At 67.3% G+C, this 51553-nt stretch carries 36 protein-coding genes and 2 pseudogenes; 18 read left to right on the forward strand and 20 right to left on the reverse strand.

The window, feature by feature from the left end; genetic code table 11:
• The coding region (locus tag A5686_RS03085) for a carboxylesterase/lipase family protein (protein ID WP_231986265.1) at positions 1–1109 on the reverse strand (1109 nt) is incomplete at its 3' end.
• 79 nt (positions 1110–1188) lie between these two features.
• On the opposite strand from A5686_RS03085, the gene A5686_RS03090 reads away from it, so the two are divergent.
• On the forward strand, positions 1189–1863 hold the full coding sequence (locus tag A5686_RS03090; protein ID WP_067930899.1) for a hypothetical protein: 675 nt from the start codon (positions 1189–1191) through the stop codon (positions 1861–1863).
• On the opposite strand, the gene A5686_RS03095 is transcribed toward A5686_RS03090, so the two are convergent.
• Together A5686_RS03095 and A5686_RS03100 are read right to left on the reverse strand one after the other, a co-directional pair.
• Positions 1853–2824, reverse strand: a complete 972-nt coding sequence (locus tag A5686_RS03095; protein ID WP_067930902.1) for an SDR family NAD(P)-dependent oxidoreductase — start codon at positions 2822–2824, stop codon at positions 1853–1855. The two genes, A5686_RS03090 and A5686_RS03095, sit on opposite strands and share 11 nt — an antisense overlap.
• 36 nt (positions 2825–2860) lie before the next feature.
• Positions 2861–4084: a cytochrome P450 gene (locus A5686_RS03100; RefSeq protein WP_082947448.1), complete on the reverse strand. Its 1224-nt coding sequence runs from the start codon at positions 4082–4084 to the stop codon at positions 2861–2863.
• 92 nt (positions 4085–4176) lie between these two features.
• Between A5686_RS03100 and A5686_RS03105 the strand changes: the two genes are divergently transcribed.
• A complete protein-coding gene (locus A5686_RS03105) occupies positions 4177–4806 on the forward strand; it encodes a TetR/AcrR family transcriptional regulator (protein ID WP_067930905.1) in 630 nt (209 codons plus the stop codon).
• Between the two features lie 12 nt (positions 4807–4818).
• Here the strand turns inward: A5686_RS03105 and A5686_RS03110 are convergent, their stop codons facing one another.
• The 4 genes from A5686_RS03110 to A5686_RS03125 form a co-directional block, all read right to left on the reverse strand.
• Positions 4819–5439: a hypothetical protein gene (locus tag A5686_RS03110; protein ID WP_067930911.1), complete on the reverse strand. Its 621-nt coding sequence runs from the start codon at positions 5437–5439 to the stop codon at positions 4819–4821.
• 143 nt (positions 5440–5582) lie between these two features.
• The gene (locus A5686_RS03115) at positions 5583–6401 is read right to left on the reverse strand and encodes a mycofactocin-coupled SDR family oxidoreductase (protein ID WP_067930914.1); all 819 of its coding nucleotides are present in this window, start codon (positions 6399–6401) and stop codon (positions 5583–5585) included.
• 13 nt (positions 6402–6414) lie between these two features.
• Complete coding sequence (locus A5686_RS03120; protein ID WP_067930917.1) at positions 6415–7497, reverse strand: dihydrodipicolinate reductase; 1083 nt, start codon at positions 7495–7497, stop codon at positions 6415–6417.
• A 64-nt stretch (positions 7498–7561) separates the two neighbouring features.
• Positions 7562–8350, reverse strand: coding sequence for an SDR family NAD(P)-dependent oxidoreductase (locus A5686_RS03125; RefSeq protein ID WP_067930920.1), 789 nt, complete (start codon positions 8348–8350; stop codon positions 7562–7564).
• Between the two features lie 208 nt (positions 8351–8558).
• Here A5686_RS03125 and A5686_RS03130 point away from each other — a divergent pair, with 208 nt between their 5' ends.
• Entirely contained in the window at positions 8559–9158 is a 600-nt protein-coding gene (locus A5686_RS03130; protein WP_067930924.1) for a TetR/AcrR family transcriptional regulator, read from the forward strand.
• Between the two features lie 10 nt (positions 9159–9168).
• On the opposite strand, the gene A5686_RS03135 is transcribed toward A5686_RS03130, so the two are convergent.
• Positions 9169–10272: a dihydrodipicolinate reductase gene (locus A5686_RS03135; RefSeq protein WP_067930927.1), complete on the reverse strand. Its 1104-nt coding sequence runs from the start codon at positions 10270–10272 to the stop codon at positions 9169–9171.
• Positions 10273–10664: 392 nt separating this feature from the next.
• Between A5686_RS03135 and A5686_RS03140 the strand changes: the two genes are divergently transcribed.
• From A5686_RS03140 to A5686_RS03175, 9 genes are all read left to right on the forward strand, one after another.
• Positions 10665–11312 (forward strand): hypothetical protein, encoded by a 648-nt coding sequence (locus A5686_RS03140; RefSeq protein WP_197520462.1) that lies wholly within the window; start codon positions 10665–10667, stop codon positions 11310–11312.
• Between the two features lie 188 nt (positions 11313–11500).
• Positions 11501–13039 carry a nitric oxide reductase activation protein NorD gene (locus A5686_RS03145; RefSeq protein ID WP_067930929.1) on the forward strand — a complete coding sequence of 513 codons (1539 nt, stop codon included), beginning with the start codon at positions 11501–11503 and terminating at the stop codon, positions 13037–13039.
• A 22-nt stretch (positions 13040–13061) separates the two neighbouring features.
• Complete coding sequence (locus A5686_RS03150; protein WP_067931011.1) at positions 13062–13871, forward strand: CbbQ/NirQ/NorQ/GpvN family protein; 810 nt, start codon at positions 13062–13064, stop codon at positions 13869–13871.
• 15 nt (positions 13872–13886) lie between these two features.
• Positions 13887–14015 carry a hypothetical protein gene (locus A5686_RS28170; protein WP_255353594.1) on the forward strand — a complete coding sequence of 43 codons (129 nt, stop codon included), beginning with the start codon at positions 13887–13889 and terminating at the stop codon, positions 14013–14015.
• Positions 14012–14737, forward strand: a complete 726-nt coding sequence (locus A5686_RS03155; protein WP_231986266.1) for a hypothetical protein — start codon at positions 14012–14014, stop codon at positions 14735–14737. The genes A5686_RS28170 and A5686_RS03155 overlap by 4 nt, the downstream gene beginning before the upstream one ends.
• Before the next feature lie 13 nt (positions 14738–14750).
• Positions 14751–15191 carry a hypothetical protein gene (locus tag A5686_RS03160; protein WP_067930936.1) on the forward strand — a complete coding sequence of 147 codons (441 nt, stop codon included), beginning with the start codon at positions 14751–14753 and terminating at the stop codon, positions 15189–15191.
• A 13-nt stretch (positions 15192–15204) separates the two neighbouring features.
• Entirely contained in the window at positions 15205–16263 is a 1059-nt protein-coding gene (locus A5686_RS03165; protein ID WP_067930944.1) for a dihydrodipicolinate reductase, read from the forward strand.
• A gap of 9 nt (positions 16264–16272) precedes the next feature.
• On the forward strand, positions 16273–16689 hold the full coding sequence (locus A5686_RS03170) for a hypothetical protein (RefSeq protein WP_067930947.1): 417 nt from the start codon (positions 16273–16275) through the stop codon (positions 16687–16689).
• 62 nt (positions 16690–16751) lie between these two features.
• Entirely contained in the window at positions 16752–17987 is a 1236-nt protein-coding gene (locus A5686_RS03175; RefSeq protein ID WP_067930950.1) for a cytochrome P450, read from the forward strand.
• On the opposite strand, the gene A5686_RS03180 is transcribed toward A5686_RS03175, so the two are convergent.
• From A5686_RS03180 to A5686_RS03190, 3 genes are all read right to left on the reverse strand, one after another.
• Positions 17984–20593, reverse strand: coding sequence for a sugar epimerase family protein (locus A5686_RS03180; protein ID WP_067930953.1), 2610 nt, complete (start codon positions 20591–20593; stop codon positions 17984–17986). The two genes, A5686_RS03175 and A5686_RS03180, sit on opposite strands and share 4 nt — an antisense overlap.
• Before the next feature lie 69 nt (positions 20594–20662).
• Positions 20663–33226, reverse strand: a complete 12564-nt coding sequence (locus A5686_RS03185) for a type I polyketide synthase (RefSeq protein WP_067930959.1) — start codon at positions 33224–33226, stop codon at positions 20663–20665.
• 417 nt (positions 33227–33643) lie between these two features.
• The gene (locus tag A5686_RS03190; protein WP_082947451.1) at positions 33644–33994 is read right to left on the reverse strand and encodes a hypothetical protein; all 351 of its coding nucleotides are present in this window, start codon (positions 33992–33994) and stop codon (positions 33644–33646) included.
• Between the two features lie 163 nt (positions 33995–34157).
• On the opposite strand from A5686_RS03190, the gene A5686_RS03195 reads away from it, so the two are divergent.
• A complete protein-coding gene (locus tag A5686_RS03195; RefSeq protein WP_067930965.1) occupies positions 34158–34493 on the forward strand; it encodes an RNA polymerase-binding protein RbpA in 336 nt (111 codons plus the stop codon).
• A gap of 29 nt (positions 34494–34522) precedes the next feature.
• On the opposite strand, the pseudogene A5686_RS28305 reads toward A5686_RS03195, so the two are convergent.
• The 4 genes and pseudogenes from A5686_RS28305 to A5686_RS03215 form a co-directional block, all read right to left on the reverse strand.
• Positions 34523–35366: pseudogene (locus A5686_RS28305) on the reverse strand (polyprenol monophosphomannose synthase); the annotation flags it as partial.
• A 130-nt stretch (positions 35367–35496) separates the two neighbouring features.
• Positions 35497–37098: pseudogene (gene lnt / locus A5686_RS28310) on the reverse strand (apolipoprotein N-acyltransferase); the annotation flags it as partial.
• Between the two features lie 298 nt (positions 37099–37396).
• Positions 37397–38929, reverse strand: coding sequence for an amidohydrolase (locus A5686_RS03210; RefSeq protein WP_369829667.1), 1533 nt, complete (start codon positions 38927–38929; stop codon positions 37397–37399).
• A gap of 153 nt (positions 38930–39082) precedes the next feature.
• On the reverse strand, positions 39083–39613 hold the full coding sequence (locus A5686_RS03215) for an FxsA family protein (RefSeq protein WP_067930974.1): 531 nt from the start codon (positions 39611–39613) through the stop codon (positions 39083–39085).
• A gap of 72 nt (positions 39614–39685) precedes the next feature.
• Between A5686_RS03215 and A5686_RS03220 the strand changes: the two genes are divergently transcribed.
• A complete protein-coding gene (locus A5686_RS03220) occupies positions 39686–40393 on the forward strand; it encodes a dienelactone hydrolase family protein (protein WP_067930977.1) in 708 nt (235 codons plus the stop codon).
• 4 nt (positions 40394–40397) lie between these two features.
• Here the strand turns inward: A5686_RS03220 and A5686_RS03225 are convergent, their stop codons facing one another.
• The 4 genes from A5686_RS03225 to A5686_RS03240 are packed head-to-tail and all read right to left on the reverse strand — an operon-like array spanning position 40398 to position 45946.
• On the reverse strand, positions 40398–41261 hold the full coding sequence (locus A5686_RS03225; RefSeq protein ID WP_067930980.1) for a type 1 glutamine amidotransferase domain-containing protein: 864 nt from the start codon (positions 41259–41261) through the stop codon (positions 40398–40400).
• A gap of 13 nt (positions 41262–41274) precedes the next feature.
• Positions 41275–41664 carry a PPOX class F420-dependent oxidoreductase gene (locus A5686_RS03230; RefSeq protein ID WP_067930982.1) on the reverse strand — a complete coding sequence of 130 codons (390 nt, stop codon included), beginning with the start codon at positions 41662–41664 and terminating at the stop codon, positions 41275–41277.
• A 31-nt stretch (positions 41665–41695) separates the two neighbouring features.
• Positions 41696–45271, reverse strand: a complete 3576-nt coding sequence (gene cobN, locus A5686_RS03235) for a cobaltochelatase subunit CobN (protein ID WP_067930985.1) — start codon at positions 45269–45271, stop codon at positions 41696–41698.
• A 3-nt stretch (positions 45272–45274) separates the two neighbouring features.
• On the reverse strand, positions 45275–45946 hold the full coding sequence (locus A5686_RS03240; protein ID WP_067930988.1) for a S9 family peptidase: 672 nt from the start codon (positions 45944–45946) through the stop codon (positions 45275–45277).
• Positions 45947–46061: 115 nt separating this feature from the next.
• Here A5686_RS03240 and cobG point away from each other — a divergent pair, with 115 nt between their 5' ends.
• Genes cobG through A5686_RS03255 form a run of 3 tightly spaced genes read left to right on the forward strand, consistent with a single transcriptional unit; the run spans position 46062 to position 49315 of the window.
• Positions 46062–47168: a precorrin-3B synthase gene (gene cobG, locus A5686_RS03245; RefSeq protein WP_067930991.1), complete on the forward strand. Its 1107-nt coding sequence runs from the start codon at positions 46062–46064 to the stop codon at positions 47166–47168.
• Positions 47169–47213: 45 nt separating this feature from the next.
• Positions 47214–47840, forward strand: coding sequence for a precorrin-8X methylmutase (locus A5686_RS03250; protein WP_067930994.1), 627 nt, complete (start codon positions 47214–47216; stop codon positions 47838–47840).
• A complete protein-coding gene (locus A5686_RS03255; protein WP_067930997.1) occupies positions 47837–49315 on the forward strand; it encodes a precorrin-2 C(20)-methyltransferase in 1479 nt (492 codons plus the stop codon). Before A5686_RS03250 ends, A5686_RS03255 begins: the two co-directional genes overlap by 4 nt.
• A gap of 123 nt (positions 49316–49438) precedes the next feature.
• Here A5686_RS03255 and A5686_RS03260 read toward each other — a convergent pair whose 3' ends face one another.
• Entirely contained in the window at positions 49439–50986 is a 1548-nt protein-coding gene (locus tag A5686_RS03260) for a PPE family protein (protein WP_067931001.1), read from the reverse strand.
• A 167-nt stretch (positions 50987–51153) separates the two neighbouring features.
• On the opposite strand from A5686_RS03260, the gene A5686_RS03265 reads away from it, so the two are divergent.
• Positions 51154–51553, forward strand: a 400-nt coding sequence (locus tag A5686_RS03265) for a DUF2275 domain-containing protein (protein WP_156749914.1), incomplete at its 3' end; no start/stop codon positions are given.

Below are 51553 nucleotides of genomic sequence, written 5' to 3' on the forward strand. Positions count from 1 at the left end.
CGGATCCCGCGATCCGCGAACGCATTACCGCCGCATACCCCGACTATCCCGACCGGGAGGCCTGCATCCGGCTCGGCCAGCAGCTCTTCGACCATCGTCTCGTTTGTCGGCAACATCGCCAGGAACCGGGTGAACAACCGTCCCTCTTCGGCATTCGTCCCCACGATCACCGGGACTCGGTGCGCCTTGCCACGTCGCATGGCCTCGACCGGATCCATCGGCAGGATGTCGTCACCGAAGACAGGGCCAATCGGGAAGGCGCCCAGCCTGTCCTGCATGCCCTCGTCGATCAATCGGTGCTGGGTTTTGACCAATTGCGCCGCGGACGCCCGCATCAGTGCGCTGGCGGCGTCCTGCCTACGCACCCCGAGCAGGTTGGCGAAGCGATTCGCGAACTCCGCCGCAACCTCTTTCGACCGCACCAGGCCCGACGCCGGGCTTTCCGAGATCGCTCGGGCGAACAAGCCTTCGGCGGCGGGCACCGCCAGCAGTGAAGCGGTAATGCACGCGCCCGCGCTCTCGCCGAAGATGGTGACGTTGTCCGGGTCACCGCCGAAGCCCGCGATGTTGTCGCGAATCCACTGCAGCGCCAGCACCAGGTCGCGCAGATACAGGTTGCTCTCGATGGTGTGCTCGGGTGTCGAGAGCGACGAAAAGTCCACGCACCCTAGTGCACCCAGCCGGTAGTTCACGGACACGTACACGCATCCTCGGCGCGCCAGGGCCGCGCCGTCGTACAAGGGCGTCGCCGAGCTGCCCAGGAAATAGCCGCCGCCGTGGATGAACACCATGACGGGCAGCGGTCCGTCGGCCGCGCCCTCGGGCACTACGACATTGAGGTTGAGGCAGTCCTCGCTCATCGGCTGGTAGCGGCCTCCCAAACCCGACATGCCGAGCAGGGTGTAGCGGCGCTGTTGGGGCGCGCAGTTGCCGAAGCCATGACAGTGCCGGACGCCCGACCACGGCTGGGCCGGCTGCGGCGCACGGAAGCGCAGGCTTCCCACCGGTGGTCGGGCATACGGGATCGACCGCCAACGAGTGACCCCGTCGCGGGTGAAGCCTTCGACCGTCCCGATGGCCGTGCGTGCGCGGACAGTGCGGTCATGCATAACCCGACGGTAACCGACATGACGGTCGTAACGCGCGCGCAGCGCCTTAATTGCCCGGCGCGGCGGTTAGCCTGACTGAATGCGGATAGCTGCGCTGATCGCCGCGTCGTTACTAGTCGCCGGGTGCTCCCACGGCACCGGCGGCCATTCGGAACCCACCGGAACCACCACCCAGACATCCACCGGCACCGGGTCGCCGGGAACCACACCACCCCGACCATCCACCGCGCCGGCCGCGGGTTCGGCAATCTCCGACGTCATCGCATGGATCGAGGCCGGTCAGCCCGCCGACCCAGGCCGGTTCCACACGGCCACCCGCGACGGGGTGGCCACGCCACTGGGCGACGACATCGCACTGACGGCGATGGCGGGCAAGGTCTCCTGCATGACCGATGCCAAGCACACCGGTGGCGCGCTGGCCTGCCTGGTAAGCCTGACCAACCCGCCGCCGGCGCCCGCGACGGTCTACGGGAAATGGCAAGGCGGTTGGATCAGCTTCGACGGGATGAACCTGCAGGTCGGATCCGCCCGGGCCGACCCCGGTCCGTTCATCAACGGCAACGGAGAAGAACTCCCGAACGGAGCTTCGCTATCTTTTGGCGACTACCGGTGTCGCGCGGACCAAACCGGCCTGTATTGCGTTGACTACGCCCACCAGTCGGCGGCCAAATTCAGCCCCGCCGGCATCGAGCCGTTCGGCTGCCTGAAGTCGACACCACCCCCGGATGGTGTCGGCGCGGCGTTCAGCTGCTGAAGCCGGCCATGATGGTCGCGAACAGCTCGCTCATCTCGTCGGCGGTTCCGCCCGGCACGGTATAGCCGGCCTCGTCGCGGATCTCGTCCAGGTGGTCGCGCACGTCCTCGATGGACAATCCGGGGCGGTAAAAGCCCTTTGTCCGGCCGATGAAGAACCGTGAGACATGGCCTGCCCCAACGGTATAGATCTCCCCCGACACCGGGCAGTCCCGGTGGGCCAGGTACGCCGCCACGGGAGCCACCGATGCCGGATCCAGTCGCTGGAGGTACGCAGTGACCAAGTCATCCAGCACCGCTTGCGCAGCGGGATCGTCGGGCCGCGCGGCACCGTCTACGCAGTGCGCAAGCATGCGGGTATACGCGATCGGGGCGATGGCGTTGACCTTGATGTCGCGGCCGGCGGCTTCGGCCGCGAGAACGCGCGTCAGGCCGATCAATCCCGTCTTGGCCGAGCCGTAGTTGCTCATGCCGGCAGCGCCCAATATTCCGGCTGCCGAACAGGTGTTGAGGATGCGGCCATACCCTTGCTCGCACATCGCTTTCCACGCAGGCCTCGTCACGTAGAAGGCGCCCTTCAAATGCACATCCAACAAGGGTTCCAACTCCTCGGCGGTCATGTCCTCCAACGGCGCGTCGCGCACGATTCCAGCGTTGTTGATCACGATGTCGACTCGGCCCCAGGCTTTCCGGGCGGTGTCGATGATCGCCTGCGCGCCTTCGGGACTGGTGACGCTGTGGCAGTCGGCGACCGCCTCACCGCCGAGGTCGCGGAGCCCGCCGGCGACGGCGCCCGCGACCGCGGCGTCGGAGCCGTCCCCGGTCACCGAACCGCCGATGTCGTTGACGACGACGCGCGCGCCACGCGACGCCAGCAGCAATGCGTACTGCCTGCCCAGACCGTTTCCCGCGCCGGTGATCACGGCGACCTGGCCGTCGAATCGCAACTGGTCGACCGACATCGTCACCAACCCACCATCGTCACCAACCCACCATCGTCACCAACCCACCGGAAGTTCTTTCATGCCGTAGATGTTGGCGTGTTTGAATCTCAGTTGTTCGCGTGTCACCGCCAGTTTGAGTCCAGGCAGTCGGCGCGCCAACGTAGTGAACGCGACCTGCATTTCAACGCGGGCAAGGTTCGCCCCGATGCATTGATGGACGCCGTACCCGAAGCCCAAGTGCCCGCGGGTGTTTCGGTCGGCGTCGAAGGATTCGGGATTGTCGACGAATTTGGTGTCCCAGTTCCCGGCGGCCAAGCTCATCAGCACATACTCCCCGGTGCGAATCAGCTGACCGCCGATGACCAGGTCTTCAGTCGCAACCCGGTCGACCTGGGTGTGCACGATGCTGAGATAGCGCATCAGCTCTTCGACGATGTTCGCCACGACCGCGGTGTCGTCGGTCTGGCCGAGTCGCTCGAAGACATCAGGATGTTCCAGCAGCGCAACCGTTCCCAGCGAGATCATGTTGGCGGTGGTTTCGTGGCCGGCTTGCATCATGATCACGGCGTTCATGGCCGTGGTGGTGCGGTCGAGTTGGCCGGTCGCCACGTATTGGGTGACCAGGCGGCTGATCAAGTCGTCGCCGGGCTCGCGCACCTTGCGTTCCACCAACTCCTCGATGTAGGCGTACATGGCGCCGAAGGCCTTGCCTTTCTCCTCGTCGGTGGATCTCTGGTCAAGCCCCTTCGTGGTGTTGAACTGGAAGAGTTCGAGGTCGTCGGTCGGCACCCCCAGCAGCAGCGCGATCACCGTCGACGGCACCGGCAAGGCGAATTCGCGGACCAGGTCGGCCGGGGCACCGTGGTCGATCATCTGGCCGAGATAGTGATCGACCATGTCTTGAATGTGCGGCCGCATCGATTCGCACCGCCGGAAGGTGAAGTTGCTCGTCATCATGCGACGCAACCGGTGATGCTCGGGATCATCGGTGCGCGCGAACATCACCGCGACGTTGTCGTCGCCGTCCCTCGGCAAGATGGCGTCCGGAATGGTCTTCGCGGACAAGCGGGGATCGACCAGCGCGGCCCTGATGTCCTCGTGGCGGCTGACCACCCAGACCGGGTTGCCCTGGAACATCGCCCGCCGCAGCCCGGGCCGATCCCGCCAATCCGCGAACTCGGGCGGGGGCGCGAGCGGGCAGGTCGCCGGCCGCGGGATGGGCAGCACCGGCAGACCAGCATCGGAGCGGGAGTCAGAAGTATCGAATGATATTGGCATAACCCGCGTTTCCCATTAAGTGTCAGCTGCCTGCCAGTTGTAGAGCGTAAAGCGACGGGGGTTGGCAGTCAACCGTCAGTTAGGCTGTCGCCATGACCGCGGTCGAGGACCGGCCGTTGCGGGCCGACGCGGCGCGCAACGTCGAGCGCATCCTGCGCGCGACGCGCGAGGTGTATGGCGAATTGGGGCCCGATGCCCCGGTGGAGGCCGTCGCGCGCCGTGCGGGCGTCGGTGAGCGGACCCTCTACCGCAGATTTCCGGCGAAGGCCGACCTGGTGCGCGCTGCCCTGGATCAAAGCATCGCCGAGGACCTCACCCCGGTGATCGACAGCGCCCGCCTCGCCAAGGATCCGCTGCACGGCCTCACTCAACTGATCGAAGCGGCGATCTCGCTGGGGGCGCGCGAACACAGCCTGCTGACCGCCGCGCGCCGGGCCGGATCACTCACGTCCGACATCTCGGTGTCGCTTAACGCCGCGCTCGGCGAGCTCGCTCGCGCGGGCCAGCGAGCCGGCAGCATCCGCGCCGACCTCGTCACCGACGATCTGCCCCGCCTGGTCGCGATGCTTTTCAGCGTGTTATCGACCATGGATGCGCGCAGCGATGGTTGGCGGCGCTATGTCGCCCTGGTCATCGACGCGATATCGGTCAACGAACGGCGGCCGCTGCCGCCGGCCGCCGCCTTGCGTTATGAGGTGCAGCCGGACGGCTGGCTCCTGTGATCTCCTGACGGATCAGCCAGCCGGCAAGCCCGCTTTGACCGCGGCCTCTTGCTTACGGGCGAGATCGAGCATCACATCGGCCGGCGTGGGATTGCCGATGACACAGTCGGACTCGAGGTCGACCATGGTCCTGCCCACAACGAACACCGCCTCGGAGATCTCCATCGGGTTGGCCGGGTCGGTTCCCTGGCCGATCACCATGAACCCGTTTGCGCCGACGTCGATGGGCTGCTGCTGGCCATTGACCTTCTTGCCGACGACATCGCGCATGTTCGCCGCGGTCTGGGTGGCCGTGGCCGCGTCGGGGAACACCGCGATCGTGTCCATGATGGTGCGCTTGCCGTCGGGGTTCTTGAAAACCTGTCCGACGCCGGCGATGCCGCTGGGATTCTGGCTCGGCGGCCCGTCGGCGGTGGCATTGGGGCCGACGTCGCCGGGCTTGATCAGCAGATGGCTGTAGTCCGCCGGCGCTCCCGGTGGCGCGCTGGTCGCGGAGCTCGACGACGTTGGCGATGACGAGGCCGAACCCGATGATCCCGTGGAACTCTTGTCCCCGCTGCAGCCCATCACCGTCGCGCCGATCAGCACCGCGGTAGCCGTCAAGCCGAGCGCGGACATCCGCACCGTATTCATAAGGCTCTCCTTTTAGAAGTCAGCTATTTGTATCCCTTACCGCGCGCGTAGGCAGCGCGACACACGAAATTCGGCCGACGAACGAATGGTCATCTGCGGCCCAGCCTATGGGCTTGACGCGATTTTGCGCTTCGAGGCAGGTGCTAGTTGATGGTCACTCCCGCGTCGACCTTGAACTCCAGCCCCGTCACATACCTGGATTCGTCTGATAGCAGGAACAGCACTGCGTTACTGACGTCGATGCACTCGACGGCCGGTGTGGGCATCGCATTCACGAAGATGGGGATCAGATCGGACCGTTGCTCACCCAAGAGGGGTCCGAACGACGGTGGAACCATCCCGGTAGGGACACCGGTGGGAAGCACGGTATTTACGCGCACATTCTGTGCCGCCAGTTCATTGGCCAACGCCAGCGTCAAGCCGACGACCCCGTGCTTGGCCGCCGTGTAGGGCGTCTGCAGTGGGAATCCCTTGACGGCACCCGCCGAGCTGACGTTGACCAGGCTGCCTGCGCCCTGGTTGAGCAGGTGCGGTATCGCTGCCGCGCAGGTGTTCCACACCCCGATGAGATTGACGTCAACCACTGTGCGCCACTGGTCGGCAGTTGTCCGGTCCCAGGGCGCCACCGTGAGAACACCGGCATTGGCCACCGCACCGTCGAGACCTCCAAGTTCGTCGACGCCGGCATCGACCGCGGACCGCAATTGCGCCTCGTTGCGAACATCGACTATGCCGCTCACGCATTGCCGACCCAAATCCCTTACCAACTCGGCAGTTTCGGCCAAGTCATCTTTTGTCGCCAGGGGGTATTCGATGTGCGGCAGGGATTCGCAGATGTCGAGCAGGATGACGTCCGCGCCCTCCTGCGCAAGCCGCAGCGCGTGGCTGCGCCCCATGCCGCGGGCGGCGCCGGTGATCAGAATGCGTTTACCGGCAACGCGTCCCGGGGGTGATGTTGTCATACCACGGATCCGGCTACCGCTCGTTCCACATCAACCCGCGCATCGTCGCGGACAGCGGAATGTCCTCTACCCCGATCAGGCCTTGGGGCGCGCGGCACACCCAGTCGATCGCGTTGATCACGCGGCCGGCCGTCGAAATGCAGCCGGCATCGGTGGAATCGAACAGAGGATGGGAAACGTGGGTGTTGATTTCCACCCGCGGTTCCCCCTCCACGACGACACGGTGAACACCGGTGTGACCGTCGGGCGGGAACTCCCAGTCGGGTGCCGCCGCGGTGGTGAGCCTGGTGACGTGCTCGAGGGTGATCACCGGCTCGCCGTCGCGCACGCCCTCGGTGGCGAAGCGCACCGCGGCCATCTGCCCCGGCTGGACCGTCATCATCGTGCAGTCGATGCGTTGCGGCGTGTACCACGGTTCGACGCGCTGACGCACGTCGTCGAGCTTGATGTCGAGGTGGTCCGCCAGGCTGCGGACCTGGCCTCCCCACATCGACACGATCACGCCGGGCAGGAACATCATCGGCGAATCGTCGTCCGGCGTTGTTCCAAACCCCATTGCGGCGCCGGTGAACTCGGCGTCATCGTAGTTTCCGTAGTCGAAGATCTCCTGCACCGTGATCGAAGAGACCCGAGTGGTCAGGCTGACCGCCGAGTGCACCAGCGTGTCGCCGGAGAAACCGGGGTCGATGCCATTGACGTAGAGCGAGGCGTTGCCTGCCGCGCAGGCACGCTCCAGCGGCTCCCGCAGCCAATCATCGGCGTGCCGCGGCGTGACCAGCCAGACCATCGACGTACCGACGACATTCGTACCGGCCGCGAGGAACTCCGACATCTGCTCGATGGCCTCCATCGGCCGGGTCTCACCTTGCGATGTGTAAACCACGCAGTCGGCGCCCAGGCCGACCAGCGCGTCGATGTCGTCGGTGGCGACGATGCCGGTCGGTTCTGCCAGTCCGCACAGCTGCGCCGCGTCCTGACCGACCTTCTGCGCGCTGGCCGCGTGGACGCCGACCAGTTCGAGGTCTGGCCTGCCGATGATGGCCCGCAACGAATGCCGGCCGACATTGCCGGTGGAGAATTGAATCACTCTGCGCATGGTTACCCTCGTTTTTCCGGCGGTGGGTGATGACCCATCATGACGCGTTCAAACACAACGCAGGTCAATAATCGGGTATCGGCAGCGGCGAATTGTTCGAGTCGATGCCGCCATCGACGTGGAACGTCGCGTTGGTCGCGTAACAGTCGCGGGTGGACAGGTACACCGCGAGCCGTCCGAGATCCTCGACGTCGCCCAGCCGATGCAGCGGGGTGGCCTCCTGCATCTTCTCCAATGAGCCGGGCATCAGATCCAGGCTGCCCTTCAGGCCGTCGGTGGCGAAGGACCCCAGGGCGATGGCGTTGACGCGAATCTTCGGGGCGAGTTCCTGTGCCATTGCGCGGGTGAGCGCTTCCAGGCCGCCCTTGGCAACGCAATAGGCGGTCAGCGCCCGGATGCCGAAACGTGCCGAGCCCGACGAGATATTGATGATGGAACCGTGTCCGGCGCTGAGCATGTGGGGCGCCACAAGCTGACTCATGATGAAGGCCGACGTCACACACCAGTCGAAGGTGTGCCGGAAGTCTTCGTCGGTGATGTCGAGGAATCGCGCGTAGGTCGACCCGCCGACGTTGTTGACCAGAATGTCGATGCGGCCGAGGCGCTCCATGGCCGTGCTGACGACCCGCTCTGAATCCGGACGACGCATCGCGTCCGCGACGAGTGCCAGCCCCTTGCCGCCCGCGGCCTCGATACCCTCAATGGTGCCAACGATATCCGCCTCGGTCCGCGCGGTCCCGACCACGGTGGCGCCCGCCTCCGCCAGCACCCGGGCGATGCCCGCGCCCACACCCTTGCCGGCTCCGGTGACGATCGCAACCTGTCCGTCCAGCCTGAACTGCTCCAATGCCATGCCGGCTCTCCTCCGATGTGCGGTGTGGTGCGCGTTCAATCTATGGAGGTTGCTGACTAAAGTCAACGAATCTCGAGAACAGATATCCGTCAAGGAGGGTGGCATCTGACAATGACAAGTTCTGCGAGCCTTTTTCGCCGAGACGCGGCATACTGGTCGGGTTAGCCTCGAAACCCTGGCATGAGTCAGGTCAACCGTGAGGGAAGCAATGGCTGTGACAGACCGGCTGTCGGCACGAGAAGCTAAGCGACTGCAGACGCGGGAGCGACTGATGGGCGCCGCGATCGGCGAGTTCGCCCGCGCCGGGATGGCCCAGGCCGACGTGGGGGCCATAGTGGCCGCCGCAGGCGTGGCCCACGGGACTTTCTTCTTCCACTTCCCCACTAAAGAGCACGTGCTGCTCGAGCTGGAGCGCCGCGAAGAGGACCGAATCGCCAAGCAGTTCGCGCAATTCCTGAAGTCCAAACACGACCTCGCTGCGGCGTTGAACGAGGCGGTCCGGTTGGTCGTCGGATTGGAACGCCGCCTGGGCGATCGGCTCTTCAATGACTTTCTCGCGCTGCACTTCTCCCAAACTCGTCCGCAGACCGAAGACGGCAGGGATCATCCGCTGATCGTCTTGGTCGCCCGGGAGATCGCGCAGGCCCAAGAACGCGGCGAGACGGATGCGGACGTCAATCCGATGAACAGTGCGGTGTTCTTCTTGCTGGGTCTCTATGCGCTGTTGATCACCACCAACCACTGGCCGACCGGTCACACGTTGCTGAAAGACTATGTCGCGAGGACCTTGCGCAGCCTGAAACCATGACACGGCCGCGTCAGGGCCGTATCACGCCACGCAGCGGCATCAGCCCGAGTTCCTTGTGGGACATGAACCCCGGCGGGGCGTCGCAGACCGCGGGAATGGCGTTCGCCGGGCCCATCGCGGTCCAGGTATAGCCGGGCAGCGCGTAACCGCCGTTCGGGTCTTGCGCGCCCTGCAGGATCAGCTCGGTGGACGAGTCGCCCTCGATCACTATGCGGTAGTGGTAATGCTGAGGCCAATCCTCCTGCGGCTCAATGGCATCGAAGGTGTCCATCGTGTATATCTCATGAAAGATCACAAGGGGCCTGCCCTCAACCCAAGCCGTCCACTTGTGATGCTGGCGAGCGACCGTGCCCTTCTTGATCACGCCCTTGAAGCCCGGCATGTCGCTGGTCTCTCCCCCTTCGAAGGGAATGTCGCGCGTGGCGTGCCCCAGCTCCACCTCCGTCGTGTATCTCTCGACCGTCTTACCCATCCCCTCCACAACCATTGCCATCGACTGTGCGAACAATGGCCAGGCTTGTCCCAACAGGTTCGGGCCGTCCTCGAACCCGGCCGGATCGCTGCCCATTCCCATCTCATACAGGTACTTCAACGTGTCCCGACCGAAGTTCACCACCTCGTAGATGTGAATGGTGTCGATCTGACTGACGATTCGGGCCAGCGTCAGCACGAGTAGGTCTCCGGCAAAACCGGGGTTGACACCACCCGCATGAAACGACGTCCCACCCTCGTGGCAGGCGGCATCGATCTTGTCGATGTCCGCCTTGCTGTGTTCGGTTCGATACCACCAGGCACCGCCGGACGCGACGACGTTCTTGCCCCCGCGCAGTAGGCGGCACACCTCATCGGGGTCAGACCATAGCGGCGCATAAAACACGCAATCGGCGTCCAGTGCCTCGATGGCGGCTTTGTCGGTCGTAGCCAGCACCCCGGTCGGCGCTTTGCCGCAGAGCTCACCGGCGTCCTTGCCCACCTTCTCCGGACGATTGCACAGCACCCCGACCAATTCATAGGCAGGGTTGTGTACGAAATGACGGAGCGCAATCGTGCCGACATTCCCTACGCCCCACTGGATTACACGATACTTCTTCCCGGCCGGCGATTTGAGCGCCATTGCTACTCCTTTGCATGGCCGCAACGACTGAGCGCTCGCTGAGCGTAGGCACCCTGTGAACAGCATGTCAACGGTTATCAAGCTGACTTATGTCAGTCGTAGTGGCCAAACAGCGCGGACTGCGGGGGGCCGGACTCGAATCCGGCAGCTATTCCATCAAACACGTCGGACTAACTGACGCGAGCCGGTTCCGTTTTCCGTTGGTTGCACTAGATGATTCACAGGCCTTCTGCTGACTACAGTCAGCCTGTTATAGTGCACAAGCTGACCCAATCAGGAGACGTGGAGGGTTTGTGAATCTGCCGAAGCTGCACCAGCGCAATGCCGGCAGCGATGACTCCGCCGCAATCTCCAGCGGCGCCGCGCAGGCGAGTCTGACAATCGACGAACACATGGAACGCTCGCACCTCGCGCAGCGCCAGGCCGATAAGTGGCTCGTATCGGGCAGTCTCTTGATCGGTACCGCGGCACTGGGCGTCTTGGGGTTGCCGCTGTTTCTCTGGGGAGTTCGCCTGCAGCGCCGCGCCCAACGAGATGGCCTGTCCGTTCGGCCCATGCTGGTGACGTTGCTCGGCTATCTCGTCATCATCGACGCCGCCATCAACACCGTCGGGTGGGCCCTTGACCTGGTGGCGAACCACACCCTGCTGGCCCGCGTGCTGCTCAACGGTTGGGGCAACATGTTCGACGCCGGCTACTTCTGGCACTACAACGAACTGTGGGTCGGCGGCGCGGCGGGCCCGGGCGAAAAAGCACTGGAAGTCGGCCTCATTCTGACCGTCTTCACCATGCGCATCGCCGCGGCCATCGGTTTCCTGCAGATGAAACGCTGGGGTCATCAGTGGATGGTCATCACCTGCTGGATGGGCGTGGTCATCTGGATTACCTACGTTTTCAACATGACCATGTTCGCCGACGTGCGCTTCGCTGGCGTCGTGCTGCCGGTCGTCGGCTGGTGGCTCTACGACATCTTCTACATCACCCCGTTCCTGGCCATCCCCTACCTGCACACCGTCAACCGCGAACTGTTCTCCGACTGAAATGCGCGGGCTGAAATCCACTACGTCACCGAGGAAGTCACATCATGGGCTATTTGTGGGAGATCCTTCGCTACGTCGCCGCGTGGGGCGGGACCGGACTGATCATCTGGTTCTGGTACTGGCTGTTCTCGAACATCGGCACGTTCTGAGCAGTCAAGCGGGTTGCCGCGACGCACGGAAATCGACCGATGGTTGAACAATTCGACGGTCAAGCGATGGCGCTGGAGCGGGGTTGCTCGGTGACGGCGGTCGCGCTGAGCGACCAACGCCGCGAAGGCATCCGGCTGGTCACCGGCGACCGGCGTGGCTTCGGATTGAATCCAGCCCTCACCTTCGTTCACGTCCCCTATCCTGCGATGACCGATTGGACGCGCAGGACCCTGACATGTGGTGTGGCCCTGCAATGTTCACCATCGAAAGAACGCGTCACGCAGTATCGCCTCAACCAGCTCTCCGCCCGCGAGCTGCGTGCACTCACGCTCGTCGAGGCCGGCGTCGCCCTCGGCTGGATCGCCACGCGCTGGCCGGGCCTGCTCCCGGAGGTCCGACGACTCCTGCCCGACGTTCCCACCGAATCCGGCGACCTGGCCGGCGACGAAATGCTCAAGCGGGCAATCCTATTGGCGGCCACGGGCCAGGAACTGTCCATTCATCCGCTGCTGGGCTCGTTGCCGTGGGCGTACACGGCGCCGCAGGGATTAACCGATAAATTGCGACGCAGCTTCGGCAGGATGCCCTGGACCACGACGCAGAAACGTATGCCGCGACCATATTCGGTTCCGGTCGGGGGCGACGGGGGTGTCCGCAACCCCAACCTGCCGCCGCCGAGCCGGCCGCAGGACAACGACCTCGACGTCACACCCGAACATCGGCCAGGGATCCCCTATCCCGAATGGAACATGTGGACACAGCGATTCCTGCGCGACCACGTCGCCTTGATAGAGCGGGCCGAACATGAAGACGGTCGGCACGCCCGCCGCCCAGTGCCGGTGGCCGTCGACGTGCGCAAGTGGTTCGAAGAGCACACGCACCGCGCGATGACGGATCGCCTCGAAGACGGCTCTGACCTCGATGTCGACCAATACGTGAGCCACTACATCGACCTGGTGACCGGCGAGGCCAAAGAGCCCAAGGTATTCCGCGACTTGCTGCCCGGCAGCCGCGATGTCACCACGGCGCTGCTGCTCGACGGCAGTTCGTCGTTGGGCGTGCATGGCGGCCGCATTTTTCAGCTGGAATTGGCCTGTGCCGATGCGCTTTCGCGTGCAATGACGCTGGCACGTGAGCGACATGGTGTTTTCGTCTTCACCGGCAACACTCGCCATCGAGTCGAAGTTCGCTGCCTCAAGGACTTCGAAGACCGCCGGTTCGTACCGCCGAGCCGGCTGGGCTTGTCCACCGGCGGATACACCAGGCTCGGTGCGCCCCTGCGCCATTTGACGAACCGATTGCTGGCGCAGGCCGCCGAGCGCCGCCTGCTGATCGTTATCGGTGACGGCCTGATCTCCGATGAAGGGTACGAAGGCCGGTATGCCTGGGCCGACGCCGCGCACGCCGTCGAGGAGGCCAACCAGGCCGGGGTGTCCATCTACTACGTGGGTGTTGGACCCACCCGCGTCGATCCCCTACCCGAGGTGTTCGGGCCCCGGCGGTCGCAGCGTATCCGGCGCATCGAGGAGCTGCCCCGGGTACTGGCCCATGTCCACCGTGAACTGGTCGCCGCCTGAACGCCGACCCGCTGAGGAAGAGATGACCACCGACACGTATTTCGCCAACGGCAACGAAGTTCAGCTGTTCGAGCAGGCATTCCACCGACGTATCCCGGTGATGCTCACCGGCCCCACCGGCTGCGGCAAGACCCGGTTCGTCGAGCACATGGGCACATTGCTGCAGCGGCCCGTCGTCACCATCAGTTGCCACGACGACCTCACCAGCTCCGATCTCGTCGGCCGCTTCATGGTCACGGGCGGTGATGTCGTCTGGACCGACGGCCCGCTGACCCGGGCCGTCAAAGCCGGCGCCATCTGCTACCTCGACGAAGTCGTCGAGGCCCGCCACGACTCCCTGGCCATCCTGCATTCGCTTACCGATCACCGGCGCTCGCTCTACCTCGACCGCGCCGGCGAGGTCGTGCAAGCGCCCGAGGAGTTCATGCTGGTGTGCTCGTACAACCCCGCCTATCGCAGCTCACTCAAGGAGCTCAAACCCTCGTTCCGGCAACGGTTCGCCACGCTGGCGATGCACTATCTGCCGCCGGGCCGTGAGGCCGAGGTGATCGTCGCCGAATCGGGAATCCCGTTGGCCACCGCGCGACGGCTGGTCGCATGCGCCGTCGCGATCCGCACCGCTGACCAAGCCTTCCACTTCGAGCCGCCGTCCACCCGGGTACTGGTTACCGCTGCGCAGTTGATAGCCGCCGGCGCAACCGAGTTGGATGCGGCCGACGCATGCATACTCGCGCCGCTGAGCACCGAGGGTGCGGTCACCGACGGGCTCCGCGAAGTCGCGGCTGCCAGCCTCGGCAGCTCGAATACGTCCGCCGCATCAAGCAGTTCTTAGAAAGGAGCAACCGGCATGGACCGACAGGAGGAGAAGCGCAAGAGGGCGCTCATAGTCTTCCAGATCTTCATCTACGGCTACCTGCTCGTGATGTTCGGCATCCAGCTCTACATGTCGTTTGCCCGCGGATGGTGGGATCTGTGAACATACCTCTGCTGAAACGACATTCGGACGGCATACCAGCCAGCTCCGAGGAATCGGTAAGCCTCGAGGATCACCACGAAGAATCCCGCCGAGCTCAGCGCCGCGCCGACACGTGGATGGTCGCCGGCGCCGCGCTGATGGGCATGTGGGCGCCGGGCCTGATCGGATTTCCCATTTTCATGCGTGGGGTATGGCTACAGCGCCAGGCGCTGCGCGCCGGCCTGTCGGTCCGGCCCATGATCGTCACCCTGATCGGCTATCTGGTGCTGATCGACGGGATGCTCAACAGCCTGGGCTGGGCCCTGGACCTGGTGGCCAACCACACGCTGATCAACCGCGTCCTGATGGTCGGGTGGGGCAACATGTTCGACGCCGGTTATTTCTGGCACTACAACGAGCTGTGGGTCGGGGGCGCAGCGGGGCCTGGCGAGAAAGCCTATGTCGCCGGCCTGATCCTGACGGTCTTCTCGATGCGGGTGGCGGCGGCCATCGGGTTCTTACAAATGAAGCGCTGGGGTCATCAGTGGATGGTCATCACCTGCTGGATGGGCGTGGTGATCTGGTCGGCCTACGTCTTCAACATGACCATGTTCGCCGACGTGCGATATGCCGGTGTCGTCTTCCCGGTGATCGGCTGGTGGCTCTACGACATCTTCTACATCACCCCGTTCCTGGCCATCCCCTACCTGCACACCGTCAATCGCGAAATCTTCTCCGACTAGCAAGGAGCGTGCCATGACCAGTCCTTCCGCATCGTCGACCACCGAAGACAACGACCCGAGCGCAGCTCTCGAACCGGGGACGACGCTGTACTACGCGCGGATGCACAAATGGATCAAGCGTGCCGTGTTGGTGTGCCTGGTGGCCCTGGTGATCGAGGGTGCCTTCACGCTGCCGTTCATGGCCGTCTACTACGGATACCCGACGCTGAGCCTCACCCAGATTTGTAGTGAGCTGCTCAAGATCCGATACTCCAACGACACGCTGGAATGCAAATACCCGTATCCACCGTTCGGACCGCCCGAGGGCGCCGAAGGCAAGCCGACCGCACAGGACGTGTGGGGCATCCAGCCGATACCGAAATATCACCGGCTGGGTTTTCGTGAACTCGTCAAGATCCACAACGACAGGCTGGCCCGTCAAGCGGCCCAACACCAGGCGGCGTCACACCCATGACGGGGTCGGCCCGTTGACCTACCGGGTCGTCCAGTGGACGACGGGTAACGTCGGCAAGAGCTCGGTCAAAGCGATAGCCGCCAACCCCACGCTGCGATTGGTCGGATGCTACGCCTGGTCGCCGGAGAAGGCGGGGCGTGATGTCGGCGAGCTGTGCGGGATCGAACCGCTTGACATCAAGGCCACCAACGACATTGACGCACTGCTCGCACTGAAGCCGGACTGCGTGGTCTACAACCCGATGTTCGCCGACGTCGACGAGCTGGTCCGTATCCTCGGCGCCGGCATCAACGTCGTGGGCACCGCCGGTTTCATCACCGGCCACTTCCTCGGCGTAGGACGAGAACGCATCGCGCAGGCCTGCCACGACGGTGGATCGACCATCTTCGGCAGCGGCATCAACCCCGGTTTCATCCAGTTGTTCGCCATCGTGTCGGCGGGGCTCTCGGACCGAGTGGACAAGGTCTCGATGCTGGAATCGGTTGACACCACCATCTACAACTCACCCGCAACCGAAATACCCATGGGCTTCGGCTATCCCATCGATCACCCGGACCTTGCGGCCATCACCGAAAAGGGCTCCGGCATCTTCCGCGACGGCGTGTTGCTGATCGCCGACGCGTTGGGTGCCGAGCTGGACGACGTGCGCTGCGAAGCCGAATACGCCCAAACCACCGACGAACTCCGTCTTCCCGGCGACTGGACGATCCAGAAGGGGTGCGTGGCCGGCGTGGACGTCCGCTGGAAGGGAATTGTCGGAGATCGGGAGGTCATCGAGATCCGCGGACGATGGCGCAAGGGGCAATCGCTGGACCCGGATTGGCCGCTGGACATGGGCTACACGATAGAGGTGCAGGGCCAGCCGACGATCAAGACCACGCTGAGTTTCCTTCCGCCGCCGGACTTTGCGGGCGAGACGCTGGACGACTACATCATGCTGGGGCTGACCATCACCGCGATGCCGGCGATCACCGCGATACCCGCCGTCGTCGCCGCAGCTCCCGGCATCGTCACCTATAACGACCTGCCCCTGCTACTTCCGCGCGGCGTCCTCCGCGCGAATTCACGATAGGAGGACCCGATGCCTGAAGGACCCTCCCTCCACCACGTCGTGTTCGCCATCGCCCCGCAGCGACACGCCGCCGCGGCGCAGATGTTCAGCGATCTCGGATTCGTCTTGGAGCCCCTGCAACTAACCGAGCTCGGTCTCGACATCCACCTCGATTGGAGTCGGGGCATCGAGCTGATCAGCCCCATCCCGGGATCCACCGGCGAGGTGGCCGTTTCGGTGACCGAGTTCCTCGAGCGTCACGGCGACGGCGTGTTCACCGTGGTCATCGGAGTCCCGGAAGCTGCGGCCGGCGACGCCGTCGCCGGCCGCTACGGCGCGACCACACGATTTCGGCAGCACATGGAGGGTGAGGGCACCTATCTCGACGAAAACGACGTGTCGATCCTGGGCCTGCCACTGACGTTCCTCGCGACCAATATTCCGTGATGCGAGACGGTATGGCCCCAAAGCGCTACCGGCCGAGCTGATTTCGGCCTAAGGAGGACACGATGAGCGTTGACACCGCAGCACCTGGCGTCTTCGATGCCGACCTCCCGGCACTGCACTACGACATCACCGACACCGTGCACGAGGTCGCCCCGCGCATCCACGAGGTGCGCAAGCGGTCACCGATAGCCATCGGGCCACTGGGACCCGAGGTGCTTGGCTACGAACTCGCCCGCGGGATACTTCGCGACCCGCGGTTCGTTTTCCCGCCCGGCATGCACATGACGGCCCGCGGGATAACGTCCGGCCCGCTCTATGACCGGGTGCTCGGCACCATCTTGGGCATGGAGGGCGAGGAACATCGGCGGCTGCGCGGTCTGGTGTCCAAGGCATTCACGCCGCGGGCGTCCGTGCGCATGGAGGACACCATTGAAGCGGTGGTCAATGAGTTGATCGACCGGGTCGCCTCAGATGGCCGAGAAGGCCGATGCGATTTCGTCGCCGACGTCGCCCGGCCATACCCGATCCCGATCATCTGCGCACTCTTGGGCGCGCCTCCCCAGGACTGGGAGCAGTTTTCCCTATGGGCAGAGGACATTTTCAAGATCGTGAGGTTCGACTCCGACCTGGCGAACGAACAACACATCGTGATGCGGGCATGGGACGAGTTCGACGCCTACATCGACAACATGATCGCCGAACGGCGGAGCCGGTTGACCGACGACTTGATCTCCGAACTGATCCGCGCCCAGGACGACGGCGACCGGCTGAGCAACGCGGAGATGCGCATGCTGGCGTTCAGCATCCTCAGCGCCGGCACCGACACCACCCGCAATCAACTGGCCGCGTGCATGCACGCGCTGTGTGATCACCCCGCTCAGCTGGCGATGCTCCGCGACAATCCCGGCCTTGCGATGCCGGCCGTCGAGGAATGCATGCGCCATTCGCCTGCGGTCTGCACCACGTTGCGCACCGTCCTCGAGGACGTCACCTTCGCCGATTACACCTTTCCGGCGGGCACCTTCATTTCGGTGAATACTTTTGCCGCCAACTGCGATCCAGAGGTCTATCCGCACCCGGACCGCTTCGACATCACCCGCGAGGACCCGCCGCCCATTTTGACGTTCGGCGGCGGCGCCCACTATTGCCTTGGCGCCAATCTCGCCCGAACGGAGCTCGCTGGGGCACTCAAGGTCCTCGCTCGGCGCATGACCAACCCTCGCCGCGTCGCACCGGCGCGCTGGAAACCGATGCTGGGGCTCAGCGGGCCGGTCGATCTGGAGATGGAGTTCGACTAGCTCAACGCTTCGCCGGCGGCAAGCTCGAGCACGTGAATCTCGCCCGTCGTGCCGTCGACCTCGACGAGGGCGCCCGACGGCAGCGACTTGGTAGCGCCTTGGACGTCCACCACGCAAGGGAAGCCGAATTCGCGGGCCACCACTGCGGCGTGCGACATCGGGCCGCCGAGTTCGGTGACGACGGCCGCGGCGTAACAGAAGGCCGCGGTGTAGCCGACGTCGGTCGCCTCCGCGACGAGGATCTCACCGGGTTGTAGGTCGTCGATGGTTTCGGGCCGCACGATGCGCACCCGGCCGCGCACCCGGCCCCCGCACACGCCAACACCGCGCAGGGTGCCCCCGCTGGGCAGCGCCGCCGACGCGGTCGCGGTCGGCTGCCAACTTCCGCTGAAGACCGTCGGCGGCGCCACCGCGACAAGTCGACGTTGTTCGGCCCGGCGCCTGGCCACCAGCGCGCCCACATCCGCAGGCAGCGCATCGAGCTCGTCGACAAGCAGATAGAAGACATCATCGTCGGCATCGAAGATCCCCGCCTCGACCGACCGACGCCCATACTCGCGCAGCAGCGTGCGCAGCACCCAGTTCGCGCGAACCACCTTGTCGCGGCGAACTTCACGGTCGCGCAGTTGCTGGGTGGCCAGCGCCGCAATAGGCTTGGCATGCAACGGAATCCGGGGCCGCTCCGGTTGTGGCGCGGACGGCGCGCTCATCGCCCTGGTCACCATCCGGACCAGCAGCTCGGGATCGTCGGCGTAGCTGGTCGACAGCATCTCGAGCTCGGCGGGGCCTCGGTGCCCGATCAGCGTCAGCTCGTCCAGCAGGGCGGCATGGAATTGCGGTGTCTCGACGGCGAGCTTGTCCAGCCTGGCCCCCGGTTCGGCCAGCAATGCCGTCACTTTCGGATCACGCTGCGCGGCGACGACCAACCGCTGCATCGCCTCGACCGAACGCGCGCTGACCAATTCCGGCCCAGCTGGCGCGGCGATGTCTCGCCCACACAGCCCGCGCAGCAGCACGTTGAAAGCGGCGCACAGCAGGAACGAACCCGCCGCCAGCACCCAGCCGTGCACTACCTGGTCACGCGCCAGCGAGATCAGGCTGAGCAGCCGACGATCGTCGAGCCGAGTGAGGTCGCCTTCGGTCAAGCGTTCCAGGCGATCCACATCGGCGACGAACTCGCGGGTGTCCAACGGCGCGCCTGCCGACAGGCTGACCAGGTTGACGCCGAACACCCCGATGTTGCGAACCGTCCGCAGTTGCTTGCGGATTCGGCCGGTATCTGCGTGCGGATGCTCTTCACCGAAGATCGGCAGGGCGGCCATGCTCGGGCCGAAGAACCCGCTGTTGCTCACCACCGTCGTGGGCTTAACGAACGGCACCGTCTCGGCCATGAAGTGCGCGGTCGTGATCGCACCGTACAGCCGGTGGGCGAACACCGCGACCATGCGCATCGCGATTTCGCGCTGGATCGTGCCTCCGGGCCGCAACCGTTCGGCGACGCACACGGCGCTGGCCCGCAGCCCGCGCACCGTCGCCGATGCCGACGCGGGCGAAAACGGACCGGGCAACGCCTCGGACAAATTGGTGGCCAGAAAGGTGGGAAAACGCGGATCGATCGGCGTGTCGAACTCCCCGTTATCCCCTTCTACGCCCGCCCAATTGGGCTTGACGCCGTCGTCGCTCGGCGCGTCGACCGAGGGCAAGTCTTGAATGTGGGCCAGCCGCCACGGCAGCGATACCACCCGCTTGCCCACGGTGACCCGGCCGCGCACCGCCAGCGCGAAGTCCTGGACACATTCGCCGGCTTCCCACGCTGGGCGGAATTTCCACTCTGCTTCCAGCAGCGAGGTGTCCATCAGCGGGGCGCCCTGCACCAGCCGCAGCTCTGCCGGGTCGAAGCCCAGCCGCGCGACCGGGCGGCGCAGCGCGTCGGCGAGCTCCCGGAAGGTCAGCCACCCCGGCGCCGCGAGATTAACTGGACCGCTGATGATTTCGGTCTCTACGACTGCCCTGTTCAACAACCAAAGCGCGTCGTCGAGGTGGACGACCTGCAGGCGCCGATCACCCGACCGGTCGCGCAACGCCGGCAATGCGAGCAGGCGGCGTAACCAGTTGTCGACGCTGCGCCCCAGGATCAACGCGGAGCGGATCGCGACCCATTCCGCGCCCGATTCCGCGAGCATCCGTTCGGTCTGGGCGTTGAGTCGGCCTTCGGCAGTTACCGGGGCCGTGGCGTCGTGTTCGGTCTTCGGCGCTTCTCCCCCGCCGTACACGTGTGCCGACGATACGAACACGATTCTCCTGGACCCGGTTTCGGCCATCGCGTCGAGAATATTGCGGGTGCCGCCGATGTTGACCTGCCGAGCGATCTCTCCGTCGCGTCCGGGATCCGTTGCCCATGCGCAGTGCGCGACGACGTCCGCGCCGGCCAGGGCACGTCGGACCGCATCGGCGTCGCGGATGTCGGCTGTCACGAAATCAACCGCACTCGGCCAGCTTTCCGGGCGATGCCGCGCGATCCCCGCAACGGCGTGGCCCTGACTGAGCAACCGGGATGCGAGACCGCGGCCGAGCACGCCGCTGGCGCCGGTGACCGCGATTCTCACAAAGAGCCCTCACTCAATTGCGCCGCTCCTCATTCGCTACGCTCCGCTCGTCGCCGGCGCGACTCATGGTTATTCGTCGTCGTCCAGCAGCGCGGCGTTGACCAGGTCGTCGAGGTCCATGTCGGCGATGTCCTTCTCCGCAGAGAAAGAAGTCACCTCCGACGGCGCGTTGGGACTCGACGATTCGTCGGCCAAGGCGAGCAAGAGCTCCAGCACGCCGGCCTGGCGAAGGCGCTTGACCGGAATGGATCCGACGACCCGCTGAATCTCGGCTTCTGCCGGCGGGGGGGCCGCCACGGTCTGGTCGGTGGATCCGACCAATTCGCGATACATGTAGCCGGCCAGCGCGGCGGAGTTCGGATAGTCGAAGATCAGCGTCGGCGAAAGCGACAGTCCGGTCGCGGCTTTGAGGCGGTTGCGCATTTCGACGGCGGTCAGCGAGTCGAACCCGAGCTCCTGGAACGCCCGGTCCGGGTGGATGGCCTCCGGGCTGGCGCTGCCCAGCACGGTCGCGATGTTGGCGCGCACCAGATCCAGTAGGATAGCCTCCCGCTCATCTGCGGGCAGCCCTTCGAGGCGTTGCAGCAGAGCGGATTTCGACTTGGCGGCGGCCAGCGAGTCATCGACCTGGCGACGCGTCGGTGCGTTGATCAGATCGACGAACATCGGCGGCAACGTGCCACCGTCGAACTTGACCCGCAACGCCGCCAGGTCGATGTGGGCGGGCAGCATGAAGGGCTCATCGACGATCAGCGCGGTGTCCATGAGTTCTAGCGCCTGATCCGAGGACATGGCGACGATCCCGTCCCGGCCGAACCGGGCGCGGTCGGCGGCACCCAGCGCACCGGTCATGGCGCTGGCCTGATCCCAGAGGCCCCAGCCCAGCGAAATCGCGGGCAGCCCGTGCGCCCGCCGGTGCGCGGCCAACCCGTCCAGGAACGAGTTGCCGGCCGCGTAGTTGGCCTGACCCGAGGCACCCGCGAGCCCGGCGATCGACGAGAACATCACGAACGCCGACACATCGAGGTCGCTGGTCAATTCGTGCAGGTTCCACGCCGCGTCGACCTTGGACCTCAGTACGGATTCGATCCGGTCGGGCGTCAAAGATGTCACCACCGCGTCATGCAGAACGCCGGCGGCATGGATTACGCCGGTCAGCGGACGCTGCATCGGGATTTCGGCGATCACCTTGGCCAGGGCCTCGCGGTCGGCGGCATCGCAGGCCACCGTCTCGGAGTGTGCACCGGCCGCGTTCAGTTCGGCGACCAGCTCCGCCGCGCCCGGTGCGTCCAGGCCGCGGCGGCTCACCAACACCAGATTGCGTGCGCCGTGGCGGGATACGACGTGTCGGGCGACCGCCGAGCCGGCCATGCCGGTGGCGCCGGTGATCAAAACCGTGCCGGCCGTCCACGCGTCGGGCATGGTCATCACGACCTTGCCGACGTGGCGCGCCTGGCTCAGGTAGCGCAGCGCGGCGGGTGCACGTCGCACATCGAACCTGGTGACCGGCAACGGCCGCAGCACATCTTCGCCGAACATGGCGGCCAACTCGTCGAGCATCGCCGCGATGCGATCCGGACCGGCTTCGAAGAGGTCGAACGCGCGGTAGCGCACACCCGGGTGGTCCCGCGCGACGACCTCGCGGTCGCGGATATCGGTCTTGCCCATCTCGAGGAAGACCCCGCCTGGGGCCATTAGGCGCAGCGACGCATCGACGAAATCACCTGACAGCGAGTCCAAGACCACATCCATGCCGCGCCCACCGGTGACGGCCCGGAACTTCTCCTCGAATTCCAGGGTCCGCGAGTCGGCGATGTGGTCGTCGTCAAAGCCCATGTCCCGCAGGGTGTCCCACTTGCCGCGGCTGGCGGTCGCGAACACTTCCAGACCGATGTGGCGCGCCAGCTGGACCGCGGCCATTCCCACCCCACCGGCCGCGGCGTGCACCAGCAGCCGCTGACCGGGTTTGGCGCCGGCCAGGTCCACCAGAGCGTAGTTCGCCGTGGCGAACACCACGGACGCCGTCGCGGCGGCGGTGTGTGACCAACCGGCCGGCACCTTGGCGAGCAGACGCTCGTCGGTCTTGGCGATGGTTCCGGTGCCGTCTGGGAACAGCCCCATGACGCGGTCGCCGACGGCGAAACGCCCTTCGGGCGAAGCGGTTTCGGGCCCAGTTTCCACGACAACGCCTGCGGCCTCGATGCCCATGATCGCCTCGGGGTCGGGATAGAGACCCAACGCGATCATGACGTCACGGAAGTTGGCCGCGATGGCCGACAGCTCCACTCGCACCTGGCCGGGACCCAGCGGCACGTCGGCGTCGGGAATCCGCTCTATGCGCAGGTTCTCGATCGTGCCGTGGCTGCTCATGCCGAGTCGCCACGGTCCGTCGTCGGGTGGCAGCAGCAGACCGCTGACGGCGCGGCTGCCGAGCACGCGTGCGGTGTAGACCGTACCGTTGCGCAGTATCGCCTGGGGCTCGTTGAGCGCCAGAACCGCTGCGATCGCGTCAGAATCCAGCTGAGCGTCCGTATCGACGAGCACGATCCGCCCCGGGTGCTCGGTCTGGGCCGACCGCACCAGCCCCCACACCGCCGCACCGGCCAAATCGGTGACGTCCTCGCCCGGCAGGGTCATCGCGCCCCGGGTCGCCACCACCAGCGTCCCGGCGCCGTCGCGGGACAACCACGACTGCAGCACGGGCAGCACCGCCCGTGTAGCCGCGTACACATCGGTGATCACATCCCCGGACACGGGCTGCGATTCGAACAGCACCGCCGACCGATCGGCCTCGGCGCTGTCCAATTCCGTTGCACCCCAAGCGCACACCGATACCGTCTGCACCGCCGCCGACGGCTGAGCGGACCAGATGACCTCGAATAGCCGGTCCGGTCCCGAATTCGACACCGCGGCCAGGAGTTGCTTGTCGGTGACCGGGCGAGCCACCATCGACGCCACCGAGAGCACCGGCAGCCCCAGCCCGTCGGCCAATTCGATCGACACCGCCGACGGGCTGACCGGCACGATCCGTGCGCGCACTGCGCCCGCCCCCGCGGCGTGCAACGACACCTGCTGCCAGGAGAACGGGACCAGCATCGAACCTTCGGGTAGCTCCTCGCTGTTGGAGGCCAACATGACCGCGTGCAATGCCGCGTCGAGCATCGCCGGGTGCACACCGAACCCGGCCGGCGAAACCCCGGCGTCGAGGGGCAGCGACACTTCGGCGAAGACTTCCTCACCGCGGCGCCACATCGACGTCAGGCCGCGGAACGCCGGACCATACCGGTAACCGCGCTCGCCCAATTGCTCGTACCCGTCGCCCATGTCCACCGGGACCGCACCGACCGGCGGCCACGCCGACAGATCAGCGCTCGGCTGCACCGATCCCGCGCGCAGCACTCCTTCGGCATGCAGCGACCATCCCGAGCCCGCTTCAGTCCGCGAAAACACCGACACCGCACGGGCACCCGAATCGTCCGGACCGCCGACCACAACCTGGACGGCGACCGAACCACCGGCAGGCAACACCAGCGGCGCCGCCAGATTCAGCTCGTCGACGACTCCGCAGCCCACCTCGTCGCCGGCGCGGATCGCCAACTCGACGAATCCCGCGCCGGGGAACAGCACGACACCGCCGATGGCATGATCGGTCAGCCAGCCCTGCACGCCAGGCGACAGCCTGCCGGTAAGCACCACCCCGCCGGTGGACGGCAGTTCCACCACCGCGCCCAACAGGGCGTGTTCACTGGCCGCCAGGCCCAGGCCCGCGGCGTCGGCCGGGGCGGCGTCGGCGGCAAGCCAAAAGCGCCGGCGGTCAAAGGCATACGTGGGCAGCTCGACGAGGTTGGCGTCGCCGAGGGCGCCGCGCCAGTCCACATCCATTCCCGCGACGAACCCTTGCGCCAGGGCGTTCACCAGGGCGACCGGCTCCGGGCGGTCCTTGCGCAGGGCGGACATCGTGGTCACCGGGGCTGCCGTCGGATCGCAGGTGAGTGTTTCTTCGATCGAAACCGTCAGTCCGCTGCTCGGACCCACTTCGAGGAAGCGGTTCGCGCCGGCGGAGTGCACGAAACGCACGCTGTCAGCGAATCGCACCGCTTCGCGGACGTGTCGCTTCCAATATGCGGCCGAGGCGAAGTCGTCTCCGGCGAGGCGACCTGTCACGTTGGACACGATCGGGATGGTGGGCTTGCCGATGGCCAGTCCGGCCGCGACGGTGCCGAATTCGTCGATCATCGGATCCATCAACGGCGAGTGGAACGCGTGCGACACGGACAGCTGGTGCACTCGGTGGCCGTCGGCGCGGAGCTGATCGGCCACTGCGGCCACAGCTTCTTGGGCACCCGAAATCACCACCGAGGTCGGCCCGTTGACCGCGGCGATGCCCATGGTGGCTTGTTCGGAGGGCGTCAGCAGGCGGCGCACCTCTTCTTCGGTGGCCTGCACCGCGACCATCGCGCCGCCCTCGGGCAGCGCCTGCATGAACCGGCCCCGGGCAACCACCAAGACCGCGGCGTTCTCCAACGACAGCACACCAGCGACGTGCGCGGCCGCCAACTCGCCGATCGAGTGGCCCATCACGAAGTCGGGCCGCACACCCCAGGATTCGAGCAGCCGGAACAAGGCGACTTCCACGGCGAAAAGCGCGGGCTGCGCGAATTCGGTGCTGTGCAAGAGGTTGTCGTCGTGCCCCCACATCACCTCGCGCAGCGGGCGAAGCAGGTGGCGATCCAGTTCGGTCACGACGGTGTTGAACGCCTCGGCGAACACCGGATAACCGGTGTGTAATCCCATGCCCATGCCCAATATCTGGGATCCCTGGCCTGGAAAGACGAAGACCGTCTTGCCGGTGGTCACCGCGCCGCGGATGACCGAGCCGCCCAAGTCGTCGCCGGCAAGCTCGTCCAACCCGGTCAGCAGCCGGTCGCGATCGTCCCCGACGATGACGGCCCGCTGCTCGAAGGCCGATCGGCCGGCCAGCGACCACCCCACATCGGCGATGTCCAAGTCCGGGTGGGCCCGCAGGTGGGCCGCCAACCGGGCGGCCTGAGAGTTCAACGCCGACAGCGACTTCGCCGAGACCGGCCACGGCACCACCGGAGCCTTGGGACCGTCCACGATGCGCGGCTCCTCGGCCGGCACGGCTTCGACGATGACATGCGCGTTGGTGCCGCTGATGCCGAACGAGGACACACCCGCGCGGCGGGGCCGGTTGTCGGGCTTAGGCTTCCAGGCGCGCGCCTCGGTCAACAACGAGACCGAGCCCGTCGACCAGTCGACGTGCGGGCTGGGCTCATCGACGTGCAGCGTCGCCGGCAATGTCTCGTGACGCATCGCCAGGACCATCTTGATCACGCCGGCCACCCCGGCGGCGGCCTGCGTGTGACCCATGTTCGACTTGATCGACCCCAACCAGAGCGGCTCGCCGCGATCCTGGCCGTAGGTGGCCAGCAGGGCCTGGGCCTCGATGGGATCGCCCAATGTGGTTCCGGTGCCGTGGCCCTCGACCACGTCCACCTCCGCCGCCGTCAATCCGGCACTGGCCAGCGCGGCACGCACCACCCGCTGCTGCGAGGGACCGTTGGGCGCGGTCAGCCCGTTGGAGGCGCCGTCCTGGTTGATGGCCGAGCCCCGCACCATCGCAAGCACCGGATGCCCCAGGCGCTGAGCGTCAGACAGGCGCTCCACCACGAGCATGCCCCCGCCTTCGGAGAATCCCGTGCCGTCGGCCGCGCCGGCGAAGGCCTTGCAGCGGCCGTCCACGGACAACCCGCGCATGCGGCTGAACTCCACGAAGATGTCGGGGGTGGCGTTGACGGTGACGCCGCCGGCCAGAGCCAGATCGCACTCCCCCGAGCGCAGCGATTGCGCGGCCATGTGTAATGCCACCAGCGACGACGAGCACGCCGTGTCCACCGAGACCGCCGGGCCCTCCAGGCCAAGCACATACGACACCCGGCCCGACGCCACACTCGACGATTGTCCGGTCAGCCGGAAACCCTCCGCGGCCGGCGCGGCACCCATGCCGTAGCCCTGCGTGTACACCCCCGCGAATATTCCGGTGGCGCTGCCGCGTAGCGTGCCGGGGTCAATTCCCGCCCGTTCCAACGCTTCCCAGGACAGCTCGAGGAACATGCGTTGTTGCGGGTCCATGGACAGCGCCTCGCTGGGCGCGATGCCGAAGAAGGCGGGGTCGAAGTCCGCGACACCGTCTACGAAGCCGCCGGTGCGGGTGTAGCAGGTGCCCGGAACATCGGGATCGGGGTTGTACACGTTGGCCAGGTCCCAGCCACGATCGGTCGGGAAATCGGAGAGCACGTCGCGGCCTTCGGCCAACATGTCCCACAGGTCGTCGGGGGAATTCACCCCACCCGGGTAGCGGCACGCCATCCCGACGATCACGATCGGATCGTCATCGGTGGCGCGAGCGACCGGAGCATGCTTGACCTCTTGGGGGACGCCGGCGAGTTGGGTGCGGATGTAGCCGGCCAGGCCGTTGGGCGTCGGGTAATCGAAGATCAGGGTGGGCGAAAGCGCCAGTCCGGTCGCGGTTTTGAGCCGGTTGCGCATTTCGACCGCGGTAAGCGAGTCGAAACCCAACTCCTGGAACGCCCTGTCGGGGTCGATCGCCTCGGGAGTGGTGTTGCCCAGCACGGTGGCGATGTGCGAACGCACCAGGTCCAGGAGCACGGCGTGCTGCTCGGCTTCCGACAGCCCCTCCAGGCGATGCGCGAGCGCCGACTTCGATTTCGCAGCCGCCAGTGAGTCGTCGACTCGCCGCCGTGTCGGGACTTTGACGAGATCGCTGAACATCGGCGGCACCGCGACCCCGTGGGCCCGCAGCGCGCCGAGGTCAATGCGGGCCGGCGCCAGGAATGGTTCGTCGACAATCAGTGCGGTGTCGAAGAGTTCCATGGCCTGATCCGAGGACAGCGCCAAGATCCCGTCGCGGCCCAGCCGGGCGAGGTCGGCCGCGTCCAGCCCACCGGTCATGGCGCTGGCCTGCTCCCACAGCCCCCAGGCCAGTGAGATCGCCGGCAGCCCGTGCGCCCGTCGGTGCGCGGCCAACCCGTCCAGGAACGAGTTCGCCGCCCCGTAGTTGCCCTGGCCCGACGAACCGACCAGCCCGGCCATCGACGAAAACATCACGAAGGCGGTCAGATTCAGCTCGCGGGTCAACTCGTGCAGGTTCCAGGCGGCGTCGACCTTGGCCCGCAACACCGCGTCGACACGCTCGGGGGTCAGCGAGGTGACCATCGCGTCGTCGAGCACGCCGGCTGCGTGAATCACGCCGGACAGCGGCCGCTGCGCAGCAATGTCGTCGATCACCTGCGCCAGCGCTGCCCGGTCGGCCGCGTCGCACGCCACCACGCGCGCCCGGGCACCCGCGGTTTGCAGCTCGGCGATCAACTCGGCGGAGCCGGGCGCGTCCGGCCCACGCCGGCTCAGCAACACCACGTCCTCGACACCGTGGTGCGCCACCAGGTGACGCGCCAACGTCGAACCCGCCATGCCCGTCCCGCCGGTGATCAGCACCGTGCCCGCACCGAGCCCGGCACCTGGCCCAGAAGGCAGGGTCATGACGACCTTGCCGACGTGGCGGGCCTGGCTCAGGTAACGCAGCGCGCTGCGTCCGCGTCGCACGTCAAAGGTAGTGACCGGCAACGGTTCCAGCGCCCCGGCGTCGAACAGCCCCGCGAGCTCCAACATCCACTGATGCATCCGGGGACGGCCGGGCTCGAACAAGTCGAAGGCGCGGTAGCGGACACCCGGATACTCCTGGGCCACCACGCCCGGATCGCGGATGTCGGTCTTGCCCATCTCCAGGAACACTCCACCGGGAGCGACCAACCGCAGCGAGGCGTCGACGAAGTCGCCGGCCAGCGAGTCCAGCACCACGTCCATGCCGCGGCCGCCGGTGACAGCCCGGAACTTCTCCTCGAACTCCAAACTGCGTGAATCCGAGATGTGATCGTCGTCGAAGCCCATGGCCCGCAACGTGTCCCACTTGCCGCGGCTGGCGGTCGCGAACACTTCCAGGCCCAGATGCCTGCCTAGCTGAACCGCGGCCATCCCGACGCCGCCGGCCGCGGCGTGCACCAGCACCCGCTGCCCCGGCTTGACGTCGGCCAGGTGGATGAACGCCATATAGGCGGTGGTGAAAACCGCCGAGATGCCCGCAGCTTCGGCGTAGGACCAGTGGTCGGGCTTGTGCTGCAACAGGCGGACGTCGCCGGGCACCAGCGTGCCGCTGCCATCGGGGAAGAAGCCGTACACCGAATCGCCGACCGCGAACTCGGTGACACCCGGCCCGACTTCGACCACCACGCCGGCACCTTCGCCGCCAAGCAGGGCGTCGTGGGTGAACATGCCCAGGGTGATCATGACGTCGCGGAAGTTGGTGGCGATGGCGCGCAAGGCCACCCGGACCTGACCCGGCTCCAGCGCGGCGCCCGCGTTGGGAACCGGCTCCAGTTGCAGGTTTTCGAACGTTCCCGCGCTGCTGATCCCGAGCCGCCAGGGCCCGTCCGCCGGAGGCGTCATGATGCCGTCGACCGCGCGGCTGCCGCGCACCCGCGCGGTGTAGGCCGTGCCGTCGCGCAGCAACACCGCGGGCTCGCCGGCGGTCAGAACGGTCGCGATCGCGCTTTCATCAAGCGCTGCATCGGAATCCACCAGGACGATGCGGCCCGGATGCTCTGTCTGCGCCGACCGCACCAGCCCCCATACCGCCGCGCCGGCCAGATCGGGGACGTCCTCGCCCGCCAACCCCATCGCGCCCCGGGTCGCGACGATCAACACTCCGGAGTCGTGCTCGGTCAGCCACGACTGGACGGCCGCCAGCGCCTGATGCGTACGCTCATACGAGCCAAAGACCGGATCTTCGCCGGCCGCAACGGATTCGAAGACCTGATGCGGGGGCGACTCGGCACTGCCCGCCGTCGTCGCAGCCGGTGACCACACCACCTCGAACAGCCGGTCTGCACCCGAGCCCGACACCCCCGCGCGCAGCTGCCGCTCGCTCACCGGGCGCACCACCATCGCGCCAACCGACAGCACCGGCAATCCGAGTCCGTCGGCCAGCTCGATCGAGACCGCCCTGGTAGCCGCGGCGCCATCCGACGTCGATGCCGGTGCGATGCGCACACGGACCGCCGAAGCGCCCGCCGCGTGTAGCGACACGCCCTGCCACGCGAACGGCAGCACCACTTCGTCGGCCTGACCGGCACTGCGGTGAGCGACGATCAGTGCGTGCATGGCCGCATCCAGCAGCGCCGGGTGGACGCCGAATCCGTTGACGCCGCCGGCGGCGTCGGGCAGCCGTACCTCTGCGAAGACCTCGTCGTCGCGCACCCACGCCGCGGTCAGGCCCTGGAATGCCGGGCCGTAGCCGTAGCCACGCGCGGTCAACTGCTCGTAGCCGTCGGCGGTGTCGACCTTGACGGCTCCCGCCGGCGGCCATGCCGACAGGTCCGCTCCCGGCTCGACCGAGCCGGTGCTCAGCGTTCCTTCGGCATGGCAGACCCAGCCGGAACCGGCGTCGGCGCGCGAGAAGATCGATACGTCGCGCCAGCCGGATTCCGCGGCGGGGCCTACGACCACTTGCACGGCGACCGATGCCGAACCGGAATCCTTGGCCGGCAACACCAATGGCGCCTGCAGCGTCAGTTCCTCGACCGTCGAGCAACCGACTTCGTCGCCGGCGCGGATCGCCAGCTCCACGAAGCCGGAGCCGGGGAACACGACCGTGCCCGACACGGCGTGATCGGTCAGCCAGCCCTGCAGGCTCGGCGACAGCCGCCCCGTCAGCACCACCCCGCCCGAAGCCGGCAGCTCGACGACCGCGCTCAGCAGCGGGTGCTCGCTGGTGCCCAGTCCCAGTCCGGAAGCGTCGGCCGCGATTCCCTCCCCGGACAGCCAAAACCGGCGCCGGTCAAAGGCGTACGTCGGCAGCTCGACGAAGCCGGCGCCGTCCAGCGCGCCGCGCCAACGCACGCTCACTCCCGCGACGAACGCCGTGGCGGCCGAAGTCAGGAATCTGTCGAGTCCGCCGTCGTCGCGGCCCAGGGTGGGGATGACCGTGACTTCAGCGGCCTCGGCGCCTCTGCTGACATGGTCGTTGGCGGTGTCCTCGATGCCCGCGACCAGAGCCGGGTGAGGACTGGATTCGATGAACGTCCGGTATCCGTGTTCGCAGGCGCTGCGCACCGCCTGGTCGAACTGCACGGTCTGCCGGATGTTGCGATACCAGTAGTCGGCGTCCAATCCGGCTGTGTCCAACCGGTTTCCCGTCACGGTCGAAAAGAACGCGATGCGCGAGGAGCGTGGCTCGATACCGGACAACACTTCCGCGAGGTCGGCGCGGATCGCCTCGACCTCGATCGAGTGCGAAGCGTAGTCCACGTCGATCCGCCGAGTCCGCAGCTCGAGGTCGGCGCAGAAGCCGGCGAGCTCGTCGAGCGCGGCGCCCTCACCCGACACCACGACGGCCGACCGGCCGTTGACGGCGGCGATGCTGACTCGATTACCGTAGGGCGCCAACAATTCCCGGGCTCGTTCGGTGCTGCAGGCGATGGACAGCATCCCGCCGGGGCCGGTCAGTGACGTCAGCAGCTTGCTGCGCAATGTGACCACCCGGGCGGCGTCGTGCAGCGACAGCGCGTCTGCGACGCAAGCGGCGGCGATCTCACCCTGCGAATGGCCGATCACGGCATCCGGGTTCACCCCGACCGACTTCCACAGTTCGGCTAGCGACACCATCACGGCGAAGAGCACCGGCTGCACGACGTCGACCCGGTCCAATCCCGGTGCGCCGGGTGCGCCACGCAGCACGTCGACCAGCGACCAGTCGACGAATTCGGCGAAGGCCTCTTCGCATTCGCGAATCTGTTCTGCGAAGACCGGTGCGGTATCCAGTAATTCGATGGCCATGCCCAGCCATTGGGAGCCCTGTCCGGGAAAGACGAACACGGTCTTGCCCGCAGGTGTCGCAGTGCCCCGAATCACCGATCCGGTGGGGTCATCGTTGGCCAGTTCGTCCAGGCCGGCGAGCAACCGGTCGCGGTCACCGCCGACGACGACGGCCCGATGCTCAAACGTCGCGCGGCCCGCCAACGACCACCCGACGTCGGCGGCGTCCAGATCACTATGCGCGCGAACGTATTCGGCCAACCGCGCCGCCTGCGCCGCCAACGCCGATGGCGATTTCGCCGATACCGCCCACGGAATACTTGGACGTGCCGGCCCGGCCTGCCGTGCCGGCTCGGCCGGAGCCGCTTCCACGATGACGTGCGCGTTGGTGCCGCTGATGCCGAACGACGACACGCCCGCACGGCGCGGGCGCTCGGCCATCCAGGGCCGCGCCTCGGTCAGCAACGACACCGAACCCGCCGACCAGTCGACGTGGGGGCTCGGAGCGTCCACGTGCAGCGTCGCCGGCAGCGTCTCGTGACGCATCGCCTGCACCATCTTGATGACGCCGGCCGCCCCGGCGGCGGCCTGCGTATGGCCCATGTTCGACTTGATCGAGCCCAGCCACAGCGGCTCGCTGCGATCCTGCCCGTAGGTGGCCAGCAGGGCCTGCGCTTCGATCGGGTCACCCAGGGTGGTTCCGGTGCCATGGCCCTCGACGACATCGACGTCGGCCGGGGACAAGCCGGCGTTGGCCAGCGCCGCACGCACCACCCGCTGCTGCGAGGGACCGTTGGGCGCGGTCAGCCCGTTGGAGGCGCCGTCCTGATTGACCGCCGACCCGCGCACCAAGGCGAGTACCGGATGCCCCAGCCGCTGCGCGTCCGACAGGCGCTCCACCACCAGGATTGCCCCGCCCTCGGACCAGCCGACGCCGTCGGCCGCGCCCGCATAAGCCTTGCACCGTCCGTCCGGCGCCAATCCGCGGTGCCGGCTGAACTCGACGAAGACCGTGGGCGTGGCGTTCACGGTCGCACCGCCGGCCAAGGCCAGGTCGCACTCCCCCGAGCGCAGCGACTGCACGGCCATGTGCAAGGCGACCAACGACGACGAACACGCCGTGTCCACCGACACCGCCGGGCCCTCGAGCCCCAGCACGTAGGACACCCGCCCCGACGCGACGCTGGAGGTCATGCCGGTCAGCCGGTAACCCTCGATCTCCTCGGCGAGCATGCCGTAACCCTGAACGATGAGCCCGGCGAACACGCCGGTGGCGCTGCCGCGCAACCCGCTGGGGTCAATCCCCGCCCGTTCCAACGCTTCCCACGACAGTTCGAGCAGCATCCGATGCTGGGGATCCATCGCGAGCGCCTCGCTCGGCGCGATGCCGAAGAAGGCAGGGTCGAAGTCGGCGACCCCGTCGACGAAGCCGCCGCTGTTCACATAGCACTTGTGACGTGCGTCGGGGTCCGGGTCGTACAGGCTCGCCAGGTCCCACCCACGGTCGGTGGGAAACTCCGAGGTGACGTCGCGACCGTCGGCGACCATTTCCCACAACGCCTCCGGGCTGTCCACGCCACCCGGGAAGCGACACGACATACCGACGATCGCGATCGGCTCATTGGACCGCTCCAGCAGCGCCCGGTTGGTGCGCTTCAGGCGCTCAACCTGGACCAGCGCTTTACGCAGCGCTTCGGTCGCATGCTGGAGTTGATCAACCATCACAAACCTCGCCTAACCCTCACCTAACGACGTGCGGCCGTCTTTCACCGCCGGATGCGGTTTTCGCCGAGTGACGGAACTTGCTGCACGAGGCGACGCCGTTTCCCGTTCGACCAGCGTCGTGCTGCTCTCCGACCCAAGAATATTGCTGGTGAGTATGGCCAACTCCGACTGAATTTCAAAACGTCCGCTGCTCCCGGCGGCTACGGCAGGACCGGCATGGACAGGTGCGCCGCGCCGCGCGAAGGAAGTGTGACTCGGGGTGCCCGATGTGCTCCCTGGGCCGCGGTGCGCCGCAGACCCGGCCCGACGTCCATGGCGCGACTGTACCCGGCCGGCCATAGCCGGCGGTCAGGCGCATGTCATGGACTATTCGGCGCGGCGAAGCGGCCATTCGGCCAGCGCTGAACGATGCGGTCACACACCCGCTCGGCGCCATCCGTCGGCGGCCCGCGCGGCTTGGATCAGCGCGTCGCATAACTGGCGCAGCTCGGTGGTTCCGGCGCCTTCGTCGACCGCCGTGGCGACGTCCTCGGCCGCGCACCGCACCTGATAGACGCGATCCGACAGGTCGGCGGCATCCTCGGCCGACAGCACCACCGCGTCGTCGGCCACCGCTGCCGCGCCGTTGCGGTTCAGCGAGGCTCGCTGTTCGTACGCGCGCTGCCGGCACGACTGCCGGCAGTACTGGCGGCGACGACCCATCCCTGCGTCTGTGACGTCTCGGCCGCACCATCGACAGGGCTGCGGCTGGGTACGGCGGCTCACGCCTGCCGACTTTAATCGGGTTTTCTCGGCGATCCCGGTATCATTGATGGTCGCGTCGCGTAGGCCGGCTTCGGCCGGGAACTGCGCCGATCGCCCCAAGCGTTTCGCTAGGTGAAGAGTTAAGAGCCAAAGAGCTCCGAAAAGACCTGAAGGAGTAGCAGCCATGGCTGATCGCGTACTGAGAGGCAGTCGCCTCGGGGCCGTGAGCTACGAGACTGACCGCAACCATGACCTGGCACCGCGCCAACTCGCGAAGTACCGGACCGAGAACGGCGAGGAGTTCGAGGTTCCCTTCGCCGACGACGCCGAGATTCCCGGCACCTGGCTGTGCCGTAACGGCCTGGAAGGCACCCTGGTCGAGGGCGACCTGCCCGAGCCGAAGAAGGTAAAACCGCCGCGCACGCACTGGGACATGCTGCTCGAGCGTCGCTCGGTGGAGGAACTCGAAGAGCTGCTCAAGGAGCGTCTCGAGATAATCAAGGCCCGTCGCCGGGGCTGACCTGCGAAATTGAACCGGGCTGGCCGTGCCTAGGTGCGGTGGTCGGCCCTGGTGGTCCGGGCCCCCGACCGTCGGCCCTGGATGCCCCAACGGGTGACTTTGACCAGGGCTTCGCGGATGTTGGATCCGCTCATCTTGGAAACACCGAGCTCACGCTCGGTGAAGGTGATGGGTACCTCGGTGATGGTGAACCCGTTGCAGATGGTGCGCCAGGTCAGATCGATCTGGAAGCAATAGCCCTTGGAGTCCACGCCGTCGAGGTCGATCGCCTCGAGCACCTCGCGGCGGTACGCGCGATAGCCGGCGGTGATGTCGTGCACACCGATACCGAGCGCCAGCCGCGCATAGGTGTTGGCCGTCCAGGACAGCGCCCAGCGCCGCTTCGGCCAATTGCGCACCGTGCCGCCCTCGACGTATCGCGACCCGATGGCCAGATCGGCGCCGGCGTCGACGGCGTCCAGCAAGCGGTGCAGCTGTTCGGGCGCGTGGCTGCCGTCGGCGTCCATCTCAACCAGCACCGAGTAATCACGGCTCAATCCCCACGCAAAACCCGCCAGATACGCCGCGCCCAGGCCGTCCTTGGCGGTGCGGTGCATGACGTGCGTGCGACCGGCGTCGGCCGACGCCAGCTCCTCGGCGAGCTGGCCGGTGCCGTCGGGGCTGCTGTCGTCCACCACGAGCAGGTGCACGTGCGGGCAAGCCTGTTTGAGCCGCCGGTGGATGACCGGGAGGTTCTCCAGCTCGTTGTAGGTCGGGATGATCACCAAGACGCGCTGGCTGGGACGATTGCCTGGGACTTGGGGCGCCGGCTGGCCGGTGGTCATGTAGCTCCTCTGTGTCGCCCGAGTTCGAAGAGTGTCGGCCGTCCTGGTCGGACGGGATGTGGTCAGTCGCCGACGTCCGCCCGGGGGTCGGGCGCGGTGTCTTCGGTCGTGCTCGTCGGACGGGGATCTGCCGGGGGTTTCACCGGCCCCGATTGGCGTGTGGACCTGAGACGTACCGAACGCGGGAACCATCCATTGTGCCGTATCCCGACCAGGATCACCGCTCCGGCCGCTAGGACCATCACCCATTGCAGCAGCGGCCCCCACCGCGTCGCCGGCGTCAGCCTCGTCTTCAGGCGCACCTGCATGTCCAGATAGGCGGGCTGGAAGAACTCGGTGCGGGCCAGCTCGCCGCCGTCGGGGGCCACCACCGCGCTGATCCCCGTGGTGCCGGCAACCACCACGTACCGGTCGTGTTCGACGGCCCGGACCTTGGCGAATGCGAGCTGCTGTTCACTCATCGTCTTGTTGAACGTCGCGTTGTTGGCCGGCACGGCCAACAACTGGGCACCGCCGAGCACCGCTTTTCTCGGGACGCGGTCAAAGATCACTTCCCAGCAGGTGGCCACGCCCACGGGCACCTCCGCGATGTGCACCACATCGGCGTCCTGACGGGGCACGAAACTTCCGGCGCGGTCCGCGTAACCGGACAGGTGCTTGAACAGCCACGGCATCGGCAGGTACTCGCCGAAGGGCTGCACGATTTCCTTGTCGTGGCGATCGGCCGGGCCGGTGGCTGGATTCCACACGATCATGGTGTTGGTGTAGTTCGGATCCTGCGGCGGGCGTCCTGGCACGTCAAGCACGCTGCCGATCAGGATCGGCGCGCCGATGGCCGCGGCGGCTCGCGAGATCTCCAGGGCGGCGTCGTCGTTGGCCAGTGGGTCGATGTCCGATGAGTCCTCCGGCCAAATGACGAATTGAGGTTGCGGAGCGGTCCCGGAACGCACGTCGTCGGCCAGCTGCAGGGTTTCCTGGACGTGGTTGTCCAGCACCGCGCGGCGCTGTTCGTTGAAATCGAAGCCCAGCCTCGGCACGTTGCCCTGTATGGCCGCGACCGTGACCGGCGGCTCACCACCCGACCCGGTACCGGCGTGGCGCACCTGCGGCCAAACAATGACGGACGCGAACAGCACCAGACAGATGCAGGTGCCGGGCAGCACCACCGCGGGCGGCGCCTGATCGGGGTGCACCGGATCTGCAGCGTGTTTGTCGCCGGCCACGCTGGACGCCGGATGCCCCGAGTGCCACCATTTCACGATCTCCAGCGCGATGGCTGTCGCGCTGAAGCCCACGAGCATGATCGCCATGGACAGCAGCGCAACGCCACCGAGCTGGACCAGCGGCAGGAACGGACCGTGCGTCTGACCGAATGCCACCGACCCCCATGGGAAGCCGCCGAACGGGACGCTTGACTTGAGCCACTCCTGGGCCGCCCATAACAGCGCGAACCAGATGGGCCAGCCGGGTAGCCCACGCACGATGACGGCGCAGAGGCCGAACAGGGCGGGAAACAGCGCCGACACGGTCGCGAGCGCAATCCACGGGATGGGCCCCACCAGGAGCCCCACCCACGGCAGCAGCGGCAGGTAGAACGCCAGCCCGAACAGAAAGGCGTAGCCCAGGCCACCGACCGGCGTAGTCGCGGGGTGCGTCAACACCCATGCCAGCAACGCGGCGGCCACCATGGCGCCCCACCACCAATTGAGGGACGGGAAACTGGCGCAGAACAGCAAGCCGGCAACCACTGCGCAACTCAACCGGGTTAGGCGGGGCAACATCGCGGCCTGGGCGCCGGGCAGTCGCGCAAACACCGCTGCCACCAGTGCGGTGGCGGCGCCGCGCGCCGCGCGTCCCAGCCGACCGCCGAACGCCGCATGTTCGCCGGGCGGTGCGGGTTGCGCGGCGCCTCCGTTTCCATCGTGCTCGTCGTCGTGCGCTTCGGGGTCGACCCCGACCTCGGCGGGCTGGTCGTCGCGGTCCGATTCGACCTCATCGCCGATCGGGTCGGTATGGGGCCGCGGGTCCGCGTCTACCGCATCGGTTTGATCCGCGGGCTCGTCGCCGCGCGACCAATGCCTAGCCATGGATGGCAGCGCCCCGATGCACCGTCCGCCGGCACCGGGGCAGGACGTCGCCGGGGCGCAATCGTGGCAGCGCAGGCACCCGTGAACGCGGGTCGGTCGACCAGCGCTGAACGGTGTCACGCGGGGCGTGCACCTCCAGGTCGCCGGCATCCCAGACGACGTACGAGGCCGGCGCTCCCGGCACCAGGGTGCCCGTCTTGCCGTCGCGGACACCGGCCGCCCGCCAACCGCCGCGGGTGGCGGCGGCGAACGCGGCCCGCGGCGAGACCCCGCTGCCGGGGGTGTGGTGGTTGACCGCTGCGCGCACGCTCACCCACGGATCGAAATCCGTGACCGGAGCGTCGGAACCTAGCGCGAGGGGCACGCCTTGGGATGCTAACAGCGCAAAGGGGTTGAGCCGACTGCCTCGCCGGGCACCGAGCCGCTGCGCATACATGCCGTCGACGCCGCCCCACAGCGCATCGAAATTGGGCTGCACACTGGCGATGACGCCCCACTGGCCCAGCTTGGCGGCCTGTTCCTCGCTGACCATCTCGACGTGCTCGAGGCGGTGCCCGCAGCGTGCGACCGCGACCGGTCCGAGGTCGGCGACAACGCGCTCGAGGGCACTGACCACCGTCGCGACCGCAGCGTCCCCGATGACGTGGAACCCGGCGGTGACTTCGGCCAGGGTGCATGCCCGCACGTGTGCCTCGACGGCATCGGAATCCAGATAGCAGTTTCCGGTGCGGTCCAGCGCATCCGTATAAGGCTCGCGCAGCCAGGCGGTCCGCGACCCCAGTGCCCCGTCGACGAACAGGTCACCGGCCAGCCCGCGGGCTCCGGTCGCCGCCATCAGCTCGCGGGCCTGGCTGGGGCTGCTCACCGCCTCGCCCCAATAACCGATCACCTCGACGCCGCGATCGAGGGCCCGCAACTGCAGCCAGTCGTCGATACCGCCGATCTCGGGACCGGCGCATTCGTGCACCGCGACGATGCCGGCCGCCGCGGCGGACCGCAATGCCGCGGTACGGGCTTCGGCGAGCTGTTCGGCCGTCAGCAGGCCTCGGGCAACGGCTCGCACCTGGTGATGTGCGTCGCCGGCCAGCGGCCCGTCGGCGCTGAAACCCGCTGCCGCCGGAAGTCGTCCCGCCAGCCGTCGCAGCCCCGTCGATGCGAGCGCCGAGTGCACGTCCACGCGGGCCAGATAAACGGGCCGGTCACCGACGACGGCGTCCAGGTCACCGGTGCCGGGCGGAGCGTTCTCCGGCCACGACGTTTCATCCCAGCCATGCCCCCACACCGGCCGGCCGGGGTGCGCGGCGGCGTAGTCGGCGACCATCTGCAGGCATTGCGCATACGAGGCCGCCGAACGCAGGTCCAGCCCGGTGAGCGTCAGCCCGGTGGCGGTGAGATGGATGTGGCTGTCGACGAACCCCGGCGCCACGAAACCACCCTGGAGGTCTTCGACAGCGGCGTCGGGAAACATGCGGCGGCCGACCTCGTCACCGCCCAGCCATGCCACGACGCCGTCGCGGATGGCCATAGCGGTCGCGTCCGGTTGGGCCGGGCTGTGCACCCGCCCGTTGACCAGCAGGACCACCGGTGCGGGGTTAACGGTCACGATCGGTCACAGGCCAAAACTACGTGCACGGGTCCGGGTGGCGATAACGGTGATCAGATGGTCGCGCGCGCCGCGTCAGCGTCCGTCGAATCGCTGCGGCCGCGCCGGCGCCTCGACGTCGCGGACATCGATGACCTCGCCGTCGATGTACTCGCCGCGTCCAGCGGCCGAGTAAGCCTCGCCGGGATATGCGGGTGGGTAAGGCTCCGCGCGGAGGGTGTTCGCGTAACTGAGTCCCGGCACCTGGCGGCGCAACTTGCGCATCGCCATGGCGCTCAACCCGGGCCCGACGGCCGACCGTACCGGCGGGATGAGCAGCAACAGGCCCAGCGCCGTGCTCACCAAGCCGGGCACCAGGACGAGGAGCGCCGCCAGACTGACCAGCGCACCGTCGCCGACCGCAGCGCGTTGTCCGGCCAGGCCCGAGCGCAGCTGCCCGATCCGGCGGATGAGGTGCGAACCCGCCAACGGGACCACGATCCCCCAGCCGAGCATGAAAGTGGCCAACATCGCCAGCAGGGTCCAGCCCCATCCGATCGTCGAAACCAACGCGAAGATCACCATGAGTTCGACGACGGCGTAGATCAGCAACAGCCGCGACACCATGACAGACCAACGTCCGCGGACTACGGCTAGTTCCCATGGTGCTCGCGGACGTGATTGCAGTTAGATGACGCTATGACGACGATTCAGATCGAAACCCCCGACGGACCGATCGATGCGTTACTGAGCACACCTTCGGGGCAAGGTCCGTGGCCGGGTGTGGTGGTGATCCATGATGCGATCGGCTACGGGCGAGACAAGCAGTCGATCAACGACCGCATCGCCGCGGCAGGTTATCTGGCGCTCACCCCGAATATGTATGCCCGCGGCGGCCGCATCCGCTGCATCTCCCGCGTCATGAAGGAGCTGCAGACCCAGCGCGGCCGCGCCCTCGATGACATCCTCGCCGCGCGCGATCACCTGAAGGCAATGCCCGAATGTTCCGGCCAGGTCGGCATCGCGGGTTTCTGCATGGGCGGCCAATTCGCTCTTGTCATGTCGCCCAAGGGTTTCGGCGCCTCCGCACCGTTCTACGGCGCTCCCCTGCCCCGCAACCTCGACAAGACGCTCGACGGCGCATGCCCGGTGGTGGCCAGTTTCGGCGGCCGCGACCCGCTGGGCCGGGGCGCACCCGAAAAACTGAACAAGACCCTAGCCGCCAAGAACATCACCTCCGATGTGAAGACATACCCGGGCGTCGGGCACAGCTTCGCCAACGAGCTGCCCGGCCAACCCCTGCTTCGCATAGCGGGTTTCGGCTACGACCGGGAGGCCACCGAGGACGCGTGGCAACGGGTGTTCGCGTTCTTCGGCGAGCATCTGGGAACGGACGCCGCACCGTAGTCGGCTAGCGCGCCGCGTTCAGCTTCTGCGACAGCGCCGTTGCGAACGTGTGGGTATCGCCGGGCCAGCGCGCCGACATGTAGTCGCCGTCGTCGACGACGAATGCGGGCCGCGAGTCGGTCGGCGTATCGCGCGCAATTCCCGAGGTTTTCAGCCGCCAGTTCGGTGATCCGCGGGTGACGTCACGGAAATCGGTGGGATCTTCAAGCGCGCGGGTGACTTCCGACTGCACCGACATGTACCCGCCGGGTTGGCCCGGTTCCTCGGTATAGGTCCGGTAGTAGTCGCGATCCCAGAACCGGGTGAATTGCGTGAGGCGCCAGGCCAACCGCTCCATTGCCCACGTCAAGGCCGTGGTCTTGCGTCCGTACAGGACGGAACGGCCGGTTTCGGGATCGATGCTGCGCGCGGCGAGAAGTACCCCGTGACAGATGGCCCCGACCGGCAGCCCCCGGGTGAAGGCCTGCACGACCAGCCGGTGCAGGATGTCGCTGTCGATGTAGCCGCGCATCCCGCGGGCGCGGTGGCCCCCTGGCAACAGCAGCCCGTCGATGCCGTCGAGGGTGGCGTGCGCCCACGTGATCGGATGTTGAAACTCCTTGGAGCGCAACATGTCCCGATAGGCATTGCGCCCGATCTTGTTGGCCCGCAGCGCCAGCCCGATCAACGGAATCGCGCCCAGGAGGGGCAGCGCGGACCAGAGGTCCAATCCGCGCCCCGTCACCATGATGTCGTCGGCCGCGCCGGGCGCGCCGGTCTCGGTCGCGAAGACCACACGGTGGCCGCTTCGCGTCAACACCTTCCAGCTGACCGCGACCTCGGTCGGGTCGAAGTCGCGGTCCGGGATCGGGATGAGGACAGTGGCCACGGCGCCTCGGCGGTTACGCCACCTTCAGTTCGAGTCCGACGTTGTTGTCCATGCCGCCGCGCAACTTGCTGAAGAAGTTGAACACCTTGCCCAGGACGCCGTAGCGCTTGCCGATCGCGTCGTAGACGGCAGCCGTTTCCGACTTGTCGAGGATGGCCGCAGTTCCCTCGACGGCCTCGCTGGTGGGCCGGCCGTTCATGGTGCAGGTGGCCAGCGTGACCCGTGGAGTGTTCCGGATCCGCTTGACCTTCCACGACTTTTCCTGGGTGATGACGAGCAGTCGGTCTCCGCGCTGTTTGTCCAGGGCCGCCCAGATGGGCGTCGGCTTCGGCTTGCCGTCCTTCGTGAACGTGGTCAGCAGGATGTACTGGCTCTTGGCAAGGTCGGCGAAGGTCGGTGTCACGGTGTCAACCTACGCCGCGCTTGGGCCGAAGTCAGCCTTCGAGGTCGCCCTCGGTTTCCAGCAGCGCCTGCCGGAGCCCGTCCAGCGTTTCCGGTTGCGGCGCCTCCCACATGCCGCGCCCGGCCGCTTCGAGCAGCCGTTCGGCCATGCCGTGCAGGGCCCAGGGATTCGATTCCGACATGAATTTCCGGTTCTCCGGGTCCAGGACGTAACGCTCGGTGAGTTGTTCGTACATCCAGTCGGCCATCACCCCGGCCGTCGCGTCGTAGCCGAACAGGTAGTCGACGGTGGCCGCCATCTCGAAGGCGCCCTTGTACCCGTGCCGCCGCATCGCCGTCATCCAGCGTGGATTGACGACGCGCGCGCGGAATACCCGGGTGGTCTCCTCTGACAGGGTGCGGGTGCGGATCGCGTCGGGGCGGGTGTTGTCGCCGATGTAGGCGGCGGGGGCCTGCCCGGTCAGCGCACGCACCGTAGCCACCATGCCGCCGTGGTATTGGAAATAGTCGTCGGAGTCGGCGATGTCGTGTTCGCGGGTGTCGGTGTTCTTGGCGGCCACCGCAATACGGCGGTACTGCCGGTTCATGTCGTCGACAGCCTCGCGGCCGTCCAGGTCACGGCCGTAGGCGAAGCCGCCCCACGCGGTGTACACGGCGGCGAGGTCGGCGTCGTCGCGCCAGTTGCGGCTGTCGATCAGCTGCAGCAATCCGGCGCCGTACGTACCGGGCTTGGAGCCGAAAATCCTTGTGGTGGAGCGGCGTTGGTCGCCATGCTGGGCCAGGTCGGCCTGGACGTGCGCACGGACGTAGTTCTCCTCGGCCGGCTCGTCGCGGTCGGCGACCAGTCGCACCGCGTCGTCGAGCATCGTCACGACATGCGGGAAGGCGTCGCGGAAAAACCCCGAGATCCGCACCGTCACATCGATGCGGGGGCGGCCCAGCTCGGCCAGCGGGATCGGCGCCAGGTCGACGACGCGCCGCGATGCGTCGTCCCATACCGGCCGGACGCCGAGCAGGGCAAGGACTTCGGCGATGTCGTCACCCGCGGTGCGCATGGCCGAGGTGCCCCACACCGACAGGCCGACGGATTGCGGCCACTGCCCGTGATCGTCGCGGTACCGAGTCAACAGTGAATCGGCAAGCGCGACACCGGCTTCCCAGGCCAGGCGGGACGGTACCGCTTTGGGGTCGACGGAGTAGAAGTTGCGCCCGGTGGGCAGCACATTGACCAGGCCGCGCAGCGGTGAGCCGGACGGGCCGGCCGGGATGAATCGGCCGTCGAGGGCGCGCAACACCTGCTCGATCTCAGCGGCGGTACCGGCGAGCCTTGGCACCACTTCGGTGGCAGCGAATCGCAGCACCGCGGCGACGTCGGGGTCCTCGGAAATCCGTTCGGCCGCGTCGGCGTCCCAGCCCGTCGCCTGCAAAGCGGCGACCAGCTCGCGGGCCACGACCTCGGTTTGATCTACCCTGACCCGCTCGTCGGTGCCGTCCTCGGCCAGGCCCAGCGCCTGCCGCAGGCCGGGCAGGGTGTGCTCGCCGCCGAACAGTTGGCGTGCCCGAAGGATCGCCAGCACCAGGTCCAGTTCGGCTTCTCCCGTTGGTTTTTGGCCCAGGATGTGCAACCCGTCGCGAATCTGAACATCCTTGATCTCACACAGCCAGCCATCGACGTGCAGCAGCATGTCGTCGAATGAGTCTTCTTCGGGTCGTTCGGTCAGGCCAAGATCGTGGTCCATCTTCGCGGCCCGGATGAGCGTCCAGATCTGCTGGCGGATGGCGGGCAGTTTGACCGGATCCAAGGCGGCGACGTTGGCGTGCTCGTCGAGCAACTGCTCCAAACGCGCGATGTCGCCATAGGATTCGGCGCGCGCCATCGGCGGGATGAGATGGTCGACGAGGACGGCGTGCGCGCGCCTTTTGGCCTGCGTGCCCTCACCCGGATCGTTGACCAGGAACGGGTAGATCAACGGCAGGTTGCCCAGGGCGGCGTCGGGCCCGCACGCCGCCGACATGCCCAGTGTCTTGCCGGGCAGCCATTCCAGGTTGCCGTGCTTACCCAGATGCAGAACTGCGTGCGATCCGAAGCCGGCGTCCAGCCAGTGATAGGCGGCCAAGTAGTGGTGGCTAGGCGGCAGGTCCGGGTCGTGATAGATGGCGACCGGGTTCTCCCCGAAGCCGCGGGGCGGCTGCACCATCAGCACCAGGTTATCCGATTGGATTGCGGCGATGACGATTTCGCCGTCGGGATCGTTGCTGCGGTCCACGAAGAGATTCCCGGGCGCCGGGCCCCAGTGCTCGGTCACGGCGTCGGTGAACTCGGTGGGCAGCGTGTCGAACCATTCGCGGTAGTCCTTGGCGGACACCCGGATCGGGTTGCCGGCGAGCTGGCCTTCGCTGAGCCAGTCGGGGTCTTGGCCGCCCCGTTCGATCAGCGCGTGGATCAGCGCGTCCCCGTCACCGGCCTCGACACCAGGCAGGTCGCCCACCCGGTAGCCGTGATCGCGCATCGCCTGCAGCAGCGCGACGGCGCTTGCCGGGGTGTCCAATCCGACCGCGTTGCCGATGCGGGCGTGCTTGGTGGGATAGGCCGAGAACACTACGGCTACGCGCTTATCCGCTGGGGCGACATGGCGCAGCCGCGCGTGGCGCACCGCCAATCCCGCGACCCGGGCGCAGCGTTCCGGGTCGGCGACATAGGAGATCAGCCCGTCTTCGTCGATCTCCTTGAAGGAGAACGGAACCGTGATGATGCGGCCGTCGAACTCGGGTACCGCCACCTGACTGGCCACGTCAAGCGGACTCAGGCCATCGTCGTTCGCGTGCCACTGAGCACGCGGGCTGGTCAAGCACAGTCCTTGCAGGATCGGAATATCGAGGGCGGCAAGGTGTTCGACGTTCCAACTGTCATCGTCGCCGCCGGCGGATACCGTGGCCGGCTTCAACCCTCCGGCCGCCAGGACGGTGACCACCATGGCGTCGGCGTCGCCGAGCCGTTGCAGCAGTCCGGATTCGGCGGTGCGCAGCGATGCACAGTAGATCGGCATCGGCCGCGCGCCGGCGGCCTCGATGGCCCGGCACAGCGCCTCGACGTAGCCGGTGTTGCCGGCCAGGTGCTGGGCGCGGTAGTACAGCACGGCGATCGTCGGGCCGTCGATATCGGTGGCGTTCGGCCGCCGCAGCTCTCCCCACGTCGGCGTCACGACCGGCGGGGCAAACCCGAACCCTGTCATCAGCACGGTGTCCGAGAGGAAGGCGTGCAGCTGGTGCAGGTTGTCCACGCCGCCGTGGGCCAGATAGATGTGTGCCTGCACCGCGATGCCGGCCGCCAGCGTGGACAGACCGGTCAACTCGGCGTCGGCGGCCTGTTCGCCGCTGACCAAAACCGTGGGCACCCCGCTGGCGATCACCGTGTCGATGCCGCTTTGCCAGGCCCGGTAGCCACCGAGGATCCGCACCACCACGATGGCGACGTCGGCCAGCAGGCCGGGCAGCTCGTCTTCCGAGACCCGCGACGGGTTGGCCCACCGATAGTTCTTGCCACTGGATCGGGCGCTGATCAGGTCCGTATCGGACGTCGACAGCAGCAGGATGGTCGGCTCAGCCACCCATCATTCGTACCGCAGTGTCGCCGCGATCCGGGCGGCGACCTCTGCACCCACCTCTCGCGCGTGTTCGCTCGTTCCCGGGACGTACCGGTCCGCGGCGGGATCGTAATCGGCGCCGGCGATCGACCCGTGATCTGCCGCCAGCTCCACCACGTCAACCGGCCAACCGATCTTGCTCAGGCGGGCCGCGAATTCGCGGCTGGCCCTTACCGGCACCGCGTCATCGTTCACGCCGTGCAGCAAGGTGAACGGGCCAGCGATATGGTCGGCCGACAGCAGGTCGGTCAAGACCCGACCGGAGAAGGGGTCGGGGGCCATGAACGCACCGGCCAGACAAACCGTGTGTCTGATCGCAATATCGAATTGACTCTGGTTCAGGGTGACTCCGGCTGCGGCCGCGCCCCCTAAAGACCAACCGACGAGCACGATGCCGTCGTCGGCGCGCTTGCGGGTGAACTCGAGCGATCCCAACAGGTCGGCCCGTCCGCCGTCTTCGGCGTGGGAATTCCAGTCCGGCGCCACCACGACGGCACCGTACGTCGCGAGCATGCCGGCCAGCGGTCCGACCGCGGCGCGGGCGTTGGTCTGCATGCCATGCCAGACCAGGACGGTGTGTTGCGCCGAATCGCCGAAGACATCGGCGAACCGTCCCGGGGCGTACTCGACCGTCTCCACGGGCACGAGTGTGCCCGCACGGCGGAGCCTTCAATCCTCGAGTGATCAGCCGGCGGCTCTCTCGGGTTCACGTCTGGGCGGCCATCGTCTTCGACTGGGGCCGTACCGTGGACGGGTGGCCAGGACGCGCGAGACGGACGCATGCCCGGGTGCGCTGCAGGTGCATCAGGCGGCCGACGGCGCGTTAGCCCGGATACGGCTACCCGGCGGCATGCTCACGGCCGGTCAACTGGCCGCGCTGGCCGCCGTCAGCAGTCAGTCAGGTTCGGGAACGCTCGAACTGACCGCCCGGGGCAACGTTCAGTTACGCGGGCTGACCGACGTCACCGCGGTCGCCGAGGCGCTCGCGGCCGTGGGGCTGTTGCCGTCCATGACGCATGAGCGGGTCCGCAACATCGTGGCGTCACCGCTGTCGGGGCGCTGCGGCGGCAACCTCGACGTGCGGCGCTGGGTCACAGAGCTGGACGCCGCGATCTGCGGCGAGCCCAGGCTCGCCGAGCTGGGCGGCCGGTTCTGGTTCAGCCTGGACGACGGCCGCGCCGACGTGTCGGGGCTGCGTGCCGATGTCGGCGTCCACGCGTTCGCCGAGGGCTGCGCGCTGTTGCTCGCCGGACGCGACAGCGGTGTGCGGCTGGCGGCCGGCGAGGTGGTCGAAACGCTGGTCAGTATCGCCCTGCGGTTCGTCGACATCCGCGGAACGGCTTGGCGTGTCCAGGAATTGGATGACGTTCGGCAGCTGCTACCTACTGCCGAGCCGCGCACCACCGCTTTTCCGGCCGTCACCAAGGCGCCGGTGGGCTGGATCGACCAGGACTGCCCCGGTCAGCAAGGCCGGGTGGCACTGGGCGCAGCGGTGCCGCTGGGTGTGCTGCCGGCACGCGTTGCTGAGTACCTGGCTGCGATCGAGGCGCCGTTGGTGATCACGCCGTGGCGCTCGGTGCTGGTGTGTGACCTCAGTGAAGAGGTGGCCGATATCGCGCTCCGGGTGCTGGCGCCCTTGGGCCTGGTGTTCGACGAGAACTCGCCCTGGCTCAGCGTCAGCGCCTGCACCGGCAGCCCCGGCTGCGCGCGCTCGGCCGCCGACGTGCGGGCCGACGCCGCGCAGTCGCTGGGTGCCGACTCGGCGGTGCACCGGCATTTCGTCGGTTGCGACCGGGCGTGCGGCAGTCCGCTCGCCGGTGAGGTGCTGGTGGCTACGCCAGACGGGTACCGACGGCTGTAGCCGGGCGCAGCTGGTCGGTACGCCGACAAGCTTTAGGGTGAGCGAGTGCTCGACTACATTCGCGACGCGGCGGAGATCTATCGCCGGTCGTTTGCGACGATCCGTGCCGAAGCCGACCTGGCGCGATTCCCGGCCGCTGTGGCACAGGTGGTGGTGCGGTTGATCCACACCTGCGGCCAGGTCGACGTCGCCGAGCACATCGCGTTCACCGACGACGTCGTCGAACGGGTCGGTACGGCCCTGCGCAGCGGCGCTCCCGTGCTGTGCGACTCGTCGATGGTGGCCGCCGGGATCACCACCGCACGATTGCCGGCCGACAACCAGGTGGTCTCGCTGGTGGCCGATCCGCGGGCGGTTGAGTTGGCCGCACGACGGCAGACGACCCGCTCCGCGGCCGCGGTGGAGCTGTGGGCAGACCGGCTGCCCGGCGCCGTGCTGGCGATCGGCAACGCCCCGACCGCGTTATTCCGGCTGCTCGAGCTGATCGACGACGGAGTTGCCCCACCGGCCGGGGTGCTGGGTGGGCCGGTGGGGTTCGTCGGGTCGGCGCAGTCCAAACAGGAGCTCGTCGACAACCCGCGCGGAACGTCGTATCTGGTGGTGCGGGGCCGTCGTGGGGGCAGTGCGATGGCCGCCGCCGCCGTCAACGCGATCGCGAGCGATCGAGAGTGACCGCCCGCGGCACGCTATGGGGCGTCGGGTTGGGGCCCGGTGATCCGGAATTGGTGACCGTCAAGGCCGCCCGGGTGATTGGCGAGGCCGACGTGGTGGCCTATCACAGCGCCCGGCACGGTCGCAGCATCGCCCGCGGTATCGCCGAACCCTATCTACGGCCGGGACAGATCGAAGAGCACCTGGTCTACCCCGTCACCACCGAGACGACCGACCATCCTGGCGGCTATTCCGGCGCGATCGAGGATTTCTACGTCGAGGCCACCAAGCGCATCGCGGCGCACCTCGACGCCGGCCGCAATGTGGCCCTGCTGGCCGAGGGTGATCCGCTGTTCTACAGCTCCTACATGCATCTGCACACCAGGCTGACCGAGCGGTTCGACGCGGTCATCGTGCCCGGCGTCACCTCGGTGAGCGCGGCCTCGGCGGCCATCGCCACACCGTTGGTGGCCGGCGACGAGGTGCTGTCGGTGCTGCCGGGCACCTTGCCGGTCGACGAGCTGACCCGTCGGCTCGCCGACGCCGACGCCGCCGTCGTGCTCAAGCTCGGGCGCTCGTATCACGCTGTGCGGGAAGCGCTTTCGGCATCTGGACAGCTTGACGACGCGTTTTACGTGGAGCGGGCCAGCACCTCCACCCAGCGCATCTTGCCCGCAGCCGACGTCGACGAGGCCGGCGTTCCGTACTTTGCGCTGGCCATATTGCCGGGCGGCCAGCGTGGACGGCGCACGCCGGCCACCGGACACGTCACGGTGGTGGGCTTGGGCCCCGGCGACATGGACTGGATGACGCCGCAGACCCGGCGCGAGCTTGCCGCGGCGACCGACCTGATCGGCTACGGCCGCTACTTGGACCGCGTGCCGGCTCGCGACGGCCAGCAGCGCCACGCCAGCGACAACCGCGACGAGCCCGAACGGGCTCGGTTGGCATGCGCGCTGGCCGAGCAGGGTCGTGCCGTGGCGGTGGTTTCGTCGGGTGACCCGGGCGTGTTCGCGATGGCGACCGCGGTGCTGGAAGAGGCCAAGGAATGGCCGGGTGTGCAAGTCCGGGTGATTCCGGCGATGACCGCCGCCCAAGCGGTGGCCAGCCGGGTCGGCGCCCCGCTGGGGCACGACTATGCGGTGATCTCCCTGTCCGACCGCCTCAAGCCGTGGGAAGTGATCTGCGCGCGACTGCAGGCCGCCGCGGCCGCCGACCTGGTGCTGGCGATCTACAACCCTGCTTCCAAGACGCGAACCTGGCAGGTCGGCGCGATGCGCGACATATTGCTGGACCACCGCGAACCCGGCACTCCGGTGGTGATCGGCCGCAACGTGTCCGGCCCCGACGAGGACGTCCGGGTGGTCCGGTTGGTCGATCTCAATCCCAGCGAAATCGACATGCGCTGCCTGCTGATCGTCGGTTCGTCGCAAACCCAGTGGTACTCACACGATTCCACCGACCGGGTCTTCACACCGCGGCGCTACCGGGCCTGAAACAGGCTCATCCTGACTGCCTTACTCCTCCTCACCCCGCTCCGCGGGCCGCATCGTCGCAAGGCTCATCCTGACTGCCTTACTCCTCCTCACCCCGCTCCGCGGGCCGCATCGTCGCAAGGCTCAGCCGCGATCCCAGGTGCTCGGCATCATCGGCACGGTCGGGCCGTCGCTCAATCCGTCGCGGGTCAGCGTCGCCAACCCCGCGGCTTGCGCGGCATCGGATTTGGCTGCGACACCGGCGAATCCGAGCGGCCCCGCGCCCACATCGGAAGCCAGAGGGGACCCGTCGAGGTCGAGGTCCATGTACTCGTAGCGGTAGGCGTGGTCTTTGGCTTCTGCCCCGCGACGTCGACGTCTGCGCAACCGCTCAACGGCCGATGCCGCGGTGGCGGCCGGTTCCTCGGCGTCGTCGAGCGCCGGCTCTTCCGACTTCCTGCGCGCGCGGCTGCTAGCACTACTGCTTGACGACAATCCCGCCAGGCCGACCGCGTACTGGATGTCGGTCATGCCGGCGCCGACACCATCCGTGATGCCCGGACCGAAGCCGGCGCCCGGACCGCCGCCGGCCGGGCCGCCACCGGACGCCGTGGCCGCACTTGGCGCCGGGCTGGAAACCGTGGCACTGCTCGCGTTTGCCGGGGTACCGGCGGACATCGTCGGCGTCGGAGCCGGCGTGGCACCCATCGGAGCCGGCGGTGCCGTCGGCAACGGCACGCTTACCGGCGGCGCAACGCCGGCGGCACTCACAGCACCAGCGACGGCCGCGGCAATGCCGGCACCGGCAGCTGCGGCGACCGGAACGACGAGTAGCAGGGCAGGGGCCAGCAGTGCCGCCGTCTCAACCGCTTGTACCAAGGGCCACACGAGCATCAACGAGTGAAAGGTGAACCAGGCCAGCGCTGTCGCCAGCGCCGGGGTCATGCCGGGGATGTTCATCAGCTGAGCGGCCAGCCCGTTGGCAAAGGAAACGGCGTCAATCGGCCAGCCGTCGGGGTATATCTCCTTCCCGAGCGGCCAAAGGACGTTTTGGGTGAAATCGGAGAGTTCTTGCGCAAGCTGGTCCTGCCATGAGGTGGGCGGCGGAGTGTCGGAAGCGGTATCGGTTGCCGCTGCCTGGACCTCGCCGCCCGGAGTGACTATCTGGGGCGCGGGCGTCGTCGCCGGAACCGCCGCCAGCGCGGATTCGCTTACGGCCTGGTAGGTGGTCATCGTCGTGGCGGCTTGCACCCACATGCGTGCGTAGTCGGCCTCGTTCACCGCGATCGGGATGGTGTTGATGCCGAAGAAGTTCGTCGCGACCAGCGTCGCGTGTGTCGCGTGATTGGCCACGAGCTCGGGGATCGTCGGCATCGCGGCCAGCGCCGCCGTGTACGCGCCTGCGGCCGTCTCATGTAGCGCCGCGGCGGTCGTGCTCTTGGTGGAGTTCTCCACCAGCCAGGTCAGATAAGGGGCATGCGCCGCCACGTACTGCTCGGCGCTCGGCCCTTGCCATGCGCCACCCTGCGTGGCGCTCAGGAGTGCGCTGAGCTCTTCCGCCGCCTCGGCGTATTGGGCGCCCATCGAAGACCACGTCGCCGCGGCGGCGAGCAGCGGCCCAGGTCCCGGACCGCTGCTGAGCAAGGTCGAGTGCACTTCGGGCGGAAAGGCGATCCAGATGGGGGCGGTCATCGTCGAAAGCCATCGGGCAAGGACACGAACACCTCTTCGGTCAACGTCATGGGGCGGCGGGCTGGCGATGCTTGCGTCCAGTGGTCGGTTCAACGCACGGTTTAGTTCCCGGTATTTGTTTTCACGTGCTCTTTGCGCGCTCGCCGGCCATGCGCAACGATGCAGGGATGCGGTGTGAGGTTGCGCGGGAAGCGCTGTCGGCTCGATTGGACGGCGAGCGTCCCCAGGTACTCGCGCAGCAAATCGATGCCCATCTCGAATCCTGCCGCAGCTGCCGCTCCTGGCTGATCGGTGCGGCGGCGCAGACGCGCCGGCTGGCCTCGGTGAACCCCGGCGACGGGCCCGACCTGGTCGACAAGATCATGGCCAGCATCGGCGAGCAACCGACCGGACACCGAGCTCGGATGCGCTGGCTGCGAACGCACTACCGGCGGTGGGGCCTGATCGGCGTGGGCCTTTTCCAGGTCGCTATTGCCGCCGCTCAGATCAGCGGCATCGATTTCGGCATGGTATCCGGTCATATGCACGGCGCGATGTCCGGCGAGCATCTGATGCACGAGTCGACGG

It is taken from the genome of Mycobacterium sp. E2479, from assembly GCF_001667925.1.
GTDB lineage: Bacteria > Actinomycetota > Actinomycetes > Mycobacteriales > Mycobacteriaceae > Mycobacterium.

Excerpts from the sequence above, each read along its gene's own strand:
- A5686_RS03095 (WP_067930902.1), bottom strand. The coding sequence starts at position 2,824 with ATGTCGGTCGACCAGTTGCGATTCGACGGCCAGGTCGCCGTGATCACC.
- A5686_RS03160 (WP_067930936.1), top strand. The coding sequence starts at position 14,751 with ATGACCAGTCCTTCCGCATCGTCGACCACCGAAGACAACGACCCGAGC.
- A5686_RS03195 (WP_067930965.1), top strand. The coding sequence starts at position 34,158 with ATGGCTGATCGCGTACTGAGAGGCAGTCGCCTCGGGGCCGTGAGCTAC.
- A5686_RS03120 (WP_067930917.1), bottom strand. The coding sequence starts at position 7,497 with ATGCGCAGAGTGATTCAATTCTCCACCGGCAATGTCGGCCGGCATTCG.
- A5686_RS03220 (WP_067930977.1), top strand. The coding sequence starts at position 39,686 with ATGACGACGATTCAGATCGAAACCCCCGACGGACCGATCGATGCGTTA.
- A5686_RS03090 (WP_067930899.1), top strand. The coding sequence starts at position 1,189 with ATGCGGATAGCTGCGCTGATCGCCGCGTCGTTACTAGTCGCCGGGTGC.
- A5686_RS03145 (WP_067930929.1), top strand. The coding sequence starts at position 11,501 with ATGGTTGAACAATTCGACGGTCAAGCGATGGCGCTGGAGCGGGGTTGC.
- A5686_RS03100 (WP_082947448.1), bottom strand. The coding sequence starts at position 4,084 with ATGCCAATATCATTCGATACTTCTGACTCCCGCTCCGATGCTGGTCTG.
- A5686_RS03115 (WP_067930914.1), bottom strand. The coding sequence starts at position 6,401 with ATGACAACATCACCCCCGGGACGCGTTGCCGGTAAACGCATTCTGATC.
- A5686_RS03105 (WP_067930905.1), top strand. The coding sequence starts at position 4,177 with ATGACCGCGGTCGAGGACCGGCCGTTGCGGGCCGACGCGGCGCGCAAC.
- A5686_RS03175 (WP_067930950.1), top strand. The coding sequence starts at position 16,752 with ATGAGCGTTGACACCGCAGCACCTGGCGTCTTCGATGCCGACCTCCCG.
- A5686_RS03130 (WP_067930924.1), top strand. The coding sequence starts at position 8,559 with ATGGCTGTGACAGACCGGCTGTCGGCACGAGAAGCTAAGCGACTGCAG.
- A5686_RS03125 (WP_067930920.1), bottom strand. The coding sequence starts at position 8,350 with ATGGCATTGGAGCAGTTCAGGCTGGACGGACAGGTTGCGATCGTCACC.
- A5686_RS03170 (WP_067930947.1), top strand. The coding sequence starts at position 16,273 with ATGCCTGAAGGACCCTCCCTCCACCACGTCGTGTTCGCCATCGCCCCG.
- A5686_RS03135 (WP_067930927.1), bottom strand. The coding sequence starts at position 10,272 with ATGGCGCTCAAATCGCCGGCCGGGAAGAAGTATCGTGTAATCCAGTGG.
- A5686_RS03210 (WP_369829667.1), bottom strand. The coding sequence starts at position 38,929 with ATGGCCATCCGCGACGGCGTCGTGGCATGGCTGGGCGGTGACGAGGTC.
- A5686_RS03260 (WP_067931001.1), bottom strand. The coding sequence starts at position 50,986 with ATGACCGCCCCCATCTGGATCGCCTTTCCGCCCGAAGTGCACTCGACC.
- A5686_RS03185 (WP_067930959.1), bottom strand. The coding sequence starts at position 33,226 with ATGGTTGATCAACTCCAGCATGCGACCGAAGCGCTGCGTAAAGCGCTG.
- A5686_RS28170 (WP_255353594.1), top strand. The coding sequence starts at position 13,887 with ATGGACCGACAGGAGGAGAAGCGCAAGAGGGCGCTCATAGTCTTCCAG.
- A5686_RS03150 (WP_067931011.1), top strand. The coding sequence starts at position 13,062 with ATGACCACCGACACGTATTTCGCCAACGGCAACGAAGTTCAGCTGTTC.
- A5686_RS03140 (WP_197520462.1), top strand. The coding sequence starts at position 10,665 with ATGGAACGCTCGCACCTCGCGCAGCGCCAGGCCGATAAGTGGCTCGTA.
- A5686_RS03215 (WP_067930974.1), bottom strand. The coding sequence starts at position 39,613 with ATGGTGTCGCGGCTGTTGCTGATCTACGCCGTCGTCGAACTCATGGTG.
- A5686_RS03110 (WP_067930911.1), bottom strand. The coding sequence starts at position 5,439 with ATGAATACGGTGCGGATGTCCGCGCTCGGCTTGACGGCTACCGCGGTG.